This is a genomic window from Chitinophaga hostae (assembly GCF_018224885.1).
Taxonomy (GTDB): Bacteria; Bacteroidota; Bacteroidia; order Chitinophagales; family Chitinophagaceae; genus Chitinophaga; species Chitinophaga hostae.
In genome coordinates this window covers 1-56,116 of the sequence record NZ_JAGTXB010000031.1, presented here as the reverse complement: position 1 = coordinate 56,116, position 56,116 = coordinate 1, and the positions used below count along the sequence as shown (strand labels likewise).

Annotated in this window: 37 protein-coding genes; 17 read left to right on the top strand and 20 right to left on the bottom strand. The window is 48.6% G+C overall.

Annotated elements, in window-relative coordinates; all coding sequences use genetic code 11:
- Positions 1–59: 59 nt before the first annotated feature.
- The 4 genes from KE626_RS33475 to KE626_RS33460 form a co-directional block, all read right to left on the bottom strand.
- The gene (locus KE626_RS33475) at positions 60–485 is read right to left on the bottom strand and encodes a VOC family protein (RefSeq protein WP_249207885.1); all 426 of its coding nucleotides are present in this window, start codon (positions 483–485) and stop codon (positions 60–62) included.
- Positions 486–627: 142 nt separating this feature from the next.
- A complete protein-coding gene (locus tag KE626_RS33470; protein WP_211977449.1) occupies positions 628–1,128 on the bottom strand; it encodes a 2'-5' RNA ligase family protein in 501 nt (166 codons plus the stop codon).
- A gap of 128 nt (positions 1,129–1,256) precedes the next feature.
- Complete coding sequence (locus KE626_RS33465) at positions 1,257–3,158, bottom strand: eCIS core domain-containing protein (RefSeq protein WP_211977448.1); 1,902 nt, start codon at positions 3,156–3,158, stop codon at positions 1,257–1,259.
- A 26-nt stretch (positions 3,159–3,184) separates the two neighbouring features.
- Complete coding sequence (locus KE626_RS33460) at positions 3,185–5,332, bottom strand: glycosyl hydrolase family 18 protein (RefSeq protein ID WP_211977447.1); 2,148 nt, start codon at positions 5,330–5,332, stop codon at positions 3,185–3,187.
- Positions 5,333–5,525: 193 nt separating this feature from the next.
- Between KE626_RS33460 and KE626_RS33455 the strand changes: the two genes are divergently transcribed.
- The 15 genes from KE626_RS33455 (at position 5,526) to KE626_RS33385 (ending at position 25,936) form a co-directional block, all read left to right on the top strand.
- Positions 5,526–6,098, top strand: a complete 573-nt coding sequence (locus KE626_RS33455) for a Pvc16 family protein (RefSeq protein WP_211977446.1) — start codon at positions 5,526–5,528, stop codon at positions 6,096–6,098.
- A gap of 31 nt (positions 6,099–6,129) precedes the next feature.
- Positions 6,130–6,954 carry a hypothetical protein gene (locus tag KE626_RS33450; protein WP_211977445.1) on the top strand — a complete coding sequence of 275 codons (825 nt, stop codon included), beginning with the start codon at positions 6,130–6,132 and terminating at the stop codon, positions 6,952–6,954.
- Positions 6,955–6,969: 15 nt separating this feature from the next.
- The gene (locus tag KE626_RS33445) at positions 6,970–8,472 is read left to right on the top strand and encodes a phage tail sheath family protein (protein ID WP_211977444.1); all 1,503 of its coding nucleotides are present in this window, start codon (positions 6,970–6,972) and stop codon (positions 8,470–8,472) included.
- A 44-nt stretch (positions 8,473–8,516) separates the two neighbouring features.
- On the top strand, positions 8,517–8,972 hold the full coding sequence (locus tag KE626_RS33440) for a phage tail protein (RefSeq protein WP_211977443.1): 456 nt from the start codon (positions 8,517–8,519) through the stop codon (positions 8,970–8,972).
- Between the two features lie 72 nt (positions 8,973–9,044).
- Positions 9,045–9,518, top strand: a complete 474-nt coding sequence (locus tag KE626_RS33435) for a phage tail protein (protein ID WP_211977442.1) — start codon at positions 9,045–9,047, stop codon at positions 9,516–9,518.
- Between the two features lie 2 nt (positions 9,519–9,520).
- On the top strand, positions 9,521–9,688 hold the full coding sequence (locus KE626_RS33430) for a DUF5908 family protein (RefSeq protein WP_211977441.1): 168 nt from the start codon (positions 9,521–9,523) through the stop codon (positions 9,686–9,688).
- Positions 9,685–10,359 carry a CIS tube protein gene (locus KE626_RS33425; RefSeq protein WP_211977440.1) on the top strand — a complete coding sequence of 225 codons (675 nt, stop codon included), beginning with the start codon at positions 9,685–9,687 and terminating at the stop codon, positions 10,357–10,359. Before KE626_RS33430 ends, KE626_RS33425 begins: the two co-directional genes overlap by 4 nt.
- Positions 10,360–10,371: 12 nt before the next feature.
- Positions 10,372–12,180, top strand: coding sequence for a type VI secretion system tip protein VgrG (gene vgrG, locus KE626_RS33420; protein ID WP_211977439.1), 1,809 nt, complete (start codon positions 10,372–10,374; stop codon positions 12,178–12,180).
- Positions 12,181–12,202: 22 nt separating this feature from the next.
- Positions 12,203–12,505 (top strand): PAAR domain-containing protein, encoded by a 303-nt coding sequence (locus tag KE626_RS33415; RefSeq protein ID WP_211977438.1) that lies wholly within the window; start codon positions 12,203–12,205, stop codon positions 12,503–12,505.
- A 2-nt stretch (positions 12,506–12,507) separates the two neighbouring features.
- Positions 12,508–12,930 carry a GPW/gp25 family protein gene (locus KE626_RS33410; protein ID WP_211977437.1) on the top strand — a complete coding sequence of 141 codons (423 nt, stop codon included), beginning with the start codon at positions 12,508–12,510 and terminating at the stop codon, positions 12,928–12,930.
- Positions 12,927–16,724 carry a hypothetical protein gene (locus KE626_RS33405; RefSeq protein ID WP_211977436.1) on the top strand — a complete coding sequence of 1,266 codons (3,798 nt, stop codon included), beginning with the start codon at positions 12,927–12,929 and terminating at the stop codon, positions 16,722–16,724. Before KE626_RS33410 ends, KE626_RS33405 begins: the two co-directional genes overlap by 4 nt.
- A 47-nt stretch (positions 16,725–16,771) precedes the next feature.
- The gene (locus KE626_RS33400) at positions 16,772–17,554 is read left to right on the top strand and encodes a hypothetical protein (protein ID WP_211977435.1); all 783 of its coding nucleotides are present in this window, start codon (positions 16,772–16,774) and stop codon (positions 17,552–17,554) included.
- A gap of 11 nt (positions 17,555–17,565) precedes the next feature.
- Entirely contained in the window at positions 17,566–20,415 is a 2,850-nt protein-coding gene (locus KE626_RS33395; RefSeq protein WP_211977434.1) for a hypothetical protein, read from the top strand.
- Positions 20,415–24,614 carry a contractile injection system tape measure protein gene (locus tag KE626_RS33390; RefSeq protein WP_211977433.1) on the top strand — a complete coding sequence of 1,400 codons (4,200 nt, stop codon included), beginning with the start codon at positions 20,415–20,417 and terminating at the stop codon, positions 24,612–24,614. The genes KE626_RS33395 and KE626_RS33390 overlap by 1 nt, the downstream gene beginning before the upstream one ends.
- Complete coding sequence (locus KE626_RS33385) at positions 24,599–25,936, top strand: ATP-binding protein (protein ID WP_211977432.1); 1,338 nt, start codon at positions 24,599–24,601, stop codon at positions 25,934–25,936. Before KE626_RS33390 ends, KE626_RS33385 begins: the two co-directional genes overlap by 16 nt.
- 101 nt (positions 25,937–26,037) lie before the next feature.
- Here the strand turns inward: KE626_RS33385 and KE626_RS33380 are convergent, their stop codons facing one another.
- The 9 genes from KE626_RS33380 to KE626_RS33340 all read right to left on the bottom strand — a co-directional run bounded on the left by KE626_RS33380 (position 26,038) and on the right by KE626_RS33340 (position 40,930).
- The gene (locus KE626_RS33380; protein WP_211977431.1) at positions 26,038–28,293 is read right to left on the bottom strand and encodes a GH92 family glycosyl hydrolase; all 2,256 of its coding nucleotides are present in this window, start codon (positions 28,291–28,293) and stop codon (positions 26,038–26,040) included.
- Between the two features lie 115 nt (positions 28,294–28,408).
- Positions 28,409–29,938: a RagB/SusD family nutrient uptake outer membrane protein gene (locus KE626_RS33375; RefSeq protein ID WP_211977430.1), complete on the bottom strand. Its 1,530-nt coding sequence runs from the start codon at positions 29,936–29,938 to the stop codon at positions 28,409–28,411.
- Positions 29,939–29,986: 48 nt separating this feature from the next.
- Positions 29,987–32,977, bottom strand: coding sequence for a SusC/RagA family TonB-linked outer membrane protein (locus KE626_RS33370; protein WP_211977429.1), 2,991 nt, complete (start codon positions 32,975–32,977; stop codon positions 29,987–29,989).
- A gap of 142 nt (positions 32,978–33,119) precedes the next feature.
- Positions 33,120–34,976 carry a carbamoyltransferase family protein gene (locus KE626_RS33365; RefSeq protein ID WP_211977428.1) on the bottom strand — a complete coding sequence of 619 codons (1,857 nt, stop codon included), beginning with the start codon at positions 34,974–34,976 and terminating at the stop codon, positions 33,120–33,122.
- Complete coding sequence (locus KE626_RS33360) at positions 34,976–35,125, bottom strand: DUF5989 family protein (protein WP_211977427.1); 150 nt, start codon at positions 35,123–35,125, stop codon at positions 34,976–34,978. Before KE626_RS33360 ends, KE626_RS33365 begins: the two co-directional genes overlap by 1 nt.
- A 20-nt stretch (positions 35,126–35,145) precedes the next feature.
- Complete coding sequence (locus KE626_RS33355; RefSeq protein ID WP_211977426.1) at positions 35,146–35,535, bottom strand: SxtJ family membrane protein; 390 nt, start codon at positions 35,533–35,535, stop codon at positions 35,146–35,148.
- A 3-nt stretch (positions 35,536–35,538) separates the two neighbouring features.
- Positions 35,539–37,596 carry an SGNH/GDSL hydrolase family protein gene (locus tag KE626_RS33350; RefSeq protein WP_211977425.1) on the bottom strand — a complete coding sequence of 686 codons (2,058 nt, stop codon included), beginning with the start codon at positions 37,594–37,596 and terminating at the stop codon, positions 35,539–35,541.
- A gap of 294 nt (positions 37,597–37,890) precedes the next feature.
- Positions 37,891–40,458, bottom strand: a complete 2,568-nt coding sequence (locus KE626_RS33345; protein ID WP_211977424.1) for an AfsR/SARP family transcriptional regulator — start codon at positions 40,456–40,458, stop codon at positions 37,891–37,893.
- Between the two features lie 187 nt (positions 40,459–40,645).
- The gene (locus tag KE626_RS33340; RefSeq protein WP_211977423.1) at positions 40,646–40,930 is read right to left on the bottom strand and encodes a hypothetical protein; all 285 of its coding nucleotides are present in this window, start codon (positions 40,928–40,930) and stop codon (positions 40,646–40,648) included.
- A gap of 221 nt (positions 40,931–41,151) precedes the next feature.
- On the opposite strand from KE626_RS33340, the gene KE626_RS33335 reads away from it, so the two are divergent.
- Positions 41,152–43,824 carry a PQQ-dependent sugar dehydrogenase gene (locus KE626_RS33335; protein ID WP_211977422.1) on the top strand — a complete coding sequence of 891 codons (2,673 nt, stop codon included), beginning with the start codon at positions 41,152–41,154 and terminating at the stop codon, positions 43,822–43,824.
- A 46-nt stretch (positions 43,825–43,870) separates the two neighbouring features.
- Here the strand turns inward: KE626_RS33335 and KE626_RS33330 are convergent, their stop codons facing one another.
- Both KE626_RS33330 and KE626_RS33325 read right to left on the bottom strand, forming a co-directional pair.
- Positions 43,871–44,782 carry a helix-turn-helix domain-containing protein gene (locus KE626_RS33330; protein ID WP_211977421.1) on the bottom strand — a complete coding sequence of 304 codons (912 nt, stop codon included), beginning with the start codon at positions 44,780–44,782 and terminating at the stop codon, positions 43,871–43,873.
- A 56-nt stretch (positions 44,783–44,838) separates the two neighbouring features.
- The gene (locus KE626_RS33325; RefSeq protein ID WP_211977420.1) at positions 44,839–45,738 is read right to left on the bottom strand and encodes an SDR family oxidoreductase; all 900 of its coding nucleotides are present in this window, start codon (positions 45,736–45,738) and stop codon (positions 44,839–44,841) included.
- Between the two features lie 256 nt (positions 45,739–45,994).
- Between KE626_RS33325 and KE626_RS33320 the strand changes: the two genes are divergently transcribed.
- Entirely contained in the window at positions 45,995–46,903 is a 909-nt protein-coding gene (locus tag KE626_RS33320; protein WP_211977419.1) for a glycoside hydrolase family 25 protein, read from the top strand.
- Positions 46,904–47,005: 102 nt separating this feature from the next.
- Here KE626_RS33320 and KE626_RS33315 read toward each other — a convergent pair whose 3' ends face one another.
- The 5 genes from KE626_RS33315 to KE626_RS33295 form a co-directional block, all read right to left on the bottom strand.
- The gene (locus tag KE626_RS33315; protein ID WP_211977418.1) at positions 47,006–48,112 is read right to left on the bottom strand and encodes a glycoside hydrolase family 99-like domain-containing protein; all 1,107 of its coding nucleotides are present in this window, start codon (positions 48,110–48,112) and stop codon (positions 47,006–47,008) included.
- 12 nt (positions 48,113–48,124) lie between these two features.
- Positions 48,125–49,906 (bottom strand): SusD/RagB family nutrient-binding outer membrane lipoprotein, encoded by a 1,782-nt coding sequence (locus KE626_RS33310; protein ID WP_211977417.1) that lies wholly within the window; start codon positions 49,904–49,906, stop codon positions 48,125–48,127.
- Between the two features lie 9 nt (positions 49,907–49,915).
- Positions 49,916–52,756 carry a SusC/RagA family TonB-linked outer membrane protein gene (locus tag KE626_RS33305; RefSeq protein ID WP_346344516.1) on the bottom strand — a complete coding sequence of 947 codons (2,841 nt, stop codon included), beginning with the start codon at positions 52,754–52,756 and terminating at the stop codon, positions 49,916–49,918.
- Between the two features lie 2 nt (positions 52,757–52,758).
- Positions 52,759–53,118: a carboxypeptidase-like regulatory domain-containing protein gene (locus KE626_RS33300; RefSeq protein WP_211977415.1), complete on the bottom strand. Its 360-nt coding sequence runs from the start codon at positions 53,116–53,118 to the stop codon at positions 52,759–52,761.
- A gap of 202 nt (positions 53,119–53,320) precedes the next feature.
- Entirely contained in the window at positions 53,321–55,900 is a 2,580-nt protein-coding gene (locus KE626_RS33295; RefSeq protein ID WP_211977414.1) for a tRNA wybutosine-synthesizing protein 4 beta-propeller domain-containing protein, read from the bottom strand.
- Positions 55,901–56,116: the final 216 nt, after the last annotated feature.

The window sequence follows — 56,116 nt, the reverse complement described above, 5'->3', positions numbered from 1 at the left end:
TTTACTTTCTATAAACAGATTGTTATTGTCTGGAAAATGATAATCACACTACCCGTTCATTACCTGAGCTGCTCGTTTATCCCGACGATGATTCCCTCCGGACCGCGGAGGTAGGCGAGCCGATAGCTGTCTTCGTATTGCACTACTTCACCAACCAATTCGGCGCCATGGGAAAGCATGCGTGCCACCAGTTCATCGATGTCATCAACCGCCAGCATGATACGGCGAATCCCAAGTTCGTTCACCGCCGCTTTCTCAGGTCCGGTTCTGATCGCGTCCGGCGTATGGAATTTGTCCAGTTCGATCCGTCCGTGGCCGTCCGGCGTGCGCATAAACACAAGGGTAGCGCTAACTTTCTGAAGGTCAATAAGACGATCTACTGTGGGGCCTTCCACCTTTGCCTCTCCCTCCAATTCGAATCCGAGTTCGAGAAAGAATGCCTTCGCGGCTTCGAGATCCTCAACAACGATGAGGACGTTGTCCATTCGTAGTAATTTACTTTTTGCCATAGCTCTAAATTATCATTTATCAATGCGAAACAGGATGATGCATACCTCAAAGATAGTTTATAGGCTTATTAAACGGGGAGGCTGTTTGTGAAATTTTCCGGGGCCATTTACGCCATTCTCATCCTTCAAACGAATAGGTTTCCTTTAACTCCCAGGGGCCTTTACAGTAGCGCCATAGCTGCACACCTGTTGCGCCTATCTCAAAAGGTACAAAATCCGCCGTCAAACGCTGATGCAGTTGTTGGGCCTTATAAGCGGTCACTTTATTCATGATGGTAATATGCGGCCGTAATAACTGCTGATCCCGCCAGGTTAAAAATGACAACCATTGTTGCTGCAAGGAATGATGAAATACCTGGAGCGTTGGCGATAATAGCGTGTATGCCACGCCGTTAGTATACTGTTGCACTGCATTTACTGTTAAGGTAAAAGAGACCAGTGCCCCGATGCCGGAGAGTGAGTCAACAATGCGGGGTTCATCTGCCGGCAGGCGGTGAAATAAGGTCACATGAGCATCTACCATATTAGCGTATGCCGGATAATGGGACCGGCGCAGCTGGTTGAAATGTGCTGCAGCTGCTGGTTCCAGTTGTAATGTAAGAATGAGTGGCGCTGTCATGATGCGCAAAAATAGCTAAAAAGCGATACTAAAGCTATTGCTTCGGAGCGCTATTGAATTCCAGGTAGCTATGGTCGCTTTCATCGCCTGAGTTGTTTACAGAAAATTACAAACGCCTATACCTTTGTTTACATCAGCAGGCATGTTTCCTTCTTCGCTGCCGGCGGCACAACGGGCTTAGGAGTTTTCTCCTCTTTGACCGTTTGTTCAGTTGCTTTATATAACTCGTCCATTTTTTTCAGCGATGTAAGCAAAGTGGTATATAGCTCCGGCATCTGTGACAACTTCATTTCTCTTGCTGACCTGCTTTCGAAAATAATACCTGGTTCTCCTTTCATCATTTCGTTTGCCGCATTCAATTTAAACTTCTCTATCGCTTCCGGTGCACCGGGATTAATTTCACTGATACCTGCCAGTTTATTTTCTGAAAACACATCGCCGGCAGCATGTTCCTCTCCGGCCGCAAGCGATAATGGTATATCTCCCTTCTTCCGATTAATCATACTTAACAGCATCTGTTCTATGGTAATATCGTGCGCCTGTGGTTCTTTGGTAGTATCCGGTGTGAACACCCTTGCATCCGGCGCTTTGCCTAGTGTTTTGGTTAACTGGTTACCGGGTTTATTCCAGATATATTCTGACACCATGACAACAAATAGCTGTTGTATATTCGGCGGCAGCAAGCTATACGCCATATCCAGGGATGTTCTGCTCATGAAGCCCAGGTACTCCTTCGCATATCGTTTCTGCTGACTTCCCGCCATAGCATTTATATAGGTTTTTAGCATAAAGAACAGGGAGGTTAATGCCATGGTACCGGGCTTTTCTATTTCCATCCTCCTACGTTCGCCGGTATCTTTATCTGCCCAGAATGCCTCATCCGGCTCTCCGGTTCTGAGAATGTGGCTCGACAATGCATATGCCTCTACAATACCAGACAGCGAACTACCCAGGGTAGCCTGAACAGACACTTCCGGATCATCATCCTTTATACTCATAAAACTTTCAAAGGCATGGTGCTGCCAGTCGAACTCAAATTCCTTCTGCGGCCCATCACCGGTTGCAGTAACGCCGGGATGTGGCTGATCACCGTTATCGAACTGTCCGCCTTTCCAACGGGGATTCAATGTATACCATTCCACAGGAATTTTTCCCTTCAACAGATTGTCATTATCTTTTGAAGCACGCCAGAAATCTGCCGCCAATTTCCACGCAATCGCCACCTGTTTCAGATCGCCCAGATCTTCCGATTGGAAGTCCACCGCCTTCTGCACAAATTCAATTACATATTGCCGGTGTGCAAATTTAGGCAGATCTGCTTTTACTTCATTATCGAGCGTAACATCTACCTTTCCATTCAACACTCCCAACTTAAACTCTTCTAAGGTGATATTTTCACTTTCGATCAGGTTTTGTCCTTCCGAACCTTTTTCTGCCCTGATAACAAACACGCCTCCCAATACCTCGGCTTCAACACCGAACAGTCCTGTTCTTCGCACCATTTGCGTTACACTACCGGTAACGGGCATACGTTGCAGTGGTTGTGCAGCAGGCTCCGCGTGCCAGGCTTTTGCCCCCATGGCATCCGCCTCCCGCTCCAGGGCGGTATCATCGTTGATGCCAATACTTTTCATCTGCCGGGTAACCGGAACCCTTCCCTGTTTTTGCTGTACTACGTGCCAGGCTTCATGCGGCAAATGCTCTTCCTGACCGGATGCAATATGAATATCTGTTCCCTGCGCATAAGCGAGTGCGTTCATCTGCGCCGGCTGATCGGAGTTGTAATGCACTCTTACATCATCCATTGCAAGACCCGACATCGACTCTATACCGTTCTTCAACTTATCCGGCATACCCGTCCGATTGGATTTAAACTGCACAGGTGATGATGAAAGATTACCCGCAGCTGTTGGAGCAATGAAACCCGGTGACGCCGGTGGTACAATACTTATACCTCCCTCGCTGCTGTGATTAGCGGCCGCGGTGCCGCCTGCAGCCGATGCTTGCGTAACGTGATGATCTGTGAGCATGACATTAACTTTTGTAGGTGTACCCGTTATGGTACATCATCATTTTTCAACAATGGCTGCAGCAGGAAGTGCATAATCAACAGCCCTAATACCACCCCTATTCCCAGGATAGCCAGTACGTTCATCAGCGGCACGCTATGGCATTTGCCCGGTATGCTGCTGATGCCTACAAAAGCCATTTCCTTGTTCAGGAAAAGCGCCATAAATATACTGACTACCGTTAGCAGTAATAATATCACGAGCAATATCAATAGCTTCTTTCGCCACTTCCAGTCGTCACCTTTTGTTTTCACAAAATAAAAGTAAGCGGCACCGGAAATGAGGAACAACAACGCAAAGCCGATAGCGAAATAAACAAAGTAAGTATCTCCTTCGTATTCGGAAATATCAACGCTGCAGGGATCTTTGAATAGCTGAACATAAATTTTCAGCTCCCGCTTCAGCCGCTGAAAAAAAGTAAGATGCTCCGGTACCGGCGGCCGCAATGAAACGGTATCCAGGAACAAGGTATCCGTGACTACAAATTTATCGACCAATGCATCCCAGAGTTCCGTTTGTCCATCGTCTGCACCCAGCGTCCACAGGGCAATACCGCCGATGCCGTTTTTCAGCGCGTAGTCATACTTCATTGACATGCTGATGCCATCATCAAACCATATTTCCTCTTTTACCTCTCCGTACTGATCGCGCACCGGTATAAAAAAAGTGGCGGTGGTTTCATCAAAAATGGGAATCGTATCAGAAGGGTATTGCTGACGCAGATCGCTGAAACTTACATAACGGCTGAACACATCCGGGCTGCCGCTTTTACCTTTTGTCCACACGGCGCCATAGTAAGGAAGCAGTAAAGAAAGCTGTGAGGGTGGTATGCTGCCTTGCAGGTAACGCGATACGGCACCCGTTACGGACTTCGAAGGATTACCATCGAGTGGTGCGAGCGGGCCCGCTGTTTGTCCTCCTGCCTGTGTAAAATCGATAATAAATAAATCCACATAGGGATGCAAAGCATGCAGATCGTAGTTGTAAAACGGATCATAGGAAGGCACCACCACATTCAGCCTGAAGTTCCTATTAACCTGTTTCAGCGTGCCCGATAAAAAAGTAAAAAAGCTGGTCAGCAGGCTGCGCTTGCCGTCCGGTAATGCCTGGAAGTAGATGGTAACGCCGTCGGCCTGTTGTGTTGTCAGTAAACGGCCAAGACTATCCGCGAACGATGTTTGTGCACTTTTGCTGTTAAGCAGTGCAAGCACATTACTGTTTTTCTTATCGAAGAACAGCAGTTGCAAACTGCATCCTGCAGAAAGTGCATCGGGGATGGACTTTATATCGCTCTGTTGAAAGGCCGGTTGTATGCGGCCGGTTGGTCCGTCTACCACGTAGCCCAGGAAGGTAAAGGTGCTGAGTGCGTTGAAATTATACGTAATGTATCCCTTTTCCATCCAGTAAGGTTGTATCCCCATCACATCTACTTTCTGCGAGAGGCGTACCATGTAACGTGCGCCAATACTATCGCTGAGCCGTAGCGTGTCTACTTGTCCGGGTGGTCGTCCATAGAGGGAACGTACGGCATTCAGGTGGGCATCCTTTGCTTTTTCGGCATCCTGTTCCTCGCTTTTCTTTTGGAGGATAGGCATCATCTTATCAACCAGTGCGTTCAGGTCTGTTCCCGGCACAGATTTGTCCGGTTGCTGAACGGGTGTTTTAGTATTACTGGCGGTATCTTTTTCCGCCGGCTCCGTTTCATGACTTAATGCAATTTCATTTAGCAGGGACATCAGTGAATCAAACTGCTGGTTCTCTCTTTTCTCCAGCGCGTCATTTAATTTTCGTATGTCTTCCTTACTAACAACCAATGAATCTGTTAATGTTTGATTGATAATATATAAAACGCGTGCGCGCTCGCGCGCGTGTGCATTATGTCGGAAACGGAAAGCGCTTAAAATTTTCTTTATCAGTTTTTCGTTCGCTGAAGCTTTCGCCGGCACCTTGGGAGATTTCGGCAATTTCGGTTCCTGTGGCGGCTTTGGAGGCTTTGTCAACTTCACCGGCGATTCCTGGAAATCAACTTTTCCGATACCGTACAAATGAGTTCCGGTGCCGTAAACGGTAAGGTTGCAATGTAAAAAAATGAGGTATGCAATTATCCGGGCGGTTATTTTTTGAGCGGGATTCATCGGGATGCTTAAGATGATAAAAGATAGAAAAATAATTTTTTAAATAAAAATATTTTAAATCGCTTTTTTGATTTTATATTGTGTTATCAAATGAAAACTCAATTTCATTCTCAAAATAACAGACGCCTTTCAACCCGGATTTTTTTTCAACGATATATTTTTCATACGCACGGTAGACATAAATAATATTCCAATGATCTATGAAGCCCTAAGCTGTGTAACAGAAGATATCAATAACAACCTGAAGCGAAAATTACAGATCAACGAAGACAAGATGATACTCTCCGGCATTGTAAACCAGGATGGCAGCATCGCCATACAGGGTGAAAACAAAATGCTTGTTACCCTTGTCAATGTGGAAAAAGAAACAGCAAGGGCATCCGTTTCCAATACCGGTGCTGCCGTATTTAACGCAACATCAGCGGCAGTATCTATCAATCTGTATGTATTATTTTCCGCCTATTTCACCGGGAATAATTACGCGCAGGCGTTGAGGTTCCTGTCTTATACCGTCGCTTTTTTCCAGTCGAAAAGTACATTCACTGCGCAGAACACGCCTATGCTGGACAGTGGAATCAGTAAGCTTTCGTTTGAGCTGGAAAGTCCCGGCGCCGATCGTATGAATAACATGTGGGCCACGCTGGGCGCCCGTTACATGCCGTCGGTGTTATATAAAGTGCGCATGCTGACCTTCGACGATTCCATCATCAAAGAATACAGGCCTGCAGTGGCAGGTACTTCCGGTGAAACACTCCCTGCCAGGTAACCGGCAGGTGTTTCCGCCATTTGTAAAGAGCATGATACAACGATATGAAATATTGACCACTATCCGTTACCGTCACGATTTCTTCCAGTCATCGCCCTGGCAGGGCATTAGCCTGCGTGTTCCTGTTGCTGCCGGCAAACAATTACTGGATGCGGATCTTGTACTGAAACAACAACAAACCGGATGCACCCTCCTATACAATACGCTGGGCGCCGGCAAACGCGACCGGGCCGATATTTTACAGGATAATATCACGCTCACTTTCGAGGTGGTATTAAACGATCCCTTATTTTACAACTATACCGGCATACGTGCGGAGCATATCAGCAGCAGGTGTTTTGTATTTGGCAACGCCGGCAGAAATACCAGCGGTATGCTGCACCGGCAGGCATATGCGGATGTGGCAGACCTGCAGGCGGTGGATACGCCGCCGGGCGTGGCTGCCAAACCATTTGGCGTGCTTTCCCTCGAGCTGAATGCATCCCTGCAGGAAAATTACGAGATCCGCTTTCCGGCGCAAAGCACCTATTGGTGCTATTTCCTGATGAGCGGACAACTATCATCGCTGGCCCATCCTGTGATCCTGGATACCAATGGCGTTCCCTGTTTCAGCGCACCGGTGCTCACCACCATGCCCGACATGCAACAGGTACCGGTACTGATTTCGAATCAGCCGATTCCCTTATCTGACAGGACTACTAATTTTTTAAAACTGGCGGATCAGTACCCGGATGAAAAAGATAAGCACAAGGTCATCATCTCCCCCCTACCTACTCCGGATCCCGGCAGGATATCCGCTGCAGGAAGGGCGTGGCATACTATCGACAAAACATACTCAGAAATATTTTTATACTAAACAAAAACACTTCATATGGCATCAACCTTCATGACCCCCGGGGTTTACATTGAGGAGAAAAATGCGTTCCCCAGTTCCATTACCGCTGTGGAAACTGCAGTGCCTGTATTCATAGGCTATACTCAGAAAGCAGAAAGGAATGGAAAATCCCTTATCCACAAACCTACCAGGATCACTTCCTTTGCCGAGTACATCGAGCATTTTGGCAGTGAGTTCAAGCCCCGGTTCACGCTGGCGGATGCAGATCCAAAAGTGAAACAGGAAACCTTTAACATCAACGGGAAACCAACGGTGGTAAAGGTTAAAGACAATAACACTGCTTACTTCTACAACAGTATCAGGCTGTTTTTTGGTAATGGCGGAAGCCTCTGTTATATTTTGTCGGTAGGCACCTACGGCAACCAGCCGGACGGCGTTATCATTGCAGCCGACGACTTTATAGGTTCGGACTCCAAACCAAACGTATTTACCATACTGGAAAAAGAAGCAGAGCCTACCCTAATTGTCATACCAGATATAATAGCACTCGGTGCGGATGCCTATACCACGGTATACACGCAGGTATTGCAGCACTGCGCCGCGATGCAAAGCCGTTTTGGCATTTTCGATCTTGTAAAACAACAGCCATCAGATGTGCTGGAGGATGTAATTGGCGCCTTCCGTGAACAGATAGGCGTCAATTCCCTCAACTATGGCGCAGCTTATCACCCCTGGTTGAAGACCACCATCGTGCAGCCGGATGAAGTGGATTTTGAAAACCTGGACGCTTCCGTAGAACTGGATAAAATTTTACCTGAACCTGCAGCTGCACTGATCATCACCAAATTTAAAGGCAACGCCACACCGGACAAAAGCACAAAGAAAAATTTCCACCAGTGCCTGAAAGCGGCCAGTCCCACCTATGTGCATATCCTGGAAGAATTGCGTTCCCTGATGAATGAGCTGCCGCCAAGCGGCGCCATGGCAGGCATTTACACGCTGATAGACAATGCACGGGGTGTATGGAAAGCGCCGGCCAACGTATCGGTGAGCATGGTAACAGCCCCCACGATCAACATCTCCAGTGAAGAACAAAAAAACCTGAATGTGGATACCATGGCGGGAAAATCCATCAATGTAATCCGGCCATTTACCGGGGTCGGCACATTGGTATGGGGCGCCAGAACATTGGATGGCAACAGTCTGGACTGGCGTTACATCAATGTAAGACGCACCCTGATCATGATTGAGCAATCCGTAAAACTGGCTACCAGGGCTTACGTGTTTGAAGCCAACGATGCCACCACCTGGATTACCGTAAAAAGTATGATCAACAACTTCCTGCAAAATCTCTGGAAACAGGGCGCTCTGGCTGGCGCAGCACCGGAACAGGCGTTCGATGTGCAGGTAGGATTAGGCGCCACCATGACACCGCAGGATATCCTGGATGGCAAAATGCTCATCACGGTGAAAGTAGCGCTGACGCGTCCGGCAGAATTTATCATCATCACCTTCCAGCAACAAATGCAGCAATCCTGATACATCACAGATAATCTATTTAATCACCTCTAAAACTTGCAATTATGCCAGATGACGGCTCCACCCAATCGCAGGCCACATGGCCAATGGTAAAGTTTTCTTTCAAAGTCATGTGGGATGGCAACGAGATCATATTCCAGGAAGTAACAGGTCTCACCTCCGAAACGCAGGTAATAGAATACCGCGGCGGCAGCAACCCTGTATACTCTGTTGTAAAAATGCCCGGAATCGCGAAGTTTAATAATATTACCCTGAAGAAAGGCATCTTCAAAGGAGATACTACCCTCTGGGATAAATATGATCTCATCAAAATGAATACCATCAAGCGTTCTACCATCGTGATCAGTTTGCTCGATGAAACCGGGCAAACAGCCATGAACTGGACGCTGACCAACGCATTCCCCTGCAAAATGACCGTTACCGACATGAAATCCGACGCCAATGAAGTGGCAGTGGAAACCATGGAAGTGGCGCATGAAGGACTGCACCTAACCAAGTAAAATAATGGATTATGAAGCCTTCGTGTTTCGTAATCCATTATTACTATTGTTGACTGTTTCAAAGCTATTGCCATGCCTATTCCACCACCACCGCCACCACCCGGATCAGGACCATGGTACCCTCCCGTAGGATTTTATTTCAGGGTGATGGTACCGGGAGTAACAGGCACCAACGAGGGAAACTTCCAGGAAGTAAGCGGGCTTACAGCTACTATCACTCCGCTGGAAGTAAAGGAAGGAGGAGAAAACAGGTTTAGTCACCGCCTTCCCCAACCACCCAAATATGGTAACCTGGTGCTCAAAAGAGGAATGCTCACCGGGTCAACACTGATACGCTGGGCACAAACCGCCATCAACCAGTTTACCTTTACACCGGTAGCGGTAGTTGTTAGTCTTATGAACGCCAACCGCGGACTGGTAGCCTCCTGGCAATTTGTAAATGCTTATCCCGTAGCACTGAGAGTATCCGAATTCAAAGCGGAGGAAAATAGTATTGCCCTCGAAACACTGGAACTATGCTATGATTATTTTCAACAAATTTCTTAATCATGCCACTGGAAATAAGAGAACTGGTGATCAAAGTCACCGTAGAAGAACATCCCCCGCAGGCAACTGCTTCCACTGGTCTGAAAGACCTGCAGGCATTGAAAGACAAGATTGTCAGGGAATGTATGGATAAATTAATCAGCACCATAGAGAACTTACCCGCAAGATGAACCCTACAGGAACACCCACCAAATTATTACTGGCCGGCTATGCAGATGCTACCGCCACCGATCAGCTGATCGACAGTGTGTACGCCGTGATCAACCCGGATAGCTATACCCTTAAATATACGATCAACTATAAAAATACTGATGAACAGGGCGCCGTGGCCCCCACACAGATCTTCAGCAGTATGGAGTCCGGTAATTTTGACCTGGAACTGCTGGTGGATGGAACCGGCGTAGTTCCCATCCCCGGCGGATTAACGGTAGATAAGTATATCGAAAAAGTAATGAATATCGCCTATAACTACCAGGGAACAGACCATCGTCCCAACTACCTGCGGATCACCTGGGGTAATACCAACTTCACCGGCGTATGTAAAAATATCAGTGTAAAATATACCCTGTTCAGCAATACCGGCACCGCATTGCGGGCGCTGATCAAAATGAGCGTTATCGAGTCTGTAGCCTTTGCTACCAAAATAAAAGAGTCCGGTGTATCATCGCCCGACCTTACGCATATGCGTACCGTAGTGGCCGGCGACACTTTACCGTTAATGACCTATCGCATATACGGCGAACCGGGATACTACATGGAAGTAGCGCGGGTAAATGGTTTGAACAGCATACATGATATAAAGCCCGGTGACGGACTTTATTTTCCCCCGTTAAAAAAATAAGCGCCACCGATTATGACCGCAGTTGTACCTATTAACGTTGCCGATCCTACCCTGCAGTTTACCATCACTGCGAATGGCACTGCCATCGAATATACGTACCCGATAATCGCCATCACCATTCATCATGAGCTGAATCGTATATCGTATGCAGAGATCGTGATATCAGATGGCACCACTTCCAAAGCATCTACCGGGGTAATCGGTGATTTTCCGGCGAGCGACAGCGATTATTTTTTACCGGGTAATCCCCTTACCGTTACTGCCGGTTACGGGAACACCGGGGAATCGCTCATCTTCACCGGCATAGTGGTAAAACAGTCGATACAGGCTACCGATCAGGGCTTTCACCTGGTAGTTACCTGTAAGCACAATGCCGTGCAAATGACGATTACCAAAAAAGATGCGGTGTTCATCAACCAAACCGACAGCGCTATCATGAGCACTGCCATCAGCAATAACGGGCTATCCGGCGAAGTGGAAAGCACCAGCGCTTTGAATGAGCTGGTGTTTCAAAAATTCAGCAGCGACTGGGATTTCCTGTTGGCGCGTGCAGCCTTCAATGGCTACGTGGTATCACTGGTAGAAGACAAAGTGGTAGTCGCCCCGCCGCTGGTCAGCGGCAGCCCGGTAGTATCAGTGGCCTTCGGCGAATCGCTGATCCAGTTCAATGCCTCTATCAGCGCAGAAAAACAGGTGCCTTCATTAAGCGCAGCCGCATGGGATCCGCAAACATTGTCGATGATCACCGCCACTGCCACAGAGCCCAGCGTAAATTCACAAGGCAATCTTGCCGCGAGCAAACTGGCTTCCGCGCTGCAGCAAACACCTCTGCAGCTGGTTTCCAATTCCCCCCTGGCACAGGAAAATCTGCAAACATGGGCCAACAGTAACCTGCTGCGCATGCGGCTGGAGTCGATCAGCGGACAGGTATCCTTCATGGGCAATGCCCTGGTATGGCCAAATACGCTGATCACCTTATCCGGCGTGGGAGCCCGGTTTAACGGTGACGCCTATGTGTGGGGTGTAACACATACGCTCAAGGAAGGCGTATGGACATCCAACGTAAAGTTTGGTCTTAACAGCAAGCCTATCTATGAACAGGAAAATTTTTCGTACTCCCCGGCCAACGGCCAGCTGCCCGCCATACAAGGATTGCAGCTGGGCACCGTAGTGGCTATCTCTGAAGATCCCGCCGCGGAATACCGTGTACAGGTAATGCTGGCATCTACCGCTACCGGCCAGGAAGGTACCTGGGCAAGGCTCTCTACCTTTTATGCCACCGCAAGTGCGGGCGCTATTTTCTTCCCGGAAGTAGGCGATGAAGTGGTAGTGGCATTCGTAGAAAACGACCCGCGATACCCGGTGATCATTGGCTCGCTATATGGTAAAATGAAAACACCCCCGGTTATACCGGCCGATAATAACAATTATATCAAAGCGCTGTATACCAAAAGTCAGCTGAAGATTTCATTTGATGATGAAAACAAGATCATCACCATTGTTACTCCCGGTGGCAACAGTGTAGCGCTGAATGATACCACGCAGGAAATAGTGATACAGGACCAGAGCAGTAATTCCATTACCATGGCGCCGGCGGGCATCACCATCAAAAGCGCCAGCGATATGACCTTACAGGCCACAGGACAACTCAGCATCAATGCTATGACGGTGAAGCTGGCGGCTACTACCAGCCTGGAAATGAGCGGGGCCACTATTTCACAATCGGCCGATACTACTTTCAGCGCTACGGGTAACGCGTCTGCCTCCTTATCTTCCTCCGCCTCTACTATCATACAGGGCGGAATAGTGATGATCAATTAAACCACAAAAAAATCTCAAACACATGGGACAACCTGCCGCAAGGATTACCGATATGCACACCTGTCCGCTGGTAACACCGGCGCTGCCACCCATCCCGCATGTAGGCGGACCAATTATTGGTCCCGGTATGCCGACCGTATTGATCGGCGGGTTACCCGCTTCCGTGGTGGGTGATCTGTGTACCTGTGTTGGACCGCCCGACGCCAACATATTGGGTTCCGTTACCGTATTGATCGGTGGCCGGCCTGCTGTTCGCATGGGCGATAGCACCGCCCACGGCGGCGTAATCATACTTGGATGTCCAACCGTTTTAATAGGAGGTTAACAATGACAAAAGATATTAAATCATTTCTCGGAACGGGCTGGAGTTTTCCTCCCTCGTTCGATAAATCGGCCGCGTCGGTACTGATGATTTCTGATATTGAAGATATTGAAGAAAGCATCCGCATCATATTGACCACCACACCCGGCGAACGCACGATGCTACCGGATTTTGGCTGTAACATCCGGAAGCTGGTATTTGAAGTAGCCGATGCCAGGTTCTCCGGGGAACTGAATCATGTGATCTACCATGCGCTCCTGGAATATGAGCCGCGTATTAAAATGATAGACTGCCAGGTTGTTGACCAAACCATGGAAAAAGGCGTGGCATATGTGCAGATCAACTACATCGTTATTGCCACCAACACCCGGCATAACATGGTGTATCCGTTCTACTATCTCGAAGGTACCAACATCAGCACCAGATGAGTAACTACTTTGAAAATATTCAGGATGGCGTCAGCCAGCTGGAACGACAGCTGGATGCACTACAGCCTGCCTATGTAAAAGTAGATGACCGGAGCACATTTGATTTGCTGGCCTTGCTCACCGAACTCGCCAGCCAGTTCAACTACTACGATTTCCAGGATCAGCCGGATGGCGACTGGCAGGATTTTTTTTATGCCGACCTGGTCATCATGCTCATTACCTGTTCCAACCTGCAGTTCACCCCCTACGAAGAAAGATACCTGTTGTTGCGGGAAGCAATGAGCAAGTCAGATAATGAAGCCAGCCTGTTCCGCCATACCGCCGGTTTCTTCGCGTTGCTGTACGACATTGCCATCGCATTAATGGATGTACTCCGCAAATTATCATTGTCCGACAAACAGGCTGTTATCAGTCATTATGCAGAACAGGTGATTGAATCTATAGAAGAAGAAACGGCGAAATTATACCGGTATGAAGCACAGGTAAAACAACTGTTTCCCTTTGAAACCACGCGGCACCACACCCTGCGCGGGAATACCGACAGCAGCCGGCTGCAACAATTGTTTCCGCGTATTTTCAACAGCATTGCCGGAGGAGAAGAAACGTTCAGCGGCTTCTTTTCCCTGAATGAAATCTATGATACGCTGCGAACTAAATTTTACCAGACCGCCAGCGCCTCCGGCTACTATCTGAAGAACCAGCTCCGCGAGCGGCAACATACGCCGCATATGGGGCTGCTGATGGCCTTTACAGAGCTTTACAAACACCTGCAGGATCAGATCAACGAAATACCTAAAAGGCATCTTGATTATTACTATCGTACTATACTGGGCATGCAGCCGCTGGCAGCAGTACCTGACCGGGTGCATATCCTGATTATGCCTGCGCCGCAGGTAAACAACCTTTTCCTCGACAAAGGAGAAATTGTACTGGCGCCCAGCCCCATACGCAAAGATCCGCTGAAATACCAGCTGACGGAGCCTTTCAGGGCACATACCGCCGGCATCACCGCCTTGCATACCATTTATGTAAGCAACTATCTGCAGATAGCCGCTAAAACACTGCAAACAGATAATATCCGTGAAACCGCCGTGTATTGCGCACAGCACCCGGTAATAACAGCCCCTGCATTTGCAGGTCTTACCATGCCGCCGGTCACCTGGCCCCTGCTCGGGGAAGACCAGCATGAACTACCTCCATCTGTTCGCACCATGCAGGATGCCTCACTGGGCTTTATGATCGGCTCGCCTACATTGTATCTTACAGAGGGCGGCCGCTCTGTGCAGGTGTGTCTTCATTTCAGTGCAGCAACTTTCAGCGCCCTGCTGGCCTACCTGGATAATTTTTCTGCCGTTACCGGCAGAAATGCCGCCATCGTAAACAGTGAACTGATGTCAGGCGCCTTCAACCTGTATTACACCACACCTGCCGGTTGGGGAACGATCAAACACTTCAATGTGCGCTGCGGAACGCAGGAACAGGCGGACAATGCGATCGTGATCAACTTCCTGCTGCGCAACAGCGATGACGCTTTCAGCGTATACAACCCTGAGGCGCATGGTCCTGACATCGCCTCTTCCCTTCCGCTGCTAAAGGTATTGCTGAACAATAACAGCTTCCATCATCCCTACTCCTTCCTGCGTAATATCGTATTGGAGCGGGTAACGGTAAGAGCTAAGGTAACCGACTTCCGCGCCGTAAAGCTGGATAATAATATGGGAGAAATAAATGCGTATCATTCCTTCCGGATGTTTGGCGCCACACCGGCAGTAGGCGCTTACCTCGATATCTGTAACACGAACGTATTTAATAAGTATTCCAGCAACTTCAGTATAAAACTCGAATGGCTGGATCTGCCCCGTAATATCAACGGGTTCGACAGCTACTTCGCTGCCTACCAGGCAGGCATGACCAACAACGCTTATAAAGTAGGCATCAGCAGTATCAACAATGGGGTGTTTTTGCCCGAACGCGGCAGCCAGGAGCAGTTCCAGCTGTTTCATACCGTGCGCGACAAAGAAGGGGATCTTTATCTTTCTGATACTTCCCTCATAAGGGATGCAGACTTCCACAAGATCAGCTTCCCCAACGGGATGAAAATGGATAAGGAAGAAAAACACAGCAACACCGTTTACAAACAGGGAGCCATACGACTGGAGCTCACCAACCCTTCCGAAGCATTTGGTCACCAGTTGTACGCACTGATTTTCCCGGAGATTGTGATCTATAATGCCAGGCACCCTTCCCGGAAAAAGCCGTTGCCCGGCATGCCTTATGTGCCGGTGGTAAAATCCATTTCCATCAACTATGAACTGGAGCATTCCGAGTCGCTGAAGCCCATTAAAAAGAGTGTACGGGGCGAAGGGCTGGAAGTACATCACATCGGACCGTTTGGCTATGAAGAAATTTACCCGGGTCCGGGCATCAACTATTTCCCGCTGCTACCGGAAATCAACGATGCCGGTCATTTGCATATTGGTTTTGACCAGCTGAAACCCGGAGAGGAATTATCACTGCTGTTTCAGCTGGAAGATAAATATTTTACAGATACCACTGCGCCGCTTCCTGAACTGAACTGGGCTTACCTGGCCAATAACAAATGGTATCCTTTTGAGGGTAGGTATTTGCTGAGCGACAATACCAATAATCTCACCCGGAGCGGCGTTATCAAGATCCTGGTGCCGCCGGGTATCAATACACATAATACGATACTGGCACGCGGTACGTGGTGGATCCGGATTTCCATGCCATCACATGAATGCATTACACCACGGGTAACCGGTATTTTCCCCAACGCTGTAACGGCGGAACGGAAACTGGAACATACCGGTGAAACCATGGAAAAGATGCTGTTCATTCCTCCCCTTACCATCAAAAAAACCCAAAGAGATATCCGTACCATCCAGGCTATCTGGCAGCTATTCCCTTCCTTTGGTGGCCGGAAAACGGAATCGGAAAATAAATTTTATACCCGGGTGAGCGAGCGGCTGCGGCATAAGCAGCGACCTGTCAGCGCACTGGATATTGCCCAGGTACTGCTGGAAGCCTTCCCGGAAATTCTCATTGTAAAGAGCATCCACACCCCGTCGCCGGCCAGCAAAGAAGATGTAAGTATCATTGTGGTACCGAGACAGCTGGATAACGGGTTGTTCAACAGTACACAACCTAAGGTTGACCTGGACACGCTTTGCCGTATACAGGCGTTTATGCAGCAACGTATATCCCCGTTCGTTAGTTTGTCGATCCGCAACCCTGTATATGAAAGCGTTAAAGTGGTATGCAGTGTTGTATTCCGGAACCAGACCGACAACAACCTTAACAGCCACCTGCAGCAACTCCGGCTGGATATACAGAAATTTCTCTGTCCCTGGTTATTTGATCCGGCATCGCACCTGAAAATAGGCAGTACGCTTTATAAGCCGGAACTGCTGAACTATATCAACCAGCAACCTTATGTGGATTATGTTACCGGTTTTTCTCTCATACATTTTTATTTTATGAAAGATGAAAACACGGGCATGACCCGGGCCTATGTCACAGACACTGCCGCCGGCGATCTGCAACAGATCAGCCCTTCGCTGCCGCAGGCCGTACTGATCCCTTCAGAAGAGCATCTTATCACCGTGCTTCCCTTTCCTGTATATAAAGAGGCCACGCCGGTTGGTATGGATGCATTGAAGATAAGCAATGAACTGATTGTGGGGAATGATCAGCCATTGATAACGGTAACGGACAAACGTCACGACTACCCGCCCGATGAAGAAATGCTCACCATCTCCATTCTGCCGCCGTAAGCACATCAGATCTTCCGATATCATCTTCATAAAATAATTGTAATCATATGGCAATGCAATCCAACAAAAAAGTATACGGACGGGATGAGCTGAAACAATATTTCAGAAATGGGGTGATGCCCTCTGAAAATCATTTCGGCTACCTGATAGATTCCACCATCAACAAACAGGAAGATGGTTTTTCAAAAGATGAAGACAATGGTTTGCTGGTGTCCACGCTGGGCGAATCGAAGCGACTGATGTCATTTTACCGGGCTACCGATGACCTGGAGCCATTCTTCTGTGTAGAAAAAGAAGAACAGGAATTTCCCGGTCTGCGGTTTAAACCAGGTGTTGCCACCGACGAAGCCGATATGGCGGAGAAAAGTTTTTTCTTTCATATCAATGGTAATCTTGGTATCGGTAAAAAAAGTGATCCGCGCTTTAAGGTCGACATTAACGGTTTTACCGGTATGCAGGGCCGCATGGGCACTTTTAAAGCGGGTACGGTACCGGCTAACGGCAAATGGCATCCCATACTGGAAGCACTGGATAACTGCCAGGCATTTGAAGTGATGGCCCGTACCGGCAGAAAAGGCGCCGGCCGTGTAGCCATTCTCCATGCCACCGCCCTGGCGGCCTATGGCGGGGCACATAACCGCATCAGCCAGCGCTGTGCACATTACGGCTTTTTCTGGAATAAGATAAAACTCCGCTGGAAAGGAGGCACACATAACTATTCTCTCCAATTACGTTCCAACAGCAACTATGGAGAAGGCGTTGAAATTTTCTATCATATCACACGCCTGTGGAGCGATGAAATGTTTATGCCCGATGAATATTACTATTAATCTGCTGTCATATGCCCGGTAATCCTATCCAGATCAACAGAGAAAAATCCGCTGCCCCCGCAATGGATTATGACGTTTTAATGAAGGAAGCTATTGCCAGGGTGCAGGAGCTATCCGGCGCCGAATGGACTGACTATAACCTGCATGACCCGGGTGTTACCATCTTACAGCAACTGTGTTATGCCATCACTGATCCGGCCTACCGGACTGCCTTCCCGATAGAGGAAATACTGGCAGACAAAAAAAATAATATTGACCCGGAGCCGCATTCATTTTTCCGTAAAGCCGATATGCTCACGTCGGCGCCGGTTACAGTGAACGATTACCGTAAACTGGTGCTGGATGAAATAGAAGACATAGAGAACATCTGGATTGAACCGGTGCAAACATGGCAGCCTTCCGGCTGCGCCAAAGGGGTTTACCGCGTATTCATACAGATAGCAGATGAACTGGCGGGTAACTTAACGGAAAATGCCGAACAGATAAAACAGCTGGCGGCCGGCACTGATCACTTTTTACAATCGTACCGGAATATCGGGGAAGATTTTGAACCCGCCATTGTACTGCAACCACAGCAAATTTATATCAAGGCGGAAGTATTTGTAGACAGCAGGCAGGAACCCCAACAGATCCTTGCGCTGATGTGCAATGCCTTTGAAATGGCGCTGCATCCGCCCGTACGCTTTGTATCTGCTGCGGAGATGTATATCAACGGATTTACGGCAGAAGAAATGTACGCCGGTCCCCTGCTGAAAAGAGGCTTTGTTGCCGATACGGACCTGCATGAAAGAAAACGAAGCGTGGACCCCGCCGACCTGATGAAAATGGTATCACAGGTACCGGGCATCATGAAGGTAAAATCCATTTACCTGGCCGATGATGAGAACGCCTTCCAGGCAAAGCCCGTCACCGTAAAACCCGGGCACTACCCTTTCCTGGAAATGGTGAATGGAAAACACGAAATAAAAATTTCCAGCGACAAATTTGAATACAACCTGCAGGACGCCCATTTTCTCAATATGTACGAGCAGGTAAAAACCGTCGCGCGACGGAAATTTGCCGGGCATAAAAATGCCGAAGCATCCAAACCATTGAAAGGTACTTACCGCAACCTGGGACAGTACTATTCGCTGCAACATCAATTCCCTGCTATTTATGGCATTGGCCGCGACGGACTCGAAAAAGACGCACCCGCCCTGCGGCAGGCACAAGCCAAACAACTGAAAACCTACCTGCTGTTCTTTGAACAGCTGCTGGCCAATTACCTGGCGCAACTCAGTAGTCTCGATACTTTTTTCTCCCCCTATCTCCGGCAGGTGCCCGCTGTTACCTATGCCACACAACCGCTTTACAATGTGCCCCACGCTGCTGCCTTGCTGAAAGCCTACACGCATGCACAACATCCCGTGTCATGGGAGCAGTTCATACATGATAACGGCAACGACTATATTAAAAATATGCAAAATGCCACCGAGCCGGACAAAGTATACCAGCAACGAAAAAATACGGTGCTGGATCACCTGCTGGCGCGCTTCAACCTTGTGCTGCTCAAATACCCCGTAACCTTTTACGAACAGATTTACGGCCGCGATACGCCCTCGCAGCGCATCAGCCCGGAACTGGAATGGAAAGCCGATGTACTCCGCCATATGCCGGAGCTCAGCGCCAACCGCAACCGCTCCTTTAATTACCGCGAGGATATCTTTAACGATGGCGAATTATCCGGTTATGAAAATATCCTGCACCGGTTACTGCATGTGCCTATCGGAAAAAGGAAACGTCTCACCGCCGTTTTTGATGCCGACAGCTGGAAGGTAGACGTGCACCAGTCGTCCGAACCTCATCTGCATATTCACCTGGTCAAGGAATACAAGCTGAAGGATGAAATATTGAAGGTTAATATCGCCGAAAGCGAATCAGGGGAACTGATTCCAGGAAAAAAATATCACTATGGCCGGCAGTCGGTTTCCTTACTGCGCTTTGGATTGGACCCGGGCAACTACCGGATTATATATGATGAAGAGGAGCGCCGGCACCTGGTAGTATACCGTCATACCGCTCATGGGCTGTGGCAGGTGGTAACACGCGCCAACAGTTACGAATCCGCCACCCGGGCACAAGAGGATATGATCCGTCACCTCAGGAAAATCAGTATTGATTCCGAAGGATGTTACCTGCTCGAACACCTGCTGCTGAAACCTGCATACGAGGACGCACGATTTGGTTATCGTATCTACGGGCCGGCTAACAAACTGTTGCTCCGGCATGCACAGTGGCTGTCGCTCGAGGCCAGGGAAACACAGCTGGAACAACTGCCTGTACTCACCGCTGCGATGGATATTCATATGCCGTTTGCTAACTGGCAACAGCTGCAGCAACAGTACCAGGTTTATTTTTACAGGGACGGCACGCCGGAATTACTGACGGCCGCACATTTCAGCACGCCGGCGTTTAAAGCAGCTGCAGAAGAAGCGGTAACAGACCTGGTATTGCTGGCCAGGAAGATGAAAACCGCGCAATCCCTGCGCATAGTATTATATGTAAAACACAGTGACTCGCAGATGCTGGAGGAAGACTTTTTCAAGCTCGGTATGAGCCTCGTTTTCCCGTCATGGCCTGCGCGCTTTCAATACGCAGAATTCCGCCGGTTTACCGAACAGTTGTTCATTGAACACACAGCCGTGCAGTTCCGCACGCATTTCAGGTGGCTGGGCATTGCCGCCATGCGTGACTTTGAATCGCATTACTTCGATTGGCTCAAAGCCATGCGGGGAGAGGGCGACCGCAACGCTGCCGCGAGCGCATTCATTTCACTGATCATACAGGATCCTGCATTTGCTCATCATTTAGTGCCGCTATAATGGATACACATATCATTGGCCGGTACAGTTTTGATATCACCTGCGACGCAAGGCCCAGGGCCGTTGCCCTGCAGGATATGGTCAGCGGGCTTTTCCGGCAAAACATCAGCGCCGGTACAGAAAACCTGCTGCAACAGCTGATCCCGGCCGATATGATGGCATCTGTTGACACACTGGTGCTGGATATCGGGAAAATCCCGCTCAAAGACCTGGAAACCGAGCTGCCCGAAAAAATACTGGCAGCCCTGCAACAGGCCCTGTCCGATCTGTTACATCACCATCACAGCGGCAGCCGGCATCAGCTGCAGGGGAATATCACTATCCGCAAGGGAGATGAGCGTTTACTCGAGTTGCTATCCTTCCTGCTGTTGCATGGCGTGATGCCCTGGTGGGCAACTACCGCCGAACGTGCGCAGCCCGGCGATATGGTGCTTCATTTATCGGATACATCTCCCGGAAGGCTCGCCGCTTTCCTCCGCAACATTGCCCGAAGCCAGGCAGTACGTGAGCGTATTGTATGGCAGTTTCCGGTGGCTGTATTACAGGCCATCGTGGAAGTACTGGAACCGGCAGAAGCATTGTTCATTATTGCCAGCAGCCGTGAAATCCTGCTGCTGCAGCGGCAGCAACAACTGCTGCATACGGAAACCAGTGAACTGGAAAAAGCCGTGTGGCTGTTTATGCTCACATATCTCATCATGGAGAGAGGCAGTAACTTTAACCGGAAAGAATTTGTGCGCAGTAACCTTCTGCAGCTGGCCAGCCATTTCAATCTTGCCTATGAAACAGTGATTGCGTTGTTTTATGAAGCGCTGTCCCGCTACCAGCCCACATTACCGCAAACAGGGCTGGCCAATTATATCATGTCTCTTTACGATGAAATAACGCCATCGTATATACGAAAAAGAAACTTTCCAGGTGATACCACATCCAACAACCTGATGTCGAACACCGGGGAACAGATCCATTTGTTGCGTTACTACCTGTTGTACGGCGCAATCCCCTGGTGGGCGCCTGGAGTTACCCCACAGGTGTTGGAGCAACTGCTGCACCACGCCGGTTACCACGCCGCCGCTCCATTAAAACAAATGTTGCAAACCGTACTGCAGCAGCAACCAGCAGCGGCGCGGTGGCAGCAGCTGTTGCATACCAGCGGAGCAGCGCAACAACCGGCTCATCTTAATACCATAAAAGTTTGGGCAGCGCAGGTTATTTCTACCGCATCATACGCTATGCGGAATAACGGGAAACAAATGCACTCTCACAACGGGAAGTCTGTAGCAGATATCAACGGGCAGCAAACGATTCCTGGCGATGGAAACACCTCAACGGATGCCGATGGAAAACAAACGACCCTTCGCGGTGCAAACGCTGCAACGGATGCTGATGGAAAACAAACGACCCTTCGCAGTGCAAACGCTGCAACGGATGCCGATGGAAAACAAACGGCTCCTCGCAGTGGAAACGCCGCAACGGATGCCGATGGAAAACAAACGGTTCCCGGCAACGGAAAACCCGGCAACGCCGCTAACCGTGGCTTCCTGTCCTCCTCCAATACCATGGAAGACAATGAGGCAACAACCGGCAACACTATGCCGGCAGCCTCACTCCGTGCAGGATTTAATCGCTCATTTGCTAACGATAACGACGGCCCGGGGCGGTTGCTGCGGGATGTGATTCTTCATTTGCTCACCTATGGCAGCATGCCCTGGTGGGGTAAAACATATGCGCATTTTTCGCTCAACAGCCTCTTGCAGCAACTGGCTGATCAGCAGCCCGGGCAAACACTTACCATACTGGAATATGCAGGTACGCTCCCCGATGCAATGTACCGGCTGATAAACGCCGTAACCCCTTCCGTATTTTTCCGGTTGCTGCAATACCGCGGGCTGCATACCGCCGTGGAAGAAGTATATGACAACCTCTATACGCTGCTCTCTGCCGTACAACAACTGGTAAACGTGAGCACTTTACCGCAGGAGCAACTGGTATTGCAGGCCATCTGGCAATCGCTGGCTGCCACCCGCTACCGGCAGATCGACAAAGAAATTCTATTGCAACGCCTGCTGATGCCGGCGTGGTCGCAGATCCCGGTGGCCGCGCCGCATATGATCGGCTTCCTGGCACAGCAGCTGTTGCCCGTTATCCAGCATCTTTCTGGTAATACGATACTGGCCGGCGACCTGCAACAGTGGACAGATAAGCGGGCGGAAAAGTCAATGGCAGCGACCAGGGAACGGCTGCCTGTACAACCGGGCGCCCCGCCGGCCATAGTGGTAGCCTGGTTACAGCAGTTTCTCCTCAGCGGGCAACTGCCCGCTGCCGCTGGTGAAACAGACAGCGTTTATGCGGCAGCGTTACTTCAGTGGCTATACGAATACCACCGGGAATATATCACAACATTACAGCACACCATTGTTTTGTCGCCCACGCTGTTCCAGCAGCTGGAAGAACTGTATCTCCGGCTGGAGCCGGAAGTAGCACCCATCCAGGCGTTGCTGCAACCCTGGCTGGAAAAAACAATCGCGTCGTCCGGCATATCGGTTACGACCGGTAACAGCCGGGCATACCGGCCTGCAGTTGCCTTTCGATCGCTGTTGCAGCGCATGGAACGCTACACTGCCATTACCGCCGAAAGCCAGCAACAGGTACTGCTGGACGAAGCCACAGCGTTGCTAACGGTGTTCCTTACACGACACCGGTTGCCGGAAAAACTGGGGCAGCTCACCTCCTCAGCTACCAATGAAATTATTAAGGCAGCGGTGATTCTCTTATTCCATGCCGCTCCCACAGTACTCCAGCAACTTTTTAGCAGCCACCGGCAACAGCTGCAGGCGCGGTTGCAGATATATGGCCTGTTTTCATTTTATGCCGGTCCGCCCGATAGCCAGGTACGTCGCAGCCTGGATGTATTTGCCATTCCCGACAGCCTGTTGTTGCTGCAGGAAACCGGTGGCCACACTGTGGCGGATAACATCACCGACCTTCGTAAAGCCGTTTACTTTTATAAGCAACGCAGCCGGCACGAAAGGAAGTTATTCTATAGTAAAATACTGCAACACACGGCGCTGATAGAACAAATGGCGGAGCACCTCAACGATGAATCCTTCCTCGACATGATGCAGGATGTGCCGCTTGGCTGGAGCAGCCACACTACTGATGCCCTGCATGAACTGCAGCACCTGCTGGCCACTCTCCTGCCGGGCAGCCAGGAAAAAATGCAGTTGCAGCAACTATTCCGCCGCTTCCACCTGTTGCTGCTCGGCGCACATATACACGTGTATAATGCAGCCAGCTATGCCGCCCGGCTGCTGGACTTTATCACCACAACAGCCCCGGGCATCGCCGCACTACTGATCAGCGGACTGGTAAAAGCTTTGGGCGCAGCAATGGAACAACCCCGCCACGATACTACTCTTAATCCCGGGGAACTATCTCCTACGCACCTACGTAAACTACTGCCGGCATCAGCGGCACTATCCCGCATGCATATACGTAATATACTGCCTGCGCTGCAGCAGGAAGCTTTGCGACTTACCGCTACTACACGGCACCAGGCATTGCTACGTGAAAGCCTGTACGAAAAGGACCGCCTGCAAACGTCGCCGCCGAAAACGGCTGCTAAACCAGTTTCTCCGGACATCGCACCACGGGAAACCGATAGCTGGGCCAAAATGAAGAAGCAACCAATGGATACCATCTACACCGACAATGCCGGTTTAATTATCCTGCATCCTTTCATTCCATATGGCTTTAAACGGATTGGTCTCGTAAACGACGATGGATTTGTAAACAAAGAGGCGCAACACCGCGCGGTACATTTACTGCAGTACATGGTTACCGGCAAAGAGGTACACGCAGAACATGACTTGCCATTAAATAAAATCCTATGCGCGCTGCCGCTGGAAGAACCGGTGCCGGCCGAAATATGGCTGACGGCAGAAGAAAAGCAACTATGTGAAGAACTGCTGAAAGTGGTGATACAGCGCTGGGAAAAGATGAACAACTCATCGGTAGAAGGCTTCCGGGCAGCGTTCCTGCAACGGGAAGGAGCCCTCTGGCAAAAAGACGACGACTGGTGGTTACGCATAGAAGAGCGGGGTTATGATATGATACTGCAAACTTTACCTTGGGGCATCGGTATGATCAAGGCTCCATGGATGGAAAAAACAATTTATACAGAATGGGCATACAGTTAATGGCCGCCAACGCGGCTACCCTCGAAAAAGAATTGGCATGGTTTGCGCAAATGGCCGCAGCACGCATGCAGCAATACTTTCAGCAAAATGACACTGTCATTCCGGAGCCACCGGAACTCAACGGCGATCCATCCGTATATGCACAGATCATACAACATTATGGGGTATCAACCGCCGAGCGCACCATCCTGCTGCTGGGATTAATACCACATATACAGCCACAACTGCTCGATATCTTCTTCGTTAAAAATGCTACCTACGACAGGGGTTTTACTGAATTCGGAGGCATAAAAGGGCAATCGCATGGCGGCTTTCTGCCCACCGGCGAAACAGCCGCATTCCTGCTGGCCATCGAAGGACTGCAACCACGTTTTCATTTGCTGCATTACTTCAGCCCCGATCATTTTTTCAGCAAATACCAGATCCTGAAACTAATGCCCGCCGGCGATGAGCCGCTGCTAAGCGGCACTCTGCACCTATCGCCCGAATACCTCAGCTTGCTGACGCAGGGACAATCCCACCGGCCGGACTACAATTCCCTGTTTCCCGCCAAACGCATACAAACCGGTATGGAATGGAGCGACCTCGTACTCGATCCGCATGCCTTCGAAGAAGTAGAGGAAATACGTACCTGGATACAACATGGCAACACCCTGTTACAGGACTGGGGCATGGGCCATAAAATAAAACCAGGCTTCCGAAGCCTTTTCTACGGTCCACCCGGAACCGGGAAGTCGCTCACTGCCTGCCTCCTGGGTAAGTCATTCAATATGGAGGTATATCGTATTGACTTATCACTGGTGGTATCCAAATTTATCGGGGAAACAGAAAAGAATCTCGCGCAGGTATTCGACAAAGCCGTTCACCAGCAATGGATCCTTTTTTTTGACGAAGCGGATGCCCTGTTCGGCAAGCGCACGCAAACTTCGTCTTCCAACGACCGCTACGCCAACCAGGAAGTGGCTTACCTGTTGCAACGAGTGGAAGATTTTCCGGGTGTGGTAATACTGGCCACTAACCTGAAAGCCAATATTGACGAAGCTTTCGCCAGGCGTTTCCAATCCATGATCTATTTTCCCATGCCGGCGCCGGAACAGCGCCTGCGCATATGGCGACAATCTTTTCCGGAACATGTGGTACTGGACGATAAACTTAACCTGGAAGAAATGGCCCGCAAATATGAAATGGCCGGCGGCACTATTATCAACGTGGTTCGCTACTCCTGCCTGATGGCATTAAAGCGGGATGATAAAATCATCCGGTTGCAGGATGTTATGGCGGGCATCCGCAAGGAGTTTTCAAAAGATGGGAAGACGATATAGCATCGTGCCTGCTTTGCCAAAAAGAAGAGGCCATTCCTTCCGGAATGGCCATCTTCATTTGTCTTGATTCATGTTACCGGCTCACTAAACCGGGAAACGATTTATTGCACTCCCCAGCTTTTATTAGGTTTAGGCCCCATGAACAATTCCAGGGTACCGCCGTCCACCATTTGCTGGTGAGTGAAAACAGGTTTGTTTAAAGGCTGCCCGTTAAACTTCGCCTGCTGTATATATTTGTTTACCACGGAGCTGTTGTGTGCTATGATGGTAAATGTTTTTTTGTTGGGTAATGCGATCTGTATATTTTCAAACACCGGGCTGCCAATAGTATACTCCGGAATACCTGGTGTAACAGGATAAAAGCCCATAGAAGAAAATACGACAAAAGCCGACATACCACCGCCGTCTTCATCGCCGGGGATACCAAAGATGTTATCCTTGAACCAGGTATCCAGCAGGAAGCGGATGCGTTGCTGTGTTTTCCAGGGGGCGCCTGTATAGTTGTACAGGTAAGGAATATGGAAACTGGGTTCGTTACCCATAGCGTACTGACCTACCAGGCCGGTAGCATCTGGGAACTTGTTCCAGAAAGTATAGCGCGACATATCCAGCGGTTCACGGAACAGCTGATCCAGCCTGTTTTCAAAAGCCTGCTTGCCTCCCATCAGTCCTATCAAACCGGGAATGTCCTGCTGCACCTGCCAGAGATAAGTCCAGCCGTTGTTTTCATCATAGTAGTCCCGGCCACCTACACCGCCGTCATACTTTACGTTGATATCTATCCATTCCCCGTTGCCATCTTTTGGCAAAAAGAATTGCTTGTCGGCGTTCCACAGGTTTTTATAATTTTTTGCCCTGGGTGCAAAAAGACGCTGATCCTCTTTTTTATTGAGGTCGCCTGCCAGCTCCGCCAGCGCCCAGTCGTCGTAAGCGCCGCCCAGTGTTACGGCCACTGCCTGGCGTTTTTCGAATGAATGCACTTCCGCCACGGTTTCCTTCTCCCCTATACGCAAAGCAGGAAAATAACCTTTGGTATGGTATACATCATCCAGCACGGTTTTAGGCCCGTTGCGCCATGGCAACATGGTGGCATCTGTTGCATTTTTCCGCATGCCTTCATAGGCTTTTTCAACATTGAATTTGTGCAATCCTTTTCTCCAGGCATCCAGCATTACTACGGAAGAATGGAATCCATTCATACAGGCATGATCCCCGAACAACACCGGGAAAGTAGGCAGCCAGCCGCTTTGCTCATACATGCGTACAAACGACTCCAGCATATCTTCCTCCTTCGCCGGATGCAGGATCATCCTCAGCGGATGCAGGGCCAGGTAAGTATCCCAGGTCCAGTCATCTACATAAAAAGGACGGCTATCGTGGTGGATCTGTTTATCATAACCGCTGTAATATTGCCCGTCTTCCGTAATATCCACGGCCCTTTCATAGGAACGGTATAAGGCTGTATAAAAAGAACGCTGCTGCGCCAGGGTACCGCCTTTTACTTTGATCTGCGACATTACATCCGACCAGGCTTTTTTACCACTGGCCGCTACGCCGTCAAAGTCCCTGCGGCTGATCTCTTCTTCATAATTTTTCTTCGCCTGTTCAGGGCTGATGTAGCTGACAGCATATTTAAACGTCACCTCGCTGGTAGCAGCAGGAAAACTGATATAGGCTTTAATGCCTTTACCAGCAATACTTTTATTGGTACTCAACCGATCCTGCTCTACCACGCCCGGGGTCCCTGCTTCACTAAATACGCCATACATGTATACTTTTACATAGCCGTTATAAGTTTCCATACCGGTGATGACATTACCGGGCAGGAAGTTGTAAGTGGCATCCCCATTATTGTATACGTCAAACAACAATGATTTATTTTTCCCCTGCGGGAAATGAAAACGGTAGTAACCTGTTTTTTTACCGGCGGTAAACTCCACCCCAATTTCTTCATTTAATAACCAGGTGGAATAATACCAGGGCCTGCTTATTTCCAGGTTATGATCATAGGCCAGCCGTTTCTCCCAGGCACCCTTGTCGGGGGCTCCCACTACAGGTTTCAGGGAAAACACCTGTCCTAACCGGTGTGAAACGATGGTGAGCGGAAAATCATCGATCTGGTCATCCATATAATCTTTTCGCTGCGGTGTAAACCGGATCAGCTGATTGGGTAGCTGCACCGTAGGTCTGGTGGGCTCCAGTAATTGCCCTACATTTCCAATGGTAGGGTCAACCAGGTCAACAGGTTGTTTAGGGCCTGGAATGGTATCCGGAACAGCTGGTTTGGCGCTGCCCGGCAGGCATACAAAAGGTACCAGTATCAAAAGACTGCACAGCGTCCGCGTTATTTTTTTCATTCACTAAAGTTTATGCTCAGGGAGGATTTTTCAATGCCTGTGCAGCGAATTAACAAAATAGTTTAATCATGCACAAGGCATGATTAAACTATTTACAGGTCAAATCAAAGGGTATTTAGTAGGTTGCGTTTTGCGTCCATCCCGGGCTGAGGTTCAGGTCACGGAACGGGATCGGCGCCAGGTATTTTGGACCAGGATTAGCCACTGCCGCCGGATTCAGCGGAAGATCCTTAAACTCATTTGGATCCCGTCTGGCAATCACCTTGGGTAATAATTGTAAACGAACAATATCAAACCAACGCTGTCCGAACTCACCGGCAAATTCATACTTACGTTCATTTACCACGGAATCGCGGAAGGCGGTGGCGGATAATCCTTTAACGATATCCTTCAACCCCGCACGGCGTCTTACTTTGTTAAGCGCTTCGTACGCCTCATCAGAAACCGTATTGGCAGACATGGCAGATGCTTCTGCATAGGTCAGCAGGGTTTCTGCGAAACGAACCACATCTGTTGTTTTGTTGGTGCTGGCATTAAAGCTGATCACCTTAGTGGGCGTTTCAACAATACCATCGCCTGCTGCATAACGGAACTTATTATAATAAGGGTGGTGTGTGGCTGTTCTTGGATCATCCCAGCTGATTACGCCAAACTTATTGCTCTTGATCTGGGTATGGAAAGTTTCATCCGTACGTTTACAAACCGGTGCATCCTTGAAGTAGTTGATTTCAGGAAAGAAGTCATCCCATCCGCCTTCATCATCCGGAATACAGGTGGCGCCAAAGGAACGGTTAGGTAACTGGCCGGCCACATTATATTCCAGGCCGAATACTGATTCGATGTTGTTATTGGTTTTGAAAACATCGAGATAGTCGGGCACCAGGTCATACTTTTTAGCATCCATTACGGCTTTGGCTTCTGCAGCGGCCAAATTGTAGTTGGAGGTCTGGTTGAGCGGCCATCCTGCCATCGTCAGGTATACATTGGCCAGCACCGCCCTAGCGGAAAGTGCGCCGGGCCTACCCACATCAACACCGGCAGGCCATTTGTCCGGTAACATCTCTGCTGCTTTTTTCAAATCACTGATGATCTGCGCATACACTTTGTCGGGGCCTTGTCTTTCCGGAATAACGGTAATCTCTGCAGGGCCGGTAACAATTGGTAACGGGCCAAAAGTTCTTACCAGGTAGAAATAGCAGATGCCTCTCAGGAAATACGCCTGTCCACCGGCATAGTTACGCTTTTGAACAGCATCCGGCGTAGTAGCGGCTACTTTTTCATAGTTGGTGATCACATTGTTCACCTGGTAAATAGTGTTCCAGGGGCCTTCCCATTCTGCCCGTAAACTATTATTAATACTGGTACCCTGTAGTCTGTCGAACTCCCGGTTTTCTGCTTTGTTCGATGCCGGGTGTGTGGTCAGGTCATCAGACCCGAAATAGGAAGTGAGCTTACTGGTAAATCCCCAGGCGCCGTCGATAGCCAATGCCCTGTAGGCAGAAGTAACTGCGCCATCCAGTTCACTTTGGGTGTTAAAGTAGTTGCCGGGAGTAAGCGTTGCTTTTGGATCTTCCGTCAGCTTCACGCAGGACGATGCGCCGATCATGGCTGCAATAGCTAAAGGAAGGAAATATCTTTTGTTCATAGTAATAATTTTTAAGAAAACAGAATCCTTTACTTACACACTGTTCAATTATAAACCAAGTCTTAAACCAATGGTATAGGTTTTAGGATTAGGTATAGTACCTGCTTCCAAACCTTGTGTGATAGCATTGGTAGCATTGGTTACTTCCGGATCATAGCCAGGATAATCTGTGATCGTCCAGATATTCTGCGCGCTGATGTAAACATCCAGGCTGCGCACATGAATGCTGTTTAACAGGCTTTCAGGTATGCCGTAAGTCAAAGAAATATTCTTCAGCTTAATATAGCTGGCATCAAATACATAACGGCTGCTTTTGATTTCGTTCTGGTTACCATATACCGGTATGTCGGTTTGTTTTTCAGGCGTCCATGCATCCTGCACCTTTGAGCTGGTAGCATCCCGCGAATCACCCAATCCGCCCATGATGAAAGCCTGGCTGAAAGAATACATCTGGTTACCATGTGTACCCTGGAACATGACGTTCAGGCTCCAGTTCTTGTAAGAGAAGTCATTGATGAAACCGAAATAATATTTGGGCATACCATTACCGATAGTAGTCAGGTCGCCACCAGACAGCGTATGATCGCCGTCAAGGTCAGCATACCTGGTATCGCCTGGTTTCTTTCCATAGGTCGCTGCTTCCGCTTTTTCTTCAGATTTCCAGGTGCCCAGGTATTTATAACCATAGAAGGTCCCCAGCGGCTGACCTACTTTGATAATAGATACTCCCTGCTGCGCAGAGCCAATACCATTTACGATGATATTGTCCTGACCTCCCAGATCCAATACTTCGTTTTTGTTGAAGGAGATGTTGAAGTTACTGGTCCATTTGAAATCTTTTCTGACAACAGGCACGCCGCCCACACTGAATTCAACACCTGTATTTTTTACACTGCCAATATTACGCTGGTAACTTCCACCGCCATAATAGAAGGGATTGTCCGTGTTGTACAACAGGTCTGTTACTTTTTTATTGTAAGCATCTGCGGCGAATGTTAAGCGGCCACGCCAAAATTCCATATCCACGCCCACATCATAGGTAGTGTTCTTTTCCCATTTCAGACTGGAAGATACCGGAGTTCCCAACGGTGTATTTACACTGGGTGTGCTGCCATCGAAATAGTATGGAGGAGCAGTGCCCACCTGCGCAATACTGGAATAGGCCGGTACTGCCTGGTTGCCGGTTTGACCATAGCTGGCACGGAGTTTCAGCCCCGTTACCACGTTGGAGCCAGCCATAAATCCTTCTTTGTCAACTACCCATCCCAAAGCTACCGCAGGGAAAGTGGAGTACTTTTCTATCAGGTGGGAAGAACCATCTGTACGCACAGAAACCGTTAACAGGTATTTATCCCTGAAGGAATAGTTTACCCTGCCCATATAGGAAATCAAGGCATCAGCCCAGTATCCGCTGGTGGTAGACTGGGTTTTACCTAATCCCAGGTTCCAGTAACCGAGACTGTAGGTAGACAGGTTATTGGCTTGTGCAATGGTGTTATTATTGGTTTTGGAAGCCTGCTCCACGAGTGCTGTTACTGTGAGGGAATGATCACCGAAGCGGTTATTATAAGTCAGGAAGTTAGAGTTCTGCCAGCTTCTGTAGCGGCTGTTTTCCACTTTCGCATAGTCGTTACCGTTAAATGCTTCGTTTGTTCCCGGACCTATGAGCCACTGTGTTTGCTGGTTTTGCAACTCATAGCTGGTGTTGGAAGTAAAGGTCAGGTGATCAATGATGCGATAGATAAAGATACCGGTAGCTGTCATGTTGGAAGTTTTTCCATCTACTGAACGGCTCATAATATTCTGCATCGGGTTGGTAGACAGTGCAGCGTAATCGGACCGGGAGATATAATTTCCCTGCGCATTTTTAACGGGGCTGGTAGGATCCCAGATGCTGGCCTGTGAAAACGGATCGGTCAGATCACCGGAGAAATCGGTATTGTGTGATTGTGGCAACAGGCCTGTAATATTTACTTTCAGGTCCATTTTCTTATTGAGCTTAACATCCACATTCGCTCTCAGCACATCTCTTTTGTAGTTGGAATTTACCAGTAGTCCCGGTTGATCAAGATGGCTATAGGAGAAATAATATTTTACATGCTCTGAACCTCCGGATACACCTACCTGGTAATTCTGTGCCAATGGCTTTTGCGTTAACTCATCCTGCCAGTCGGTAACAACGGGATTTTTCTGCAGTTCCGCCAGTCGCTCTGCGGTGAATGGGCTGCCGGTTCCGGTAACCTGTCCTTTCAGATTTTTTTGCAGGGCAAATTCGTGTGCATTCATCAGATCCAGTTTCTTTGGTAAAGCATTTTTGCTTAACCAGGTGCTGAAATCCACTCTTGGTTTTCCTGATTTACCGGATTTGGTAGTTACCATGACCACGCCGTTGGATCCCCTGGAACCATAGATAGCTGTGGCGGAAGCATCTTTCAAAATTTCCATGCTTTCGATATCGCTGGGGGCAATAGACTCGAGGTTACCGCCGATATACCCATCAATTACATATAAGGGATCATTGCTGCCGGTGATGGAACTGGCGCCCCTGATCCTTACGCTGATACTTTTACCAGGCTGACCACTGTTACTTTGAACAGTTACGCCGGATGTAGTACCCTGTAATGCCTGTTCTACTCTCACCAAAGGACGTTTGGCGATATCCACTGCTTTCACAGAGCTGGTAGCACCGGTAACATCACGCTTTTTCTGTGTGCCATAACCTACTACCACCACATCATTCAGGGAGGTCGCATCTGTTTTCAGGCGAATGGACATATTATCTCCCGATACCGGCACTTCCTGTGTGATGTAGCCGATATAAGAAATCACCAGTACCGGGGAAACCGCATCACCGGTTGAGATCTGGAAGTCGCCTGTGGCATTGGTAGGACTTGAGGTATTAGTCCCTTTTACTCTCACAGTTGCGCCGGGTAGTGGTTGGCCGGTTTCATCCAGCACTTTACCCTTTGTCAACTGCCTTTGTGCATAGGCCTGCAGCAGACCCGATGCAAACAGCATCAGCAATAGTAATCTTTTCATAACGCGAACGATATTTCGATTGATAAAAAAAATAATACCCTGCAAGTAAGCATCACAGGCCTAACAACAGCGCTAATAATGAACTAACAGTGGCATTAATGTTGGCTTTTTTTAAAAAAATTTAGTGAGATGAATAACATGGTCAGTCCGATTCGAAAACAGGAAACACCTCCGCGGGCAAAGCCATTTGCCGGCTGCGTTCAAAAACATAATTACCGATAACGAGATAATCCATTTCTGTACGCATAAATGCCAGCCACGCGTCGGCAGGTGTGTTTACAACCGGCTCTCCTCTTACATTAAAGGAGGTGTTGATCAGCATACTGCAACCGGTCTGTTTTTTAAAACTTTTAAGAAGGGCCCAGAACTTCGGATGCAGTGAACGATGCACTGTTTGCAGCCGGGCAGAATAATCTACGTGTGTGATAGCCGGTACAGCAGAGCGTTGCTGGTACAGCCGTTCTGTTAAAGTAGCGGTGTTGTCATGATTAATATACCGCAGCGATTTTTTCACCGGTGTTACAAATAACATATAAGGAGATGCGGTGCTGACTTCAAAATAATCTGCTGCGTCTTCTGCCAATACTGCGGGAGCAAACGGGCGGAAGTCTTCCCGGAATTTAATTTTCCGGTTGATCAGCTGGTGCATACCTGTTCTTCCCGGATCGGCCAGGATGCTTCGGTTGCCCAGTGCGCGGGGGCCGAACTCCATACGATCCTGGAACCAGCCGACCACTTTTCCTTCGGATAATTTTGCGCTAACAAAGTCTGTTAATGCATCAAAATCTGACCAGTACGCTCCTTTTGCATCATACCGGCTCATCATGTTCCTGATATCACGGTCGCCGTAGGCCGGTCCCAAACAGGCGCCCTGCAAGCTGTCTTCTCCCGGAAAAAATTCCCGCTCCCGTCCCATAGCAATATGCCATGCCGCATAAGCAGCGCCCAATGCGCCGCCGGCATCGCCTGCCGCCGGCTGTATCCATATATCTGAAAACAGCGCTGCGTCCCTGACCTTACTGTTGGCCACACCGTTCAATGCCACGCCGCCTGCCATTACCAGGTGCCGGCTACCTGTAATATTTTTTGCCGTACGCGCCAGGGCCAGTACAATTTCTTCTGTTACCTGCTGAATGGCCATCGCCAGGTTCATGTGCTCCTGGCGGATCTCCGACTCCGGCTCCCGGCGCTCCATACCAAACAAAGCCTCCCACTGAGGGGTGGCCGTCATTTTCATACCGGTGGCAAATTCAAAGTAATCCATGTTCAACAGGATAGATCCGTCTTTTCGTATATCCACCAGCGTAGCCAGGATCTTTTCCCTGAAAAGGGCCGTCTGCACCGCATGCCGTTGCCCATAGGGCGACAATCCCATTAACTTATATTCCCCGCTGTTTACCTTAAACCCAAGAAAGTAAGTAAAGGCGGCATACAGTAAACCCGGTGAATGCGGAAACCGCAGTTCCCGCAGTATCCTGATATCTTTTCCTTTTCCATAGCAGATAGTGGTGGTAGCCCACTCTCCCACACCATCTACCGTAAGAATGGCCGCCTCTTCAAAAGGTGACGGGTAGAAAGCGCTGGCGGCGTGCGACAAGTGATGCTCCGGGAAATACAAGGGCATATTTACCGTGGCGCCTAATGCGCGGAATGATTTGCGCAGTTGCTGTTTCATAAATACCTTCTCTTTCATCCACAGCGGCATAGCCTGCAAAAAGCTGCGCCAGCCGCGCGGCACAAAAGCGTGATAGGTTTCCAGCAACCGTTCAAACTTCAGCAGCGGCTTATCATAAAACGCCACGGCGGTGAGTTCATTAAATGAAATACCTGCTTCCGCCAGCACATATTTGATGGCCTCCGCCGGAAAGGCTGCATCCTGCTTTTTACGCGTAAACCGTTCTTCCTGGGCGGCGGCCACAATACGGCCATCTATGATCAGCGCCGCTGCGCTGTCATGATAAAATGCCGATATGCCCAGGATGATTTTTCTCAATGCCATTAAAATATGGAGTAAATAAAAGGCGCCAGCGCGGATACACTCGTGAGTGCTACCAATGAAGCCAGTAATAATAACAGGACGATCAATGGAAGCAGCCAGAACTTCTTACGTGTTTTTAAAAAATGAAACAGCTCCTGTAAAAATTCCATGACGTAAAAAAATAGTTGTGTTAAAATGTATGTGTCAGATCTTCGCTGGTATATAAGTGATCCCGTATTGCCATCACCGATTCTTCCTCCTTCTTAAAACGGCGCAGCTGTAAACTATCGCGGCCGCGCAGCCGGCGCCACAGGCCTACCGGCAGCACCACCAGCACAAAAACCAGGGATAGCAGCAACCGGATATTGATTTCGCCCAGTATTTTCGACAATCCAAACCATGCCCATGCAAGCGGGTAAAAGAGCCGCGGTACCAGGATGGTGATCAGTATAACTGCCAGGGCGGGCGCTAACAATCGGATGTTGCGGTAATACAATGCCGCCACGATGAGCGCCAATACGGCCACCTGTCCAAATTCGACGCATTGCTGCCGGGTGATGACAATAGCATTTCGCCCCATGATCTATGCTTTTTTCAATTGACTTTGTAATGCGAGTGCTTCTTTATTGCGGGGCGATGCCTGTAATATTTTTTCTACATACAACTCCGCTGCTTCCTTGTTGCCCATCTTAAAATACCTGTCGGCTATTTCAATCAGCACCGCCATATTCGCCGGTTCCCTGGCGGCCACCTGCTGCAATTGCAGCACCTGCATCAGCGATGCTTTTACCGGTTCCAGTTTTAAATGCTGTTCATTGTTGGCGATGGCATAGTCCAGGTAAGGCAATGCTTCCTGTGCTTTATCCTGTTTTAAACACAATACAAAAAGCATCCGGGCGGTATTAAAAGCCGGCGATAATTTAAATGCCTGCTTAAAATAAAAGGTGGCGGCAGCGATATTATTCAGCTTACCATTGTAGTTGGCCGCATCTTCATACCAGCCTGATTCGGTAGGATGTTCCTGTACCATGGCTTCGGCGATACGCCCCGCGCCGGCCAGGTCGCCCTGTTGATGATAGCCTTCGTAGAGCTGCTTCATGGCGGCGGCCCAGGAGGTTTTTCTGAAAGCAACTTCATAAGCAAGCTGCTCATACGCATTGATAATCAGCGTAGTGTCATTTTTGGTTAAAGCATTACTAAAAGGCTTGCTGCTCTTCAGATGTGCAATTTTATAGGCGCCGGCGAGGGAGTCGACCGGCGTTAATGGCATGGTTTGTTGTAAACTGGCAAAGCTCATTTCTTCTGCGGCGGTTACTTTTACAATGCCCTGTTGTTTCATAGCATTATAAAAAGCATCAGATAATAACGCATAGCCTTGCAGGTTAGGATGCACATGTTCCAGCACCAGGTTGTTGCCAATAATATGTCCTTTGCTGTTAGCTTCAAAAACGGCGCTGGCATCTACCAGGTGTGTATTTTTATACTTGCTGCAAAGCTCCAGGATGATCAGGTTTAAACGGGAAGGCGCGCGGAAACGAAGTGCATCAAGGTCTCTGGCTTTATCAAAATATACTTTTGCGTTAACGGTATCGCCTCTACGGAAAAGCAGCTCTCCCAGGTAGTAATTACAACCGGCATGTACCGGGTAAATATTATCTGCTGCCAGGAAAGCATTTTGTGCCGCAGCGGAATCGCCGGCGGCGATCAGCGCCTCTCCCTTTTGGTAGAGCGGTGCAAAGGCCGGGAACTTCGTGCTGTCGGGCAGGATGCTCACAAACGGGAACAGGTCTTTCTCGGCAGACACCACATTGCTGAAGAAAACCGGCACCTTTGCTTCATTCAGCCGGCGCAGGGCATTATCCATATTAGCGGTAAACTGTGCCAGTCCCCTTTCGTACATAGGCGATCCCAGGCCAATCTGCTGCTCGCCCACCATGAGTTCCATCCTGGTTTTACCTGCCCCTTCCGCATTACCAGGTTTTAGCCGCGCTATTTTTTGCAGCGTATTAGCGATAAGCTGGGTGAGCCTGAACTCCCGCAGCTCCAGGACCAGGTGAATAAGGAAAGGGTTGCCCGCGATTTTATCGGTGCTGCCTGTACCCAAACAACCATAATATTCATTATGCCCGGTATAAATCAGCACGGCATCCGGCTGATAAGGCAATAATTCCTTTGCGAAACCCGCTACCGTATAGGAATTAACGCCCGTTAATGAAAGATTAATGATCTCCAGCCGCTTATCGGGGCAATTGTGCATGAGGCGATACTGCAGCCAGCGGTGAAAGGAGCCGTTATGGAAATAGGGATAACCGATGGTAGTCGATTCTCCCAGCACAAATATCCGGAGGGTATTGGTATCCTTTGTTTTCTTAAATAATTCTGCATTGCCGGTAGTGGCTATTTCCTGGTTGGAGAAATATTTACTGGAAGCATCGGGATTCAATACATAATAGTCGCTATTGCCCGGAGCGGTGATAAACAACCGCAGATCATGGCCGTAGTGGAATAGCCTCAATACCAGTTCTATGCCACCCAGTAATATAAAAGGAAAAAAGATGCTGATGATTTTAATCACCAGCATCCTCTTTTTTTGTAACAAAACGGCCTGAGTGCCATAGTCGTGGAATCTTGTTCTATTCATTTCAGTGCAATTTAGACGGGCAGCCTTAATGGCAGCACTAATAATGCACTAACTATGGAAAGAAAATTAAATTAAGGGTTAATTAAGCGAGGGGGAAGGCCTTCGGCCTTTGTCTTTGCCCAGGATTAGTGTGATTAAGATGATTAAGATGATTTTATGGCTGCTTATGATGGGCTTATTTCTTACCGCCGTCAGCACCTTATGGTAAGATAGGGTGCTTTCAAAAAAAGAAATAAAATCATTTTAATCATCTTAATCACACTAATCCTGGGCAAAGACAAGCGCCGAAGGCGCTCACTTATCGCCGGAATAGGCGCTAAACGGATGCGGGAATTCCTCCCCGTACATGTGCAGGTATTCTTTGGTGAACTTGTTGAAGGCTGTTTTAGCTAGGGAATGGCGGCCGAGCAGCACGAGACTGTTGCATTTCAACCGCAGGGCTTCTTCATTGACGGGGTCGAAGAGGAAGATACTGTCTGCAATTTCGATCAGGAGTTCAGGATCTGATTTAAACTGTGCAGCGGCTTCAGTTAAGATATCGAGGGCGTTGTTGGAGATCTCGGATTGGATGTCTTCCAGCCAGGTATAATTTGCATCTGGCAGGAAAGAGCCACGGCGCAGTATTCGTAAAAGCTCACGTACAGGCTTTTGTTGCAGCGGACGTGGCGATTGCAGCAGCAGTTGAAAATCGGCCAGGTCCATGCGGATATCGGCGGTGGTGTATTGTAAGCTCCAGCGGTCGGCCTCCTTTACAAATGCGCAGGCGCCGAGCTTATCGAGTATAGCTTTAAGCTTCACCATATTCACGGAGCGGTTGTTTTGTGCTTCCTTGCTGGATTTATCGCGCCATAAGGTGGCATAGAGCCTGTCTGAAGAAATGCCTTTCCCCGAGCGGAGTGTATTAATAGCGATCAGCAGGAACAATTCCTTGAGTAAGGGCGTAAAGAATTTTGTTACATCCTGCCCGTCTTTGTCCTGTACTTCAAACGGGCCAAAGAAAAAGATATGACCTTTTTTCTCCGGTGCCGGTGTTGTTTCTTCAGCTTCTTCAACAACGGCGGGCGGTATGGGCAGCGGCGGAGCTGCTGTTCCTGCTGCCGGAACAACCGGAGCAGGGGGCACAGGGCTCGTTGTCGCCGCGGGCGCAGTCACTTTTTTGCGGCGTTTGAGTACCAACAGGATGACCAGCACTCCCAGCGGAATCAACAGAAAATAATACCAGCCGCCCAAATCAGGAAGCCTGGAGGTATCTGTGAGCATGATCTCCGGCGGAAACTCAAGGGTATACACTTTTACTTCCGTGATATTGTCTTTCGATGTATACAGCGTTACGGCCACCAGTTTTTTGCTGTCTTTACAATAATATAAATCAGCAAAAGATTTGATATCGTGGAAAGAGTATGGGATCGCATCGGCCAGCGGCGCATACTTGGGTTCTTTCAGGGAACCTTGGATCAGCTGCAGGCTGGTATTAAATTTATCGTCCGGAAAAATAAGTGCGTAGTAATTACTTGTTGCCGGATCAACTACCAGGCTGTTGGCAAAACAGAATTGTGCAGGCGGTTCGGGCAGCTGGTAAATTTTACGAAAGGAATGATCCTTTACATAAAAAGCCATCAGGTCGTAGTAATGGCGCGGATTCACCACCTGGTTACCGCTGTTGCTGCCGTACCCACCAAGGATATATGCCGTATCGCCATTAGCGGTAGCCCCGGCGGCGGCCAGGTAGCGCGGGATGAGTCGTTCTCCGGATACGGGAATGGAATCCCATTTTTTGTCGGGGAAATGATAGCGCTGTACGGTATTTTTATACTGCATTTGCCCATAGCCTCCCAGGATATAGAGCGAAGAATCCGCAGCAGCTATAAATTTATTGGCCTGCCAGAAAACGGTGAGCAGGTCGGGCGAATAGTTTACATCCCATTTCCGCGATACCGAATCATAGGCGCTCACCTTTTTATGATCTATATAAAAATTATACAGCCGGTTGGTAAACGGGTTAAATGCGGATTGATTTCCCGGCATAAGACTATCCAGCCGCTGCGACAATTTTACCGGGTGCTGCTGCTCATTTTTAAAACAGATGTTATATAAAGAGTCGGCTGCCACAATATAGAGCACTTCGGCGTTCCTGTCGAAAGCCACGCTGGGTGTGCCATTGATCTCCCATTGCTGTACCAGGTTCCAGCTGCGGTGTTTGGGTCCTATCCAGTTGGCGTTGTTGATCACCGCCTTCTTGCCCTCAACGATATCCGTAGCGGTACCACCGGCATTTTCAGATAATGGCCAGTTGTACTTTACACTGTTTCCTTCCTTAAACAGGATGTTGCGGATATTCATGGGAGGTATGTCTACCGTTTGAAAACCCTCAAAGGTATTGGTACCAAAAAACACGCGGGTGCATACCGGCGAGCCCATTTTCACCGCTCCTTTCGCAATCAGTTTATCATTTACAGCAATGGAAGCTTCGCTGCCGGCAAGATCAAACCGGATGGCAATATGCGTCCATTTACCGAACAGTGTGGCAGAATCTATCACAAATACCCGGGAAAAACTTTCGCCGATCAGGAAGTTGAAGCTCCGCTCCTTCTGATTATATACCAGGTCGATGTTCTGGTTGTTGGCAGCGATAATTCTTAACACATAACCAAAATATGTTTCCTTATAGGGAAGAAAGTTGAGGTCGAAAGAAAGCTCCGCATCTTTTTTAAAACAAAGCGGGCCGGAGGAAGTGAGGTTCAGCGTTGTTCGTCTTTCCTGCACTACTTCATGACTAGAAAAGCGTAATCCATAGGACTGAGCATAACCAGCATTTGTGACCAGGTGAACAGAAAAAAATAGTAAAAGGATAAATTTCCACATACTCCGCTAAAAAACTAAAATAACTACCTATTCAATACTTAACGATCTAACGCCACGTGGAATATACAAATAATAAACAAATTAGTGCTCTTTTATGCGCTAATAATCAATGACAAATGTAAAATATACACGCTTGATTGGCTCTCCATTAATGGTAAAGGGGCTTTAATTAAACAGTGGCTCCCGGTTATAAAAACTGGTTAACCAATACTTCCCATTCCTGTTCTTTGGAATAAGATGGTTTCGTTTCTCCGGCTCTGCTGTACCAATACTCCGCATTTGCTTCATCTCCTTCAACCCTGTGCAGATAGGCATGCACCCTGGCGGCATCATTGCCAGGCAGGTCATCGACCAGGTCATGCGCTTTTTCCCAGTATCCCTTTCCATCGTACCACAGCGACTCCAGGTAAACGGAGAGGTACTTCGGGGGATGCGCATCCTGTAAGGATTGTTTAAATTCATTAAAATCCATCTGTCTATTTTATCGGCCAATATAAATGTGGAATTCAAATATACGGAAGCAGTCGGCAAAATGTAAACATCAGCATCTCTTCTGATATTAATTTAGCACATAATCGGTAATCTTCAAAAGTATCTGCCTATCCTATATTGTTTCCTTTCATCCCTTTTCCGGGAAAAAACTGGTTTATTCTTTTATTTTGTGCGCCACTAATCAAAATTGCATACAAATCCATGAGTGAACAAATTAAAACACGCATTCAGGCTTCACTATCATTATTAATTGTCGGAATAACACTAATCGCACAGGGATGTAAAGATACATCTGCCGCCGAGGTGATGACTACCCCTGAGGATAACCGTTTTACAAAAACGATACTTTCCAACGATCTTAACGAGCCCATGGAATTAGCCGTGGCAGCCAACGGCGATGTTTACTTTGTGGAACGCAGCGGAAAGCTGTATCATTATAACCCCTCTACACAGGCCACCCGCGTGGTATATACTTTCCCGGTATTACCTGATACCAAGGAAGGTTTCGGTAACGGATTGCTGGGCGTAACCCTGGATCCTGCCTTTGAGAAGAACCATTATATCTATTTCTATTATACACCCAATACCACGCCGGTTGCTAACCAGGTATCCCGTTTTACCATGGCGGGGCAAGACTCGCTGATCATTGCCTCTGAAAAAGTGCTGCTGAAAGTGCCGCTGGAACTGGAAGTAAGCGCGCATACCGGCGGCTCGCTCGACTGGGACCGGGATGGTAACCTCTATATTTCCACCGGCGATAACACCGTTCCATTTGCCTCCAACGGGTATGCACCGATTGACCAGATTCCCGGCCGTATCACTTTCGACGCCGAACGATCTGCCGGCAACACCAATGACCTGCGTGGTAAGGTCCTCCGTATTCATCCCGAACCGGACGGCAGCTATACCATTCCCAAAGGCAACCTTTTCCCTAAGGGCACCGACAGCACCAGGGCAGAGATCTATACCATGGGATGCCGTAACCCTTACCGTATGTCGGTAGATACAGCTACGGGCATTGTATATTGGGGCGAAGTAGGACCAGATGCCGGCCAGAACGGCGACCAGGGCCCCCGCGGATACGATGAGATCAACCAGGCCAAAAAACCGGGTAACTTCGGTTGGCCATTCATGGTGGGCGACAATAAAACCTATCCTGATTACAACTTCGCCACCAAAACCCTTGGCACCCACTTCAAACCTGAAGCACCCGAAAATAAATCGCCCTCCAATACCGGTCTGAGTATACTGCCGCCGGCGCAAAAAGCACTGATCTGGTATCCGTACGACTCTATAGAAACATTTCCCTTGCTGGGCAACGGAGGCCGCTGTGCCATGGCCGGACCGGTTTTCCATTATAATAAAGAAACCGCTTCCGCTACCGGCTTACCAAAGTACTTCGACAAAGCATTGTTTATTTACGACTGGATGCGTAACTGGATCTATGCCGTAAGACTCGATTCACAATACAATTATAAATCCATGGAGCCATTCATGGGCAGCAACGGCGACTTCAGACGTCCGGTGGATATGGCATTTGGCAAAGGCGGCGATCTATACGTGCTGGAATATGGTTCCGTATATGGCATCGACAATGACGACGCCCGCCTCGTACGCATTGCCTACAACGGCGGTAACCGCGCACCGGTGGCAAAAATTACCACCAACGATACTGCCGGCACCGCGCCCATGAAAGTAACTTTCAGCAGCAGCAACAGCTACGATTTTGATAAAGACAAACTTACCTACGAATGGAACTTTGGCGACGGCTCCCCTGCCGCTGCTGAGGCAAACCCCGTGCACGAGTATACGAAAAACGGCGCCCACAAGGCGATATTGACCATCACCGATCCGAGCGGCGCCAAAAGCCACGATACAGTTACCATCCGTACCGGCAACACCATTCCCGTTGTGAAGGTGAGCAATACCGGTAACAGCACCTTCTACTTTAATAAAAGTCCGCTGCAATACACCGTAACAGTAACAGATAAAGAAGATCCATCCATCAATAATGAACACCTGGTCATCGGTTTACATTATGTGCCGGCTTCCAAAAACAAACCGGCACAGGGGCACCAACTCATTACCGTAGTTCCGGCCCACCCCGGCAAATTACTGATGGAAGGCAGCGACTGCAAAGCCTGTCACCAGCTGGATAAGACTTCCGTAGGCCCCGCCTTTACCGCTGTTGCCAAACGTTACGAACACGACAAAAACGCACCGGTAAACCTGGCCAACAAGATTATCAAAGGCGGCGGCGGCAACTGGGGAGAACACTCCATGGCCGCACACCCGCAACTGTCGATGGATGATGCCGGACAGATCGTAAAATATATCCTGTCGCTCGCCGCACCACAAGCCGGTAACCTGCCGCCATCCGGCACCATTGCCCTGAAAGATCATCTTGGCAAAGAGCCGTATGGTAACTACGTGCTGGCCGCAACTTATACTGATGGCGGTGGACTGGCAACGCCGCTGACCGGCAGCGACCTGCTGTTGCTGCGGTCCCTGCGCGTACAAGGCGAAGATGCAGATGAAGTAAAAAATATTGATCGCTCTTCCAAATACCTCGGCTCGATCCATAACAAATCTTACTTCGTATTTAAAAACATTGACCTGAAGGGAATCAGTAAAGTAACTTATCATTATTCATCTCTCAACAGGGATGCTACACTGGAAGTACACACCGGCGGCATTGACGGACCAGTGATCAGCACACTTAACTATAAAGCCACCGGCGACTGGGAGAAATTTATTGACGTAACTGTTCCCATCAAAGACCCGGGTGGTAAAAACGACCTGTACTTTGTATTTAAGAAAAACGAGGAACCGAATCAGCACTTATTTACGCTCGACTGGATGGAGTATCAGTAAGAGCAGAAGGCATAAGGCTGGTTTTGTCTTGCCCAGGATTATGCTTTCAGCTACCGTGGAATCGTTGTTTAAATTCCATCGGGGTTACCTGGGTTTTCTTTTTAAAAAATTTGTTGAATGACTGCGAATGTTCAAAGCCCAGCCCGTAAGCAATTTCACTGACTGTTAAGTCCGTGGTGGAAAGCTTTTCCATTGCTTTGTCAATTACCTTCTGATGGATAAGTTGCTGTGTATTTTGTCCTGTCAGCATTTTGAGCAGGCTACGCAGGTAGGTAGGCGATATGTGCAGTTGATCCGAAATGTACTGAACAGCAGGCAATCCTTTGCTGATCAGTTCATCGTCGTTAAAATAATCATCAAGTAATTTTTCCAGTTGCTCCAATACCTGGTGATTAGCCTTGTTCCTGGTAATAAACTGCCGCCGGTAAAAGCGGTCGGAGTAGTTCAGCAGGGTTTCGATCTGTGATATGATGATATGCTGGCTGAACTGATCAATATTAGAATGATATTCCTGGCGAATGTTTTCAATGATGTGTTGAAACTTCAACTCTTCGGCTTCTGAGAGCAGCAAAGCTTCATGCAAGCCGAAGAATTCATACTTTTTGATAGTCGTTGCCAGTGGCGTGTTCCAAAGAAAATCAGGATGGATCATCAACATCCAGCCAGACAGCTTTGGAATTTCCTCCGCCGTTTCAATTCTTAAAACCTGGCGGGGCGCCATAAAAAACATGACGCCTTCCTGGAAGTCGTAGTCCTGCTGCCCATACCGGTACCGGTGATTCATTCCCCGTTTTACAGAAATGGAGTAAAAATCCAATACCAGGCTTTCCATTCCCTTTTCAAATTTCGTTTCTACCTCATCAAGATTAATCACACTGATCAGCGGATGCCTGGGTTTGGGTAATCCGCGCAACGCATGAAATTCGGATATTGTTTTGATGCTGACAGGTGTAGTCATGTCTGTTAATATAAATAACAGGCGGACGATGCCGCCTGTCTGTAAATTTACCTGTTTTATTTATTTAGCGGGAAATATACATTCCCCATCAGATCTTCCGGCAATGTGGATTGGATGGGAGTCCAGTCCAACGCATCTTTGGTGGCTTCGCTGGACGCGAGGCAATTGAATCCGGCAAAATGTGTAAACCAGGTAAAGTGTGCAGCGGCTTCATCCGGGTTAAGTGAAACTACCGGGAGGCCCAGCTTTTCACCTATTACCGTTGCAATGGTTTTAAAGGGGATGCCCTGCTCTGCCACGGCATGATAACGGGTACCACCGGCGGCATTTTTTTCCAGTGCAAGCCGATACAACCGGGCTGCATCCAGTCGATGTACTGCCGGCCATACGTTGGCGCCGCCATTGATCATGGCTGATTTGCCTTTCTCTTTGGCGATACCGGTCAAGATGGCAATAAAACCATAGTTATCACCTTCCCCATGTACGATCGGGAGCCTCACCACCGAAGCCCTGACACCTTTTGCGGTGATGCTGTTTACCGCCTTTTCTGTGGCTATGCGGGGATGTCCCTCATTGTTAATGCGGTCCTGCTCGAGGATAATGCAATCCTTAACAACAAGGCCGACGCCCGACGTGATAACAAAAGGACGTGCTGTTCCGGCCAGCACTTCACCAATGGTTTCGATCGCTTTTTCATCGATCCCGCACATCTCGCGGAATCGTGTAAAATCATGAATAAACCCCAGATGGATCACTCCATCGGCATTGGCGGCGCCTGTTTTCAGGCTTTCTGTGTCGGTTAGGTCGCCACGATGCGCGGCGGCGCCGAGTGCGATCAATTTTTTAGCGGCTTCTTCCGAGCGGGCCAGGCCCGTTACCTGGTGGCCTGCTGCCAGTAATTCTTTCACAACGGCAGTACCAACGAACCCCGTAGCTCCTGTTACAAATACTTTCATCCTATGCTGTTTTTGTATCACAAAGTTGACCACAAATCCGCTGCTTGCTGTAGCCGGAACGCCTGTTGTTGTAGCCAAAAAAAAGAGGACAGCATTATATTTTTATTTTCCGGCTTTTTTTGGTAATTTTTGTATGCTATCTGACCATACAGGTAGCCCCCAAAAGCAAGTATGTAATTTTTAAAATGGCGTTGCCATAACATTGTACCCCTACTTTGTTAACACTCAAATGCAGCATGGAGGCTGCCATAACATTATGCAACTCATCGTAACAGTAAAAAAACTCAACAAGCGAACCCGTGTTCCTGACAACCTTACAGAAAAAAACAGCATTGCAGGCACCGTATTACAGGGTTTTAAATTTGAAGGAGAAGAGGTGAAAGGCATCCATGATCCTGCGCTGGGTAAATGGTACAAAGACCAGCATGGTTACTACTACTGGGGCGGCGGCCTTCATATACTGAAACAAAATCCTCCGCCTCCCGGCACTGTACACATCGATCATTTGCCCGCCAATCTTCCGGCCGATTATGTGCTGGGAGCTGATCTGTCCCACTATAATGCAAAACCCGACTGGGAGGCCATCCGGCAGGCAGGGGTCAGCTTTGTTTATCTTAAAATATCGGAAGGCGTAGGCACGCCGGATCAGAAGGCAAAAGAACATGCCGATAATGCCATTGCCCACGGTCTTAAAACCGGCTACTATCATTTCTGCCGACCTGATACCCGGAACGGTGGCAGTCTTCAAAGCGATGCCACCGCGGAGGCCAATGCGGCCGTTGCTATCATGCAGCAACTGCCTGCTACGGAAATGCCCATTGTGCTGGACCTGGAAGATCAGACCAGCTGGGATACACCGCTCAGCAAAAACGATTACCAGGCCTGGATAACAATATTTATTCAGCAGGTGATCGATGCTACCGGCATTGCCCCCATCATCTACAGCCGCAAGGAATACCTCGACCGCAAATTACCCAAAGAGCATACGCTGGGGAAATATCCGCTGTGGCTGGCCAATTATTCGGTTACGGATGCCAATAAACTAAAATGCCCTGTAGGCTGGGATGACTGGAGTATCTGGCAGTTTACCGGGAAAGCGAAAGTTGGCGGCAATGCCGCGCTGGATTTAAATATATTAAAAGATCTGGAGGTGATTAACTTATAATAAACAAGCTAATAAAAAAACAAGGGGCTGCAGATCAGCCCCTTCTATTATTACGTGATCAAAAGAGCATCTTCCACGATGCTATGGGCATCAGGTATAGGGTCATTTTTTAAATTGCTTCTTTACAATATCGAGGTACAGCTCCCCATAGCTCAATGCCGGCTCCAGCTGCATATCTTCCTGCCAGTTGTTAAACGAGTCGATCATGATCAGTCTCGTTTTACCACTCGCATTTTTCTTGGCTACATTACAAAGCTGTTTGAATAACGCGCCACTGTCGGAACGCGGATAATTCGGATTGGTACTGGTTGGATTTGTAATGAGCCAGTTATATGCAGGTGTGATATTCGGGATATAATCCGCTCCAAAATTTTGCGCAAAATATTCCTTTGAATATTTCCAGTTCTGATCTATTGCCTGCGGTAATACATACCAGCGATCCCAGTTGTTGGGCTGCGAACTGAACGACTGGTGATATACAGCATCCACACAACCCTGGAAACGGATCTGGTAGCGGGCAGGCGGCGTCCAGCGATCCTGCATACCTACTATATATGCCTGTATGCCAAGTGCACCCAGGCGGCTTCTCAGCGTATCATAAATCGCCTTATTGTTATCAGAATAGAGCACCTGCGCATTCTGAATGTATATCATAGGCTTACCATCTACTTTCATGTAGCCCGGATCTTTCAGATAAGGTACTACCCTGTTGAAGTCCTGGAAAAACTGCTCCAGCTTTACTTTATCTTTTTCCAGCGGGTTGGTGGCGCTCAGGCCATAGGAACCGGTGGAGAAATTATACATCATAGCAAATTTCATTTTGCCTTCACCGTTATTATCGATAAAAGTCCTGATCACTGTGGAATCCGACTTAAAATTATTGGCGTCCCTGTTGGGCGAGCGAAATGAAAAAACAAAATAGTCGAGACCTCCTTTCACACCAAAATTGATATGCTGCGACATCACGCCGGCAGTGAGCTTACCGTTTGGATAACTGTATTTACCCGCCACCGGTTCTTCCTTGACAGCCGCATTCCAACCGCCAAAGCTGTAGTAAAATGCACCTACCACATAATCCTGTGTAACAGGTATTTCCTCAATTTTATAATTCAGGATACTATCATCCACAGAAGGGCCTGTCATATCTTTCTTACATGCATACAACGACAGGCACAGCGCAGCAGCAAAAAGTATATTGAAACGTTTCATGATTACATTATTTTATGGACGATAAGTCTGACTGATAGTGTATTTGAAGCCATTAGCTTCCGCGGCTGCCTGCAACGACTGGATGCTGGTACCATACCATTTCCGCAGAAAAGCATAATCGTACGTTGCATTGGCGTTACTCCAATCCGGTATTTCGCGATGTTTTGCAAAGTGCAGCTCCTGGTAGATATCGTAATCGTCGATACGCGCGGTACCTAATGCTTCCAATGCACCCTGGTATCCTGCAGGATTAAGGTTCACCACTGAAACAGGATAGGAAGCCCTGCCCGGTACATCGGAGTAAGTGGGATTAGGCGAATAGGTAGCGTTTCCACCGGGATTGGTATGAGGCGGCAGGTTAAATACCCATGTTCTCCGTTCCAGGCACCAGCAGTCGAAGCCGCCATCGGGGAAGTAATTCAGCCAGCGCTGTGTCCATATTTTATAATTATCATCCTGCGGGATGTCGGTATTCACAAGACCCAGGTAGTTATTAAATCCTTTCCCTTTTGTTCCCCACTTAATACCATCTCTCGCCTTATAAGCATCCCGCAAAGCGCTGTTGATACCCCAGTAAGCAAAGTTGGCATCGATGCCTGCATAGTAATATTGCTCCGGCGACATGGCGCCACCATAGCCCAGTTTGGCCGCTTCAGCTTTCAGGAAAAGTGCTTCTCCATAAGATAGCATGATGAATGGCCTGTTGGGTTGATAGATCACCGGGTTGGCATTTGAATAGCTTTTGATATCAGCACTACCCACCACATCGGCCAGGCCTGCGAGGTTAGTCCAGCCGGCTAACTTAGTACCCGCCTTTGGTTGTCCCAGGTAGGGAACAGGGTAACTTACTACCCGGAGCGAATCGTCCAGGTCACTGGTCAGCGTATCCGTTAGCAACAGTCGGTTGGCCAGTGGCACCGTATCATAATATACGGATAACCTGGGATCACTATAGGATCTGAAAAGTGTGAGCATATATTCACTCAGCTTGGGCGCCTGCCCTGTTGCTGTTGGATTGTAGGGGAAGTAGCCATTACCTTTGATATACTTAACGAAATAAGGGTTTTCGTTGCCGTTCACATTTTCAAAATTCATCTTCGCCGTTTCCGTTTCACTCGCGATAGTACTGGTTTCTGCGCTCATCACATCCCTGATATGATCGGTGGCTACTGTTCCCATATTTTTCATACACTGGAGTGCAATCTTTAACCGCAGGGTATTTGCAAACTTTGCCCAGTTCTGGAGGTTGCCGTTGTAAATTACATCATAGGCCATTTTATCGCCACCAAGTTTTATTTTGCCGGCAGCATCTTTTAAGGTAGACAGCACATAACTGTACACGGAATCCTCATTGTCGAATTTAATGGCGGAGAGATGTTCCGGATCATTGGCCTGTGTTAAGGGCACCGGGCCATAGTTACCGGCAAGGATGGAATAGGCATAGGCCTTAAGTATCCGGGCAATCTGTACCCTGTTGTTAAAGGCCGAATCTTTTCCGTAGTTCAGCTCTGCCTGTTGCAGGTTACCCAGCACTCCCTGGTACATGGTTTGCCACAAACCCGCGTCAGTTACGTCATACCTGTTGGCCTGCTGGCACAGCAAATGACCCAGGTCCCAGTATTTGCTGGTATTGTAATTCGCCATCTGCGTATTCAGGTTTTTCACTGCTGCAAGGATGCCTGCTTCCGGCGAGGCTTTTGTAAACTGTGTGGGATCTGTGTTCAGGTTGGTGAAATCCCTGGTACAACTCCAGCACATCATCACGATAAAAGAAAATATAATTGCTGCTTTCATGTTGCTCATTTAAAAAGTTACTTTCAGGTCAAATCCATAAATCGCGTAAGGGAAAGACCCCCCGGACTCAATACCCTGTGCATTGCCGGTGGTATTGGCCGCTTCCGGATCAATGCCCTGTGGCGTATGTTTAAATAGTGTCCAAAGGTTTCTGCCTACAAACGCAAGACGGGTGGTTTTAAAAGGAGTACCTGTTAAGATCCGCGTGGGAATGGAATAGCCAAATATCAGCTCACTCAGTTTAATATTACTGGCGTTGTAAGTGATAGCCGGTGTGTTATTGAGCACCATATCAGAATTGTAGGTGGTAGGATTCATCCAGATACTGCTTTTTACACCGGGCTGCATACGGCCATCTTTGTCAAGAATATATTTACCTGTTTTATCCACCAGGGGGAAATATGCATCCGGATACCGGGCTCCTTTTGGCCGGCCGGCATCTGCATAAGGTGTGGTGCCGGTGCTGATGGCCTGCCCGTTGCCCATACGCTCCTGGTCATTTTCGCCCAGTATCACATTGCTCATCAGGAATTCATCGCGGCCATATAAACTGGCCACGGTATTTCCGGCGAAGTTGGCGCGACCATACGAAGCGGAGTAAATAACTCCACCCCATTTTACGGTGAAGAGAAACGACAGATCAAAGTTGCCATACTTAAAATTAGCGCCCAGTGATCCTATCCAGTCGGGATGGAAATTACCCAGCAGCACGTTCGGATCTGCGATGGTTCTGCCATTGGAAGGATTAACCAGTAAAGTATCGTGGCTCCGGTAAGGTGCATTGCCTGTTAGCTGGCCATAAGGCTGGCCTACAATGGCATTTACGGTAGCCCCCAGGTTGGTGCCCAATGCCAGTTTGTCGATACCCGGCGCCAGCGAAAGCACGGTATTACGGTTCATTGACCAGTTGGCCAGCACATTCCATCTTAATTTTTTCGACTGGATGGCTACTGCGTTCACAGAAACCTCTACTCCCCTGTTTCGCATTTCACCGGCATTCATCACACGGGTGGAGAATCCTGTTTCCACGGGTATCTGGGCCTTGATGATCTGGTTAGTCGTGTTGGATTGATACACGTTAGTGGTTAACTGGAGACGGCTTTTAAAGAAGGCCAGTTCCAGCCCCGCTTCACGGGAAAATGTTTTTTCCGGCATTAGTGCACCATTGTTCAACTGGTTGCCGTTGCCGTAGTTGAGATATGGGTTGCCCTGGAACAAGCCACCATAGGCGTATGTAGTGACCAGCGATTGCGGTGGTGCTGCATTACCCACCTGGGCAACAGATGCTCTCAGCTTACCATAATTCAGTACACTGTTTTCCGGCAGGAAATTGGAAAACACAAAACTGCCGCTCAGGGATGGATAGAAAAATGAACTGTTGGCAACCGGTAAAGTAGATGACCAGTCGTTACGACCTGTTATATCTAAAAACAGGAAGTCCCTGAATCCGAGCGTGGCATTACCATAAATCGATTGCACATTTGAACGCACCTTTGTTTCAAACGCGAAAGGAAATGCGTTGCTGTTTTGTATGCTGGGCATATCATGTACCAGCAGCGAGGATACATTCGCTCCCCTGTTGAGGTTATTGGTGGTAGTATACTCAGCCCCCACGTTAGCAGAGAGCGTAAAGGATTTGCCCAGCTTATTATTATACATGAACATACCCTGGTAATCCCACATCTGGTTGTTCTGCGAAGCGTTGGAATAGTATCCCAGCGGCGTTTTCAGGCCACCCAGTTCCTTATACTGGTAAAAACCGGAGACAGCGATATCGGTTGATGCCTGTAAGCGGAAGCTCAGATGATTACTCAGTTTAGCCGTTGCCGTGATACCGCCCAGGATCCTGTTGCGGGTATCTTCGTTCTGATTTTCATACAACATCCATAGCGGGTTTTCGGTATTGTTTACCGAACCATAGGTAACGGAATTGCCGTTGGCATCTGCCCACGGGGAAAGCGCATTTATATTTAAACTGCGGGGCATGTATACGTAAGCCGCCATCGGGCTGGACGGATCCAGGTTGCGGTAGGTACGGTTCTTTGTGCCCTGGTTGGTATACGTTATCCTGGTGTCGATGCTGAAGATGCTGCCCAGTTTACGGCTGGCGGAGAGGGCCACGTTGTGCCGCTTGATAATATTCTGGTTTTTCAGTACATCGTCGCTGTTGGTGAAAGTGTAAGACAAGCGGAAAGCCGAAACCGCATCGGCCTTGCTGATAGAAATACCAGAGGCGTTGGTTACACTGGTTTTATAGAAGGAGGTAATGTTGCCTGGTTGAGGTGAGTAGCCGCCCGCTACCGGCTTTCCGTTGAAGTCGTTATACGGTTGCCCCAGCATAGGCATACCCCACGACGAACCATTGGTACCCATACGCACGGCGCCGGTACCTGCTACAATGTTGTTCCCATTTCCTACCAGGAACCCATTGCCACCTTCTCCGTATACATTCTGGTAAGCCGGAAATTCTGTGATGGTATTAAATAAAGTATTTTGATTAATAGCGATGCCCAGGTTGGAATCTTCTATCTTTCCTTTTTTGGTCACTACCAGGATGGCGCCATTCGCCGCCCTGGAGCCATATAAAGCAGCAGCATTAGGTCCCTGTAAAACGGTGATCGACTCCACATCATCAGGGTTCAGATCGGCGGCGCCATTACCAAAGTCCAGCCGGTCGCCTGCGTTCTCGCCCATATCGTTGTTGATGGGCACCCCGTCTACCACCCAAAGTGGCTGGTTGTTCTGGGTCATGGAGTTTTCCCCGCGGATCACCACACGGCTGGAAGATCCGGGTTGCCCGGTGGTGGTTACCTGCAGACCCGCTACTTTACCGGCCAACCCGTTAACGATGTTCAGGTCTCTTGCTCCGTAAGGTTTTCGGGGTTCACCGACTGAGCGGCATAACCGATAGATTTCTTTTGCCGGTTCAATCCAAGCGCGCCGGCAATGACCACATTTTTTAAATTGATGGCCGATGTTTTTAGCAGGAACTGTACGGCGGTTCTCCCGTTAAGGGTAATTTCCTGGCTTTCGTAGCCGGTCATGCTGGCCCGTAAAATAGTTTTTTGCGGATCAGTTACATACATCGCAAAGGTACCGTCTTCCGTGGTGGCCACTCCATTGTGGGTACCTTTTACCAGGATGCTTACTCCAGGCAAAGGGTTGTTTTTGTCATCAGTAGCTCTCCCCTTGATAAGGGTTCGCTGTGCCATTGCCTGCGAAAAACAGAGCAAGAGCAAGACTGGCAAGCAGAATCTCATAATTAATTGATTGATAATTAACGGTTAAAAAATAAACGGGGAATCGTGGAATTTTTATGCAAAACAATGATCTACACGCTAATGAATCCATTAACGATCGCATTAATGCGCTATTAATCCCGGTATTTTTTTTAGAAAAGACGAAAAAAGGTCATCAGGCGATGATTTCCTGGAAGCTTATCGCAAATGCTTCGCCATACATGTGACGGTAATCTTTTGAAAATTTTTCATAAACTGTATGGGCCAACGACAACTTACCCAGTTGGATAAGATGCTTACATTTTATACGAAGCGCCTCTTCATGGATAGGGTCAAAAACAAAAACAGCATTGGCGATGGCAACATAGGTTTCTGGTCCTGCTGATACAGGCAGGTGATTTACTTCCATTAATAATACATCCAGCGCTTTGGAAGAGATGTCCGACTTGATGTCTTCCAGCCAGGAATATTCGGTGCGGTACAGGAAAGTACCTTCGTTTACAATTTTCAGTAATGCGGTCAGGCGGTGATTTCCCGGCGTGCCGTTTTTTACGAGCCGGCTGAAGTCGGCCAGGTCAATCCACAGCAAGGCGGGATCATATTGCAATTTCCAACGGCCTTCTTCCCGCTGGATGATCCCGGTACCCAGTTTTTCGAGAACACCTTTTAGTTTCGCCATGTTCACCGAGCGGTTATTCCGCGCGTCTCTTTCAGACTTATCATGCCAGAGCAGTTCATATAATTTTTCTGAAGAGATGCCTTTGCCGGTCCATTCGGTATGAATCACGATCAACAGGAACATCTCTCTCAGCAAGGGAGAAAATAAATGGGTCAGCGAATTTTGATCCTTATCCAGTACCTGGAACTCACCAAACAACAGTAATGCTGCCTTATTATCCGGGAGTTCCGGCTCTGCCGCGGTTATTGTTTCCGGCACTTCCTGCAATGGCGCCGGATCCTGCGCCGGAATGGGCACGGAGGGCGGCGTTATTGCTGCCGCAACTGGTACGGGCATCGTTGCTGTTACCGGTTGCCGCCTGCGCATCAATGCATATGCTGCGCCGGCCACCACCACTATCGCGGCCATGATCCACCACCACTTCCTACCTGTTCCCGGTTTGCTGCCGTCCGGCAGCAAGGCCAGTTGCCCTGGTGGAAATGCCAGTGAATAAATCCTGATACCGGTAGATTTATCGCGCTCTATGAGTTGTGTAACTGCAATTAACTGGTTGGTGCGGGGACAATAGAACAGGTCGGCCGACGAACGGTTATCGAGAAAAGCATACGGAATAGTATCGCCGGCCAGCTGATATTCAGGCCGGAGCAAAGATCCCTTGATCAGCTGCAACCGTGATTGGAAGCGGTCGTTCGGAAACATCAGCGCATAGTAACTGTGGTCCGTTGTATCAATAACCATGGAGGAAGCAAATACAAATGGCTCTGCGGGCTCCGGTAAAGCAAAGCGCTTTTGTATGCGCTTATTTTTCACATCGAACTGCAACAGGTCGTAGTAGTATTTAGGATTCAGCATCTGCTCTCCCGTTTCGCTGCCATAACCTCCAAGTATATACGCCGTGTCGCCATCGTGTGAAGTGCCGAGTGCAGAAAGATATCTTGGCTTGTAGTCCGCTTGCTGCACGGGAATATTCTCCCAGCTGCGATTGTCGAAGGACCAGCGCTGCACCCCGTTTTTATAGGTAAGCTGTCCATAGCCGCCAAGGACATACAGGGCATTCTCTCTTGTATTGATGAACTTATTGGTTTGCCAATACTGTGTGATATCTACCGAGTCAAAGGGCTTATCCCAGTTGCGGGCGCCGGGTATATAGGCCGACAGCTCCCGCTGATCAATATGTATACTATATAAGGTACGGCTGCCGGGATGCCAGATCGACTGGAAGCCGGCCGACAGGTACACCGGCCGTATCAGTGCTTCGGACCGCAGTCCCCGGTCGCGCAGGAGAAAATGATAGATGCTGTCGACACTCACGATATGTATTTCTTCTTCCGAAGGATCAAAAGTATAACTGCCATTACCTTTTACCGTAAACGCCTGTAACAGCTGCCATTGCTGGTGCAGCGGCGTACCCCATACCGGATTATTGACGGTGGCTTGTCTGCCGTGGAGACTATCTGCCGCGCTTTTTCCGGACAATTCATTCAGCGGCCAATATGCAAATAATTTCTTCCCCCGGAATAATGCCACGTCCTTTAACTGCATGGGCGGCACGTCGGTGGTTTTGAAATGCTGAAGTTGACAGGCGCCAAAAAATATCCGGAAGCATTGATCCTGTAACGTTATTTTTTTACGGCCCTGCTGCTTTCCATTCACCGTCAGCGACAACATCTGCTGGTCATCATATTGAAGAGAGCAGGTATTCCAGCGATGATACAACAAAGCGCTATCCAGCTGAAAATCGAGATTGGCAAATACATCACCAAAAACAATATTGAATTTCCTGTCTTTGTGATTATATATCAGGTCTATATGTTCATTATGCTGATTGATCAACCGCACCAGGTAGCCATAGTATACACTACGGTCCGGGAAGAAAGTAAAATTAAAAGAGAGTCCGAAGCTGCCCTCCAGGCAAAGTGGTTCACTGCCATTGAGGACGAGGGAGGTCCTTTTCTCCTGCACCTGCTCAAAGGAGGAGAAAACCAGACCTTGCGATCTGACAGGTAAACAATTGCCTGCAAAAAAAAATATCACTGCCCCGAAAACGATAAGGGCTTTATGTGAGCAAATATTCATGGTGGAACACTAACGGGATACGCTTATTCTGGTTGTTAAGGGCTTCAAGGTAATAAAAGATTACCTGTTTTCCGAAAACCGTTCCCGTCAATAATAAAAAAAGCAAGGGGGCGTCTCAAAACTTATGAGGCGCTCCCTTTACAGTTTTATGTGGTTATACCAGCCCAGACGGTACATCATATTCAAATGATAATCTTTAGATCAATTTGATATTTT

Bases quoted from the DNA above. Each gene is read 5' to 3' on its own strand.
- KE626_RS33475 (WP_249207885.1), bottom strand. From the start codon at position 485: ATGGACAACGTCCTCATCGTTGTTGAGGATCTCGAAGCCGCGAAGGCA.
- KE626_RS33470 (WP_211977449.1), bottom strand. From the start codon at position 1,128: ATGACAGCGCCACTCATTCTTACATTACAACTGGAACCAGCAGCTGCA.
- KE626_RS33465 (WP_211977448.1), bottom strand. From the start codon at position 3,158: ATGCTCACAGATCATCACGTTACGCAAGCATCGGCTGCAGGCGGCACC.
- KE626_RS33460 (WP_211977447.1), bottom strand. From the start codon at position 5,332: ATGAATCCCGCTCAAAAAATAACCGCCCGGATAATTGCATACCTCATT.
- KE626_RS33455 (WP_211977446.1), top strand. From the start codon at position 5,526: ATGATCTATGAAGCCCTAAGCTGTGTAACAGAAGATATCAATAACAAC.
- KE626_RS33450 (WP_211977445.1), top strand. From the start codon at position 6,130: ATGATACAACGATATGAAATATTGACCACTATCCGTTACCGTCACGAT.
- KE626_RS33445 (WP_211977444.1), top strand. From the start codon at position 6,970: ATGGCATCAACCTTCATGACCCCCGGGGTTTACATTGAGGAGAAAAAT.
- KE626_RS33440 (WP_211977443.1), top strand. From the start codon at position 8,517: ATGCCAGATGACGGCTCCACCCAATCGCAGGCCACATGGCCAATGGTA.
- KE626_RS33435 (WP_211977442.1), top strand. From the start codon at position 9,045: ATGCCTATTCCACCACCACCGCCACCACCCGGATCAGGACCATGGTAC.
- KE626_RS33430 (WP_211977441.1), top strand. From the start codon at position 9,521: ATGCCACTGGAAATAAGAGAACTGGTGATCAAAGTCACCGTAGAAGAA.
- KE626_RS33425 (WP_211977440.1), top strand. From the start codon at position 9,685: ATGAACCCTACAGGAACACCCACCAAATTATTACTGGCCGGCTATGCA.
- vgrG (WP_211977439.1), top strand. From the start codon at position 10,372: ATGACCGCAGTTGTACCTATTAACGTTGCCGATCCTACCCTGCAGTTT.
- KE626_RS33415 (WP_211977438.1), top strand. From the start codon at position 12,203: ATGGGACAACCTGCCGCAAGGATTACCGATATGCACACCTGTCCGCTG.
- KE626_RS33410 (WP_211977437.1), top strand. From the start codon at position 12,508: ATGACAAAAGATATTAAATCATTTCTCGGAACGGGCTGGAGTTTTCCT.
- KE626_RS33405 (WP_211977436.1), top strand. From the start codon at position 12,927: ATGAGTAACTACTTTGAAAATATTCAGGATGGCGTCAGCCAGCTGGAA.
- KE626_RS33400 (WP_211977435.1), top strand. From the start codon at position 16,772: ATGGCAATGCAATCCAACAAAAAAGTATACGGACGGGATGAGCTGAAA.
- KE626_RS33395 (WP_211977434.1), top strand. From the start codon at position 17,566: ATGCCCGGTAATCCTATCCAGATCAACAGAGAAAAATCCGCTGCCCCC.
- KE626_RS33390 (WP_211977433.1), top strand. From the start codon at position 20,415: ATGGATACACATATCATTGGCCGGTACAGTTTTGATATCACCTGCGAC.
- KE626_RS33385 (WP_211977432.1), top strand. From the start codon at position 24,599: ATGGGCATACAGTTAATGGCCGCCAACGCGGCTACCCTCGAAAAAGAA.
- KE626_RS33380 (WP_211977431.1), bottom strand. From the start codon at position 28,293: ATGAAAAAAATAACGCGGACGCTGTGCAGTCTTTTGATACTGGTACCT.
- KE626_RS33375 (WP_211977430.1), bottom strand. From the start codon at position 29,938: ATGAACAAAAGATATTTCCTTCCTTTAGCTATTGCAGCCATGATCGGC.
- KE626_RS33370 (WP_211977429.1), bottom strand. From the start codon at position 32,977: ATGAAAAGATTACTATTGCTGATGCTGTTTGCATCGGGTCTGCTGCAG.
- KE626_RS33365 (WP_211977428.1), bottom strand. From the start codon at position 34,976: ATGGCATTGAGAAAAATCATCCTGGGCATATCGGCATTTTATCATGAC.
- KE626_RS33360 (WP_211977427.1), bottom strand. From the start codon at position 35,125: ATGGAATTTTTACAGGAGCTGTTTCATTTTTTAAAAACACGTAAGAAG.
- KE626_RS33355 (WP_211977426.1), bottom strand. From the start codon at position 35,535: ATGGGGCGAAATGCTATTGTCATCACCCGGCAGCAATGCGTCGAATTT.
- KE626_RS33350 (WP_211977425.1), bottom strand. From the start codon at position 37,596: ATGAATAGAACAAGATTCCACGACTATGGCACTCAGGCCGTTTTGTTA.
- KE626_RS33345 (WP_211977424.1), bottom strand. From the start codon at position 40,458: ATGTGGAAATTTATCCTTTTACTATTTTTTTCTGTTCACCTGGTCACA.
- KE626_RS33340 (WP_211977423.1), bottom strand. From the start codon at position 40,930: ATGGATTTTAATGAATTTAAACAATCCTTACAGGATGCGCATCCCCCG.
- KE626_RS33335 (WP_211977422.1), top strand. From the start codon at position 41,152: ATGAGTGAACAAATTAAAACACGCATTCAGGCTTCACTATCATTATTA.
- KE626_RS33330 (WP_211977421.1), bottom strand. From the start codon at position 44,782: ATGACTACACCTGTCAGCATCAAAACAATATCCGAATTTCATGCGTTG.
- KE626_RS33325 (WP_211977420.1), bottom strand. From the start codon at position 45,738: ATGAAAGTATTTGTAACAGGAGCTACGGGGTTCGTTGGTACTGCCGTT.
- KE626_RS33320 (WP_211977419.1), top strand. From the start codon at position 45,995: ATGCAACTCATCGTAACAGTAAAAAAACTCAACAAGCGAACCCGTGTT.
- KE626_RS33315 (WP_211977418.1), bottom strand. From the start codon at position 48,112: ATGAAACGTTTCAATATACTTTTTGCTGCTGCGCTGTGCCTGTCGTTG.
- KE626_RS33310 (WP_211977417.1), bottom strand. From the start codon at position 49,906: ATGAAAGCAGCAATTATATTTTCTTTTATCGTGATGATGTGCTGGAGT.
- KE626_RS33300 (WP_211977415.1), bottom strand. From the start codon at position 53,118: ATGGCACAGCGAACCCTTATCAAGGGGAGAGCTACTGATGACAAAAAC.
- KE626_RS33295 (WP_211977414.1), bottom strand. From the start codon at position 55,900: ATGAATATTTGCTCACATAAAGCCCTTATCGTTTTCGGGGCAGTGATA.